We start from the raw sequence: 41237 nt of genomic DNA on the forward strand, positions 1-41237 counted from the left end.
CGGAGCAGCACAGCAGGCACGGGAATACAGCCCGAAAACGCGCCCGGGAAGGTGAACCGACGCCGCGCTAACGGCGTGTATCTCACTTGCGTCAGAGGCAACACCAGGGCGCCCGGAGTGCGCTTCGCTTCTTCCGGGCTACAACGATTTTTTTTGACCACGCAACAGGAAAAAACCATGCAAACCAAACACAGTACCGGCAATAGCATTCAATACGACCACGTCGTGGCGGCATGGCGGGAGCAGTTGGTTCAAGCCTTAAATGATCCAGCATTCAAGCAGCGACTTGTAAATCACGAACGTGAGCTGTTGCCCCGGTTCGCGGCGCAGTACACGAAGTTGCAGACCTTGCCCCGCCGTGCGCGTCGGGCGATGCAGCGGCAGTGGAAGCGATCCTTGGCCGGCGTGGCGCTGCTGTTGGCGCTGGGTCAGACACCGGCGCTGGCCGCCACGATCAATATCGGCGGCGGAGGTGGGCAGACCAGCGCGCCCATCAAGGTCTGCTCCTTGGTAGACGCCATCACAGCGGCCAACACGGATACCTCCACCGGCGGCTGCCCGGCTGGTAGTGGTGCGGATACGATCGTGTTACCCAAAGGCAGCACGCAGACACTGACGGCGATCAACAATTCGGAAGCTGACCAGTACGACCGCTTTTTTTCTGGTCCAAACGGGCTGCCTCTGGTAACCAGTGCGATCACGATCCAGGGCAATGGCGCGACGATCAGGCGGGCCAGCAGCGCGCCGGAGTTCCGTATTTTCGCCGTGGATTTTGATGGCAGGCTGAGTTTGCAACGAACCAGGGTAAGCGGCGGAAAGACTCCTGACGGCGGCGGCGGTATAGCCAGCGCCGGCAGGGTCATCTTATCCAGCAGCACGATCTCCGGTAATTCAGCCTCGGGCGGCGGCGGCGTACTCAACTTGGGTACCCTTACCGTCACTAGAAGCACGATATCAAATAACTCTTCCGCCGCCGGTGGTGGTGGTGGTGGTGGCGTGCGGAGCGATGGCGAGGCGGGCGGAGGTAATCTAACCATTATTAACAGCGCCATCTCGGGCAATTCCGCCAAGGGAAGCTCCGGAGGCGGGGTGTGCATCGATTACGCCACACTTACGGTCACCGGTAACACCATCTCGGGCAATCGCGCAACCGGCGGCAGAGGCGGCGGCGTAGAAAGCTTTCAGAGCGACCTCACTTTGACCAACAGCACCATCTCGGGCAATTCCGCAAATGGTATCGGCGGCGGTATCAGCATTACTCTAGGCAATAATCAATGATGATTCCCTGACCAACGCCACCATCACACGCAACTCCGCCTCGCAATCGGGCGGCGGTATTTATATTTATGCAACTGATCTCACGCTGCACAAAACGTTAATCTCGGGCAATACCGCGCCCAAGGCGCGGGAAGTGGATAGCAGTAACTACGGCACCGTCAATGCCAACGACTTCAACGTCTTCGGGTTCAACCGCAACGCAGGACTTTCGGGCTTTAAAAAAGGCGCCACCGACATCGTACCCAGTGTAGGTCTCGCGAAAGTTCTAGACACCACCCTCGCCAACAACGGTGGGCGAACCAGAACCCATGCATTGCCCGCGGGCAGCCCGGCGATCGATTCGGTCAGCGACGGCACCTGCCCGCCTCCGAGGACAGACCAGCGCGGCGTAAGAAGGCCGCGGGATGGCAATGGCGACGGCGGCGCGGCCTGCGACACCGGTTCATTCGAGCGTTGAGAAACATGGCGCGTAGGCTCGGATGAGTCAGCGAATCCCAGCTATTCAAGATAAACGTCGGCAAAGGATTGCCGACCTACCACTACAGCGCTATACCTCGTCTGGTGAGCAACTTGCGCAAGCGTAAGTCGTCATCCCGCCGACCGCCTGCCCTTCAATTGCTAAACAGTTGTGCGGGGAGAAGAATCAGATAAGGCAGCACGGCGGTGATTACGCGCTCGTTGGCGGTAAACACGCGACGCTCACCGAAACCGTTACCGGTTTGATTGCGCACCTCTACCCGCTTCTGAGACTCTCGACCAGCCACATTACCTTAACGCCGAGTGCCGCGTAATTATCGGCTTTGGCGTTGCGGTCATAGATCGCCGATCCAGGCGATACGACTTCGATCACGAGATTGGCCGTGGTGCGATGACCTGGATCGAGTCGCGCTTCCAGTTCAGCCGAGACATAGAACTGGTCAGGCTCAAAGTAGGTGCTCGGGCCCGTCCACATGGCGGCGCGGGGACGTATAGCGTTCCTTGAGTGCCTGTCGAGCGCAGGCGAGCGGATAGTAATTCATTAAGGCGCGGCCAGTCAGGCGGCGGCGTCATGTAGAGCACTCCCGCGATAAGTTCGAGCTTGGAGCGGTCAGGCGGATCGGGTAGCCGCCAGAATTCATCGAGCGTGTAGGTCTTGACCAACGGCGAAGTGCTGACCGAGGTCATGTCGATCTCCTCAAGCAATGGCGTGGTCATATTAATTCCTAACATTGCCGCGGCGTCATTTTCGCTGCGCCCCCTGTACACAAAGAGCCGTTGCGATCCAGCCAATCTCGGAAAGTAAATACATACCTGCCCCAGGCGTTGCCAGCCCGCGCAATGTTGTATAGCGATTCAAGCGCCGCTGTGCGGCGGAAATCTATTATCACCGGCGAATGTTCGAATCCGTATGCAATCGGTGGGTACGCCGGCCGTAAGCTCTCCCGTGTGAAGAAAGAGACAGCGGATGTGACGGAAGTGCATTAGTTCAGAATTTCTAAAAGGCGAAAAAAAGGAGGTCAGCATGTAAGCGTAGCCATAACTACAGTTCATTTTTTTCTGCGTTCTCCCGTCATTACGGGAACCTGATAGTAACAACCGCAAGAGTCTGCACATCCAGTCGTGGCATCTGCCCTCAAAGTCTGAACCCGGGCATGGGGGGCGTATTGGCAGCGCCATCGTCGCTACTCCGGCGGTTGCGTCGGACGTGCGGATAAACAAGCGCCGAACGGCGTGGTCATTCATCGGCGTCAGCTACGCTTGTTCGCGGCCAGCCGGCGCCCTCGCTAGTAGCCTAATTGCTTGGGGTAAATTCAGTGAAAACTCAATGTTCAGTATTGTTTGTCAGCGCGTTAATGCTGGCCTCTTCGGCTAACGCCGCTGTTCTGTATAGCGACAATTTCGACGCACAGTCTTTCTCCGGCTGGCGACCTTCCGGTAACAGCACGGCGAAGATCGTCAATTCTCCGATCCGTGGCGGCAACTATGCGGCGGAGCTTAAACTCGACCGGCTCAATGACAAGGTCTCATACCGCACCGAGCTCACCCTGCAAAATCCAAAGTTCGACATCGGCAAGGAATACTGGATCGGTTTCAGCAACCAGATACCGACTTCCGGGGGCGACGGTTTTTTCGCCTTCCAGATACACAAGCGTCCCGATGCCGGGGATCAGGGCGGCCAACAGCCGATACTCCTGAGAGCTAACTCGAGCGGCTACCGTATCGACGTTAATTACGATGCGAACGCCACGACAACTGCTTCGACACAGGGTAGCAAGATCTTCAGCGCGGGCAGTCTGAGCAAAGGTCAATGGACCGACTGGGTGATCCATGTCGATTTTTCGTTTGGCAGCGACGGACTGCTCGAGATATGGAAGAACGGCAGCATGATCGTTAACTACCATGGGCCCAACTGCTACAACGACGCGCTCGGCCCTTATATGAAAGTCGGCATTTACATCCCGGGGTGGCGGAGTCGCTCGGGTGCCACGGCGTCCGATCAGCGCACCATCTATTACGATGAGGTTACCGTGGGCGACGCAGCGGCCGGCTACAGCGGCGTCGCGCCATAGCGCGATTCATGATCCTTATCGAACGGACTGACTAAGTAATAACCTCAAAGGGCGGGCGCATTACAAGGACGCAATCCGCCCCGGGGCGTGAACGGTCAGCGGTCCGTCGGGATGGCATACTTCTCCATGCGATAACGCAGCGCCATGCGGGTAACGCCTAACCGCCGCGCGGCCTCCGACACGTTGCCGTCCGCGCGTTGCAGCGCCTGTCTGATTAGCTGATATTCGGCGGCTTCCAGAGTCATGTCCTCAAGCGCTTCGCCGACCTCCGGCTGCTGGTCATGGTGCGCGTCGCCGCTTTCCAGGCTCATGGCCGCGAGGGTCAGGCGTCGGCCGTCACTCAGTAACACTGCGCGTTCGACCAGATGCTGAAGCTCCCGCACATTGCCGGGCCACGTGTAGTTGCACAGCGCCGTGACCAGTTCCTGAGATATCTCCGGTTCCGGCAGCCCGTAACGGTGCGCGGTCTGTTTCGCAAAATGGCGCGCGAGCAGCACGGGATCGTCGCCTCGTTCCCGCAGCGGCGGCATGGTCAGGGTCAAGACCTTCAGCCGGTAGAACAAATCGGAGCGAAAGCGTTCCTGTTTGACCATCTCCGCCAGATTGCGATTCGTGGCGGCGATAAACCATGCCGGCACGCGCCGTTCGCGGCTGCTGCCCACCTGCCTGACCGTACGGCGTTCGAGCACCGTCAGCAATTTCGATTGCAGTTCCAGCGGCAGTTCGGCGATCTCGTTCAAGAATACCGTGCCGTCCTCGGCGGCGACGACCAGGCCGGTGCGCGCGGTGTGTGCGCCGGTATAGGCGCCCTTCTCGTGACCGAACAGCTCCGCTTCGATGAGGTCCTTGGGCAGCGCGGCGCAATCCACGTGTACAAACGGACGCTCACGACGGCTGCTTGCCAGGTGCAACAGCCTGGCCGCCAGATCCTTGCCGCAGCCGGTTTCGCCCAGAATCAAAACGGTAGGCGGTGAGTCGCTCGAATTGGCGGTAATCGCACCAATACGCTGAATCTGTTTGCGCAATTGTACGATTGCGTCGCTTTCCCCAAGCAACGTCGCGGACTCCAGCGCCCGGCCGTCGCGTTGCCGCGAATATTCAAGGCTCTGCCGCACCTCCACCTGCCTGAACACCTTCTCGACGATCACCAGCAATTCGTCCAGATCCACCGGCTTTTTCAGGTAATCCAGCGCTTTGAGTTTTAATGCCGCGACGGCGTCCTCCAGTTCACCGTACGCCGTCATCACCACCACCGGAATATCCGCGCTATCGCGCTCTCGCAACTGCTCCAGAAAATCCAGCCCGGAGCCATCCGGCAAGCGCATGTCCAGTAGAATCAGGTCAGGTGTAGCACGCGTAATCTGCTCACGCGCGGTTGCGAGCGTGCCGGCGACATCGCTGACATAACCTTCCTTGCGAAAGCGCTTGGCAATGGCTTTGGCCAGCATCGCCTCGTCTTCCACGATGAGTATGTGGACTTCAGAGGCAGCACCTCCGTTGGAGGGCTCGGCCGCAGACGTTTTTTCTTCGAGGGTCATACGGATTCAATTTCAATGGAATCGTTCGTTGGCAGCGACAAGCGTACGCGCGTACCGCCGCCGGGCGCCTGCTCAAACACAATCCTGCCGCCGTGCGCCTGACTCACCTTGAACGCGAACGGAATGCCGAGCCCGGTGCCGAAGCGCTTGGTCGATGGCACCGGCGCCAGCCCTTTAGGATCGGGATTCATCGGCATACCGGGGCCCTGATCGTCGATGATCAACGTGATCTCACCTGCCGACGACACGATCGCAAGCCCGATCTCCCCGCCCGGCGGCGAGGCGTCGGCGGCATTGTTGATCAGCCCGTGAATCGCCTGTTCCAGCAGATCGGTATCGACGAGTAACGCCTGATCACGCCGCCACGCAGAACGCCTGATAGTAAGCTTTTTTGCCTCGAGCTTCGGCTTGAGCGGCGCCAGCGCGCCCTCCACCACGGCGGCGAGCGTGGTGCGCGTCTTGTGCGGTTTTAATGGATGCAGATAGGACAGCAGCGATTTGATCCAGCGTTCCAGGCGATCCACCGTGTCGATGATCTCCTGCCGCGATTCCCGCAAATCCTCCGCGTCATCCACGTCGTCCATCACCTGCGCGGTAGCTCGAATGCAGGCCAGCGGATTGCGAATGTTGTGCGCCACCACTGGCACCAGCGCGCCCAGCGCGGCCTGCTTTTCGCTTTCCACGAGCGCATCACGACTCGCAGCGAGCTCGCTCGCCATGTTATTGATCGAGCGCGCTACCACGGTCACTTCATCCACACCCCAGGTCGGGATGCGATGGTCGAGTCGGCCTTCGCTGATACGCTTGGCGCCCGACACCACCTCACGCATCGGCGCCACGAAACCGCGCCGGAAACTGCGGTGCGAGAAAAACAGCAATGCCGCCGCCAGCAGGATGGGCGCGGGAATCAGAATGGGCGCCAGCCGCGTCCAGTATTCGATCGTCTGCTCCAGCGCCCGGCGCTGTCGCGCAATGATTTTCGAGAATTCCAGAAAAGCATCTTCGAAATTGCCCAGCATCATCCGGTCGTAAGCCGGGTCCAGGAGCTTTATGCGCTCTGTCACACTGACTGGGGACGCCAGAAACTGATTCATCTCCGCCTGCATCAGGCTGTACGACTGCTGCATGGAGTCGATGGCGCGCGTCTCGGCCACGGAATCGGCATGCTGTTGCAATGCGTAGAAATGCTTATCGATGAGATACAGGCGATGCCAGTATTGATCCAGCGCATTGGGATCACCGCCCGCGCCGGAACGGGTGATTTCCTTGAGCTGCCGGTACAAATCCCCGCGCACCAGCTGCGCCTCGATCAGCAAGGCGTTGATGCGCACCGATTCCTCCGAGGTCTGCTGCCAGAAATACGCCCACAAGCCGCCGATCGCCCCGGTGATAATCACCAGCAGCAGAAAGCTCGTCTGATAAACGAGCAGCAGTTTTTTTAGCGACCGTGTGCGGATCATTAACTGACGATGCATTAGCTAATGAAGCCGTGATCCGCGGCCGCTTCTCAAGCGCACAAACTTTGGCATAAGGGCAGTATACTCAAGAGCGGGTGTCGATCGACCGCTCCCTTGCGCACGCGATTCCCGCCTCGTTAACGCGATTAGGCACCGAAGCGCATACTGAAGTGGTTGTTTTCAATCATACAGGTGGTTTATATCAACCGATAACCTGTGGTTGCTTTCGGGATCGAACCTGCTCCGGTAGTTGGGCCATAGGCTGAAATTCCTATAACTTGTTATTTATTCAGAGCTTGTTTATGCCGCATCATCCATTTAGTACGTCTGGCACGCAATCTGCTCTAATTGGGGACATAGTGAAGTTGTGGCACTATCCGGCTTCAGTTATGTAAGAGGTAACAAACGCCAGTAATTGCTGGCAGATTCAACCTTCAACCCAAGTGGAGATAAACTCATGAAGTGGACAACCCCAGAATATAGCGACGTACGTTTTGGTTTTGAAATCACGATGTACATCAACAACCGGTAATGCCTCCGGTAACCGGGGACTGCAAAGTCCCCGGTTCTTTTGGCCCATCGGGACCGACACCCGTAATATCACCGGCCACGAAACAAGGCGTACGGTTCAGTCCTGAAGCGTACCGCCATCATTATGTAGCAACCCTTCGAGCTCCGACCCGCCGCGGCGCAGGTTCGCATTTACGCTCGATCTCAACCTTCTCTTCCCGCCGCACCGATCCAACGATTAGATTGCGGGCAACGACATGTGCCCTGGCCAGCCGCCAGAGCAATTGTGGAGCCTGAGCAATGAGGAGAAGATGCCGTGAATGAGGTTTCCGCTCGCGATCCCAAGCCGGGGATGCCATTATGGCTGCTGGCCGAACTCACCTACGCCTGCCCACTGCAATGCCCTTACTGCAGTAACCCGCTAGACATGGCGCAGCAAGGCAAGGAGCTGGATACCGACACCTGGCTGAGGGTTTTGCGCGAGGCGCGCGCCATGGGCGCGACGCAGCTGGGACTATCAGGTGGGGAACCGTTGTTACGGCGCGATCTTGAAGTAATTATCGCCGAGGGCCGCAAGCTCGGATTCTATTCGAACCTAATTACGTCGGGTATCGGCATGGATGAGGAGCGCGTAGAAACGTTTCGGCGCGCCGGCCTCGACCACATCCAGATCAGCTTTCAGGCAAGCTCGCAGGAACTCAACGATTTCCTGGGCGGCACGCACTCATTCGAGCGCAAGCTCGAAATGGCGCGCGCGGTCAAGCGGCACGATTATCCAATGGTGCTTAATGTGGTTCTGCACCGCCACAACATCGAGCAACTGGACCAGATTCTGGAAATGGCGATTTCCCTGGATGCGGATTATGTCGAGCTGGCCAACACTCAGTATTACGGCTGGGCGCTGCATAACCGCGAACAGTTGCTGCCGACGCGCGAGCAACTGCAACATGCGGAAGTTGTCGCCAATGAGTACCGCGAGCGCCTCAAGCAGCGGATGAAAATCTACTACATCATCCCGGATTATTACGAGGAGCGACCAAAAGCCTGCATGAACGGCTGGGGTAACGTATTTCTCACCATTACGCCGGATGGCACCGTCCTGCCCTGCCACGCGGCGCGACAATTGCCTGGGCCTGAACTTCCCAATGTTCGCGACGCGAGCATCGAATGGATCTGGCGCGACTCGCCCACGTTCAATCAGTTTCGCGGCTTCGACTGGATGAAGGAACCTTGCCGCAGCTGCCCGGAAAAGACCCGTGATCTCGGCGGTTGCCGCTGTCAGGCCTACATGCTCACCGGCGATGCGGCGAATGCCGACCCGGTATGCAGTAAATCACCGCATCACGAAACCGTGCTGGATGCTCTCGCGCGCGCCAACAGCGCGGAGTCCAGAGGCAATCCCAAACCTCTGGTATTCAGAAATCCGCGCAACTCGAAGCAGATTACCGCCGAGCAGCGGGCGACGCCGGAACATGCAAACTAACGATACGCTCGCCTGACGCTTTCAACCGACGAGGCGAGTCGCCATCTGATCGAATACCTGCACCAGCACTTTACCGATCGCTGGGTCATTCGCGACATGCCCACCGGCTTCCACAACACGTAACTCTGATCCAGGCAGCGCGCGATGCGCCGTCCACGCGGATTCCAGTGGACACACGAGATCACGCTGGCCGTGAACGATGGTGCAGGGTTTGTCGTTTAAAACTTCGAAATCCAGCGGCACGCCCTCGCCGCCCAGAAAAAATTTGTAATGGGCGTAGTGATTGACGATCGCCGCGCGGCGGTGGATTTCATCCGCATCCATGCTGCCGGCTTTATTATTTCTCGTCGGCATAAATTGCCTGACCACCCGTGTTTCCCAGGCGTTCCAGCCACGCGCGGCGGCCATTTGTACGCTCTGTTCCGGCGCGTGCAGCAAGCGATGGTACTCGGATACCGGACTCGCGCGCTCCGGCTCAGGAAGATGCTCGATGAACGACGCGTAGTCTTGCGGGAACAGGCGCCCGACGCCATCCTTGCTGTAAAACCAAGCCAGATCGCGCAATCGCGCGAGGAACGTGCCGCGCAGCACCAGCGCTGCAACGCGTCGCGGCCACCGCCTTAAATAAAGCAGCGCCAGGGTAGCGCCCCATGAGCCGCCATACAGCAACCACTGTTCGATATCGAGGTGCGACCTTAATCGCTCCAGGTCCGCGAGCAATGCCTGCGTATTGTTATTCTTCAGGCAACCGGCGGGGTGCGAGCGCCCGGCGCCACGCTGATCTATCAGCACGATTCGGTAAATGGCTGGATTAAAGAAGCGCCGATGACTGGGCGCGCAGCCCGAACCCGGGCCGCCATGCAGAAACAGGACGGGAATGCCGTCGGGATTTCCGCACTGTTCGTAGTAAAGCCTATGCGGCTGCTCCACATCAAGCATACCCGACGCGTACGGCTCTATTGCAGGATAGAGATACTGATCTGACACGAAAGAAGTTTCACGATGAACGATCCGCCCCTTCAGGCAGGAGTCGGCGCGCGACTCGCCATGCCGCGCTGCGGGTCGTAACCATATACCGAGAGCACGAAAAACACGATTCCGCTGCCCACAACTACGGCCAGACTGATTGCGTTGAGCTGACCGTAGAGCGCGAAGCGGATCAGCTCGATTGTGTGCGTGAAGGGATTGAACCGCGCAAGCGTATAAATGATTTCGGCGCCGGACGCATCCAGCTTCCGCAGGGGGTAAAGCGCCGAAGAAATAAAGAACATCGGGAAGATGACGAAATTCATGGTGCCCGCAAAGTTTTCCAGCTGCTTGATATGCACAGACAGCAGCAGGCCCAGCGAACCCAGCATCATACCGCCCAGAACGAGGGCCGGCAGGGCATAAAGCCAGCCGATCATTGGAATGTCCACATCGAACAGCACGCACAACAGCAAGAACGCGTACGCCTGCAATACAGAGAGCAATGTCCCGGCCATGAGCTTGCACAGCAACAGATACCAACGGGGCAACGGCGCCGTCAGCAGCAACCGCATCAGGCCCATTTCACGATCGTAAACCATCGACAGCGAAGACTGCATACTATTGAACAGCAGCACCATTCCGAGCAGGCCGGGCGCGATGTAGACCTGGTACTCGACTTGAGCATCGTAAGGCGGAACGACGGCCACGCCGGACATGTGCTGAAAGCCAGCCGCGAATACAATCAGCCATAACGCGGGACGCACCAGCGCAGAAATCAGACGCCCTTTCTGATGCCAGAATTTGGTGACCTCGCGGCTGCCCAGCGCCTGCATGCCCCGCAGCGCGTGCATAGGCGTCATGAGCGCGCTCCGTTGATATCAGATGGGACGACAACCCAGGCATACGCCCCGCAACGTTGCGTGCGCCTGATGACAACCCTTTTTAGACACGTGTTCGGCGTCCACCGTCGCAATGCATCCATGCTACCGCTCACCGCTCTTCTCTGGACTAACGCCAGTCATGCTCAGGAATGCTTGCGACAAGCTGCCGGCGCGCGTGTCGCGCAGCAATTCCGTCGGCGTCTTCGCCGCCAGCAACCGCCCCTGATGCAACACCAGCACTCTGTCCGCCTGTTCCGCCTCGTCCACCAGATGCGTGGCCCATAACACGCCCATGCCGCGCGCGGCGCAGAGTTCATGGACATAGCTGACCAGCGAGGAGCGCGAAGCGGGATCGAGACCCACCGTCGCTTCGTCCATCAACAGCACGTTGGGGTCGTGCAGCAGCGCGCGCGCGAGCTCGATCTTACGACGATTACCACCGCTTAACGCCCGACAGGATTCCTCCGCCCGGCCTTCGAGACCGAGACGTTGCAACTCTACCTCGATGCGCGTGCGGGCGCGTTCCCTGTTCAGGCCATGCAGCCGGCAGTGAAACAGCAGATTGGCGCGCACGCTCATGTCCATATCGAGGGTAGGCTGCTGGAACACCACACCGATGCCGGCCAGGGCGTGGATGGGTTTGCGGCGGATGTCATGGCCGCGAATGTGAATGTCGCCGCTATCCGCGACGAAGAGTCCGGTCAAAAGCTGGAACAGGGTCGTCTTGCCCGCGCCGTTCGGGCCCAGCAGGGCGACAAACTCGCCCGTGTCCACGTGCAGACTGACGTTGTCCAGCGCCTTGCGCGCGCCGTAGGACTTGCTGGCGGATGCGACCTTCAGCACCTTTTCCCGCGCCTGGGTAGCGCACATGGCCGCGCCGGTATCGTTCAAGCGCCGCGCCTTTCGATCACTTCACCCGGTGCCACGGTCACCTCGCGGGCGACCCGATTGTGAAGCCGCGCCAAAAAGTGCCGGGACTTAACGAAGTGCTGGACCCCACGAGTTCGCTGCCGCCCTCGCGCGCCAGTATCGCGAATACCTGCTTCGCGGCCTCGATTTCCGCATTGCCAAAGTGCAGCGGAATGCCCTCCCGGTACGCCTTTCTTAACGCCTGCAATGTCGCTTCGTCCCGCGCCTGGGTGAGCGGTGCGATGCGCTCCCATTCCTGCTCCGACTCAGCCAGAATATGCTTGGCGGCGTAGGTCGCGCGCAAAAACCCCTGCGCCAGCGTCGGGTTCTTCACAGCCCAGTCTTCGCTGAACACCCACACCAGCAGCGGCACCGGTTCTTCAACCCCCAGCTCGGCTAACGCCTCATCGATGCCGATCAGCGGCTTCATGCCAGCCGCTTCAAGCCGCGCCGCGTAATGCCAGTAGTTAATCAACGCGGGCAAAACACCCCTGAGCGCCAGTACGTTCAGCAGCGGCGGCGCGGCATAAGTGGGCTCCACCATGTCCGCCAGGTCTTCGTTAAGTGTTTGACGCGCGTAGGCGCGCAGCAACAGCCAGCTCTTGTCGACCGGACCGCCAGCCACACCCAGCTTCCTGCCGGCCAGGTCCGCGAGCACGTCGATGCCCGCGTCGGGCCGCACCAGCAGCGCACCTTCCGTAAGGGAATACGGCACGGCCGTAAAGTTCCGGTTGGCGGCACGCTGCCGGGACACCCAGATCCAGTCGCCCACCACCATGTCGATATCACCGCTTCGCAGCGCCACGTTCAGCGCACTGGTGGAACTGAGCGGCACGATTTCCATTTCCACGCCCTCGCGCTCGGCGAGCCCATGCTGCGCCACGACATCCAGTTCCCACGATACCGTGCCGAAATGCAGCACACCTACCCGCACTGGCTCGAGCTCCCCGGCCCGCGCCGCGCCGCAAACAATCAACAGAAAACAAATGACGAAAACCGCCTCAAAAAGATGGCGCAAAAACGGCCGCGCAAGATCAAAAGGCGCGATCATGCGAACAACGGCGAGGCTCATTGGCAGGGTCGGCTGTTTAGACGTACCGAATGTGGACACGACACTGTGCACAAAATTCACTACTTGAGTCAGGGCAGACGACCGCCGCATGCGGGAAAGCATCCGGGTCGCGCGCCGCCGCATGACACTCTTCACGTTCTCTCCGCATAGCCTGTCAGCTCCACGTAACCCATGCCGCTGACTCGGTCAGTGCCGCACAAGCCCGTAACATCGACCGCGCCTTCCCAGTAGCGCACCAGCACGTCCAGCTCCTGATCGGCCATGATGGGCGTGACGATTAAACGGCAGTCGCACGCAGGTATTGTCAGCCGCCAGCGCGCCGGGTAGCGACCACCGCGCGGGCTGGACCAGTGCGCCAGCGTTTCGATCCGCACGTCGCTGGCGACCAGCGTAACGCTGTTGCCGAGCGCGTCAACCCAGACACCGCCGCTGTTGGGATCAGTCGCATCACGCGTGTCACGCAGGCGATAAAACATGATATCGGCACCATCGTTCAGTTGCAGCGCGAACCAGTCCCAACCCTGCTGATCGTCCGCGAGCGAGCCGCTGCTCCACTCCCTATCCAGCCACGACAAGCCGTTGAGGTCAATGATCTCACCATCCAGGGTGAGCGTGCCGACGGTGCTCAGACGCGTGAAAGAGTAATAATACGATGCATGACCTTTCGCGCTCTTGCGGTCCAGACCACGATTACCCTGCAACACCAGCGGCTTTTGTGGCGACAGCGCCAGCGCCAGCCGCCAATTGCCGGCGTTGGCTTCCAGCCGCCACGGAAAACCACCGCCTGGGCGCGCCGCGACTCGCCAATCTTCCAGCCATACTCGAAACGGCGCGGTCCGCGCGCCCGCCAGACCCATCGCGCCGCGGCTGAAACGCTCGTAACACTCGAACCGATGCTCTTGCCGGTCGGTTAACGCGAGGTGCGCGGTATAGAGCTGATCGGTGCGCCACGCCGACCTGCCCGGCGTCTGGTTGGGGCTTAGCGCAATACGGAACAGGGTCAGCTCATACCCGAAGCGTCGGCCATCGGCGGCCTGTAAGTTGCCCGTGAAATACCACCACTCCTGGCGGAAATCCGGATGCGCGCCAAAGTCGGCCGGAAACCGGAAGCGGCGCGCCCGATCCGCCTGCGCATAGCCCGCGCTGTCGCCGAGCACGCCGGCAAGATCGTTTTCGTGCACGGGCGGCGCCGTATCACGGTCGGTAAAGAGAACGCGCAAACTCAGCGTTATCAGGACAATGAGCAATCCGCATATAATCAACCGGACCCGCGCCATTTATTCCGCCCGCAATCCTGCCGCAGGGCGCGAGGTCGCCGCCTGGAAACCGGGATAGATACTGGCCGCCAGTGCCGCGGTGAGCGCCAGCGCCAGCGTCTGCAACAGCGCCTCTGGCGCGATTGAGACTGGCATGCTCCAGCCAAACGACCGCCGATTGATCACCTCGATCAATACCAGCGACATTACCACCCCAAGCGGCATTGCCAGCAGGCCCGTGCATAAGCCCAGTAATCCGGCTTCGCCCGTAATCAGCACGACGATCTGGCCTTGTGTAAAGCCGGTCGCGCGCAACACCGCGAACTCCTTGCCGCGTTCCAGCAGCAGCGCCATGAACGCGCTCAAGACACCCACCACGGCGACCACCATAGTCAGCACTCGCAACACCTGCGTGATCGCGAAAGTACGGTCGAAGATCGCCATCGTCTGCGCGCGCAACTCGCCGGTGGCGCGGACCAGCACCGGCTGCAAACCTTGGACCGCGGCCCGCAATCGCGCCCGCACCTGACGCGCGGCCACGCCCCCGCTTAACCGAACGCCAAGCGAGGAGACGCTGCGGTCCCGCCACCAGCGCGCATAAAGCGCGCGCGACATCGCCACCACACCTTGATCCGAGCCGTAATCATAGAACATGCCGGCAATCCTGAAGCCCCGTTTGCCATGGTCGGTTCGCAACACGATGAAGTCGCCCGGCACCCGTTGATGTCTATACGCATAAGGTTCGGAGACTAGGACCGCTGTCCCGCGTCTGAACGCACGTCGCGCGGCGTCCGGATCGCCGGCCTTGAACATAAAGCCGAGCCGCGCGGATGGCGAGTTTTCGATCACGTGTAAGCGGGCTTCATGCGCGCCTGTCCGCACCGTGACCCAGCGGTGCGCTTCGACATCCGCGACGCCTTGTACGTTTGCGATCCGCCGCACGAGTCTCTGCGACAGTACCGACTCTGCGCCTTCTACGTCGGATGAGGGCGTGATCACATAGAGATCGGCGCGCAAGGTCGCGCCCAGCCAGGCGGCGACCGAGCCGCGAAAGCTGTCGATCATGATTGTTACGCCAGCCACCGCCGCCACGGACACGACCAGCGCTGCGCTCGCCACGGCGGTGCGGCTCAGACTGGCTTGTGCGCCGCGCGCGGCGAGGCGGCCCGGCGATCCGAACCAGTAAGCAAGCGGAGCTTGCGCCAGTTGCATCATGGTGGCCACCGCCGCTGGTGTGACCAACGCATAGCCCGCACTGACCAGCAGTAGCGCAACAAATCCGAGCCACAGCGACTGACCCGCGGTCAATAGCACGGCGCCTGCAAGCATGATCGCCACACCCGCCGGCGCCAGCCACCTGACCAGCCGTCGCGCACCGCGCTCCAGGTGCGAGCGGGTGCGCGCCTCCAGCGGTGTTGCGCGCGCCGCTTCCAACGCCGGACCCATCGCGGCCAGCAGACTGGCGCCGATACCGAGCGCAGCACCCTTGGTCAGGGTGCCCGCATCGACAGCCCAGGTGTTGACGCTGAATGTAAAGTACAGATCGTTGATCGTGCGGGTGACCAGCGCGAGCAGCCCCTGCGCCAGCACCGCACCGCCCGGCAGGCCGATAGCCACCGCGAGCAGGCTCAACCCCACCGCCTCCACCAGTATCAGACGGAAGATCTGTGTCCGGCCCGCGCCCAGCATCCGCAGGTTCGCGATCAGTCCACGGCGCCGAAAAACCGAGAGGCTCATGGTGCTGTAGATCAGGAACATGCCGATCAGCAGCGCCAGCAGACTCATCGCTGTCAGATTGGTGGCGAATGCGTGCGTCATCTGCGTCATGGCCTCGCTGCGCGCGGCGGCGCGTTCGACCCGGGCATCCGCCGGCAGCAACGCACCAATTCGCGCGCGCAGGCGCTCACCCTGCAAGCCCGCGGGCAGCCTCAGGTCGATACCGCTCAGACGCCCGAACCGGTCCAGCAGCGTCTGCGCCGTGGCGATATCCGCGATCATCAGGCCGTCGATCGCCGCCTGCGGCTGGGCGGCATGAGCCAGGTGCGCGAGCAGCTGAACCGATCGTTTGCGGCCACTGGCCTTGACCTTGAATCGGTCGCCGGTTGCAACACGCAGACGCTCGCCGGTCGCGCGTGACATCAATACGGCGCCCGGTTCCGTAATCAGTTGGTCGATCGGAATATCGCCACCGAAGGTAACGTATTTGCGGATAGGCGCCTCCGCGATGGGATCGACACCGAGCAGCCGCAGGGTTTCGCCGCGCACCTCGACGAACCCCTCCAGCACCGGCGCGCTGTTCCGCAACGCCAGCCTGACGCGCAGTTTTCGATAGAGCGCCTCATCCAGCCCGTGCGCGCCGCCAGTGATGCGATGCGTGGCGCGGCCTGAAGCCGCTTCTATGGAACCCCGGAAAGAACGCTCCGCGGCGCTGGTCGCGCCGTCGACCGCGACCACCATGGCTACACCGACCGCGACGCCGGCGACGGCCATACCAAGCTGCCAGGGGTAGCGGAGCAGATAGCGCAGGCTCGCCCGCACCAGCAAGGTATCAGCGTAGGAAACCAACCAGAACAATTACGTAAAGAGATCGGTCCCCGCGGTTGAAAGCGCTGCTGGGAGACGCAGCACGGAAACGGAGGGCAGGCTCGCGCCGCATGCATGAGCCTGACAGAATCGGCCGCTGGGGGCGCACGCGTACGGGCGGCATGTGGTTCGCTCCCCTGCCCACTAAACCGGCCGCAGGCGACCGTCAGCCATCAGCAGAACACGGTCGGCCAGCGCCGCGAGTTGCTCGCTGTGGGTCACCAGAATCAAGGTCGCGCCCGCGGCGCGGACTAGGCTGTCCAGCAGCGCCGCGACGCGTGCGCCGCTGTCCGCGTCCAGATTGCCGGTCGGCTCGTCCGCCAGAATCAACCGTGGTTTATGCACCAGCGCGCGGGCTAAAGCGATCCGCTGCTGCTCGCCTCCGGACAGCACGTCGGGATAGCTGTCGGTGCGATCCGCCAATCCGACTTGCGACAGCATCGCCTGCGCCTGATCGCGCGCACGCGGCGGCCGGTGACCATTCAACGCCAGCGGTAGACACACGTTTTCGAGCACGGTGAGGGTTGGGATCAGATTGAATGATTGATAAATGAAGCCGATATGGGAGCGCCTGAACACGGTGCGCTCCCGCTCGGAAAGACCGGTAACGGTCTGACCATCGATCTCGATGCTGCCTGCATCGGGACGATCGATGCCGCTGATCAGATTCAGCAACGTGGATTTGCCGCAACCGCTCTGCCCGACCACCGCCGCGAACTCGCCCTGGGCAAACTCGACACTCAGATCATTCAGCACCGCGCGTGCGCGTTCACCTTCAACGTAACAGCGGCTCACACCGCGCAAACATACGAATTCAGAGCCTTGCACGATAATCGAATCAAGAGCGTTGACGACTGCGCAGCGGTGGTAAGGCGCCGAAGATAATCTCAGGCGCGACGGTTAAGTCTGCGCCGTCGGATCGCGCCATTCAAGCCGCACCGCCAAAGGACTTTGCCCCGTGGAAACGCGATAGTAACAAGCCGCCTTGGCCGCGAACTCCTCTAGCGACCGCGCGGCCGATGCCGTAGCCCCGCGCGCGAGCGATCCCGCTCTCGCGCGGCTTGAGTTGATTTGTCAGCGGCCGGTTAACAGCGTATACAACCAGCACGTCGTCCGGCCGGCCCGACGACGGACGCCCGGATTCAACTAAACGCATGCGTATCGCTCTCCAAAACACGCTGGCGCTGCTGGCGCTGTATTTAGTTCTGGTAATCTGCCTCATTGTTGTGCTCCGGGCTGAACTTGGCGCTGCGCTGTTCGACCGTATTTACGCCAGCGTGCTGCTGGCGGCGCTCAGCGGGCTCGGATCCATAATCCTCATTGGCGCGTTGCTGCAGGTGCAGTTGAAACGCATGAGCGCGGGGCTGGCGGCGCTGATGGAGGCCGTGGCAAACGGCGACACCGAGGCGTTGAGGCAGCGGGACGATGAATTTTCGGCCGTGCGTGATGCCGCCAACAGGTTAGGGAACGAAATCACGGCGGCGCGCGACAAGCTGGACGCGGTAGCCAATGTTTTCGATGTTGGTGTCATCCTGATATCGCCGGACGGCTCCCCTGACTATATCAACCAGACCGCACGCCAGATCCTCATCTGCAATCGCGTGCAGGATTTCGCGGCGCGCTTCACCGAAATGTATGTGAAACTGAAAGAGGCCATCGACAAAGTATGCCAGGGCAGCGGGGGGGGGAGAGACTGACCAATATCGAATTAACTGTCGGCAAGGCCGGTGTTACTAAACGGCTGCGGGTGGAATTGCAAGCGCTCGGCTCTGCCGATAACCGGGGTTGCCTGCTTATCGTAGAGGATCAAGATCTGATTGATGCGCTGGACGAGGATCTGCGCGCGGCCACGCAGGCGCGCGGCCTGTCCCGCCTGTATGCGGCCGCAGCGCACGACCTCAAGGCGCCGCTCAACGCCATGAACCTTAACATGGAGATGCTCAAACGCAGCCTCGATGCCGATGACGCCAACGCCCGCCCGCGGCGGGAACATTATCTCAAGGTAATAATTCAGGAATCCGCACGGCTGAACCGATTGCTCAACTCACTGCTGGAGCAGAGTGCGCCGGCCGCGGAGGGTCGCACCACGGTCGACCTTGTGCGGCTCATCGACGAGCTGGCGACCTTGCTGACGCCGCAGGCGCGTCACCAGCAGGTCACGTTCGACGTTAGTCTGCCGATTGACGCCGTGCGGATATTCGGTAACGCGGGTCAACTCAAGCAGGCTTTGCTGAACATTATCCTGAACGCGCTGGAATGCGTGACGGAAAACGGGCGCGTGGGGGTCTCGCTCCGCACCGAGGCATCTTCAGCGTTAATCGAGATCGAAGACGACGGGGCCGGCGTCCCTGCGTTACTGCAACCCAGCATCTTCGACATGCACTTCACCACCAAAGAGACCGGCACCGGTATCGGTTTGTATGTCGCGCGAGCGGTGATCGAACGGCATGGCGGCGAAATCCAGCTTCAATCCAGATCAGGCGCGGGTACCCGATTCATTCTGTCATTGCCGTTGCATCAGCGAGCCTCACCGCCGGCCAAGATGCGCCTCCCGAAATTAACCCTACGTCCGCGCGATAGCTTTCCGGTCGCGCCGGCGCAACGTAACAGACCGGCTTGCAGATGATGCCCCCCATTGCGCAATGAACCAAGGGCGGTCATGCCGCCACGCGCTGGCACGATCGATGCGCATACTGGTTTACACGTGGTTAAGTTAGCGGCAAAAAGCTTTCTGACTGCATCAAAGGGGGGTAAAACTATGAAAAAATCAACTCATAAGACTGGAGCCGGCTGGTTGCTGGCCATCACTGTGTCGGTCGCTGGCGTCACTGCTCAGGCACGCGATCACGCAACACCCGTCGCGCAGGAAAAGGCGCAGGCCATCGGAATGCACGGCTTTACCGAGCAAAAGCTGGACGCGTTCGCCTCCGCATATGTAAAAATAGCCGATATCTACAATCGCCATGCCCCGCAGGTCAAGGAGGCGCGCAATTCTGAAGAGGCCTACAGCGCGCAAATGTTGATTGAGGATCAGATGTCGCAAGCCATCAGGGAAGAAGGGATGAGTCCCGACGAGTACAATCGTGTTGTTCGCACGATCAATCAGGATCCGCATCTGGGTCAGAAGGTGGCGCAGAAAATCCGCACCCTTCAATAGGCTGAATATAACAGAGGGGCAATGTCAGCGCCGGGTAACGGTTTGGCGGCTCAGGTCGTCGTGTTACGGTGACAGGAAAAGCATCGGGTAATCAAGATGCTGGATATCGGGAATGGCGCGCCGTTGGGAATCGGCGACAGGCAGTCAACCATATCGACGCACAACTTCCGGCTGGCTGGCATCTCCACCGGCCTGAACCTGAACGACCATATCATTGATCGCGTCGGCCACAATTTGCGGATGATCTTCCGGCGAGAAGTGACCCCCCTTGAAGATGTATTGAAGCGTCGCATCCAAGTCTCGCGCAAAACGAAAACCGTAGCGCACCGGCAGGATGCGATCCCTGGCGCCCCAGATTACGCATTTGGGCGCGGCAATCTGCTGAAGAGCCGTAATCACGTTCCGGGTATCACGCAAGTGCAGGTCCTTCGCCTGCCGGACGAATGCGCGCGGACCGTCCTCCGCGTAATACGGCCAGTATAATGCAAACGCCTCATCCGCCGCGGCGCGAGTGACATGGGAAATTCGCATCAACCGGCGGAAGGCGAGGCGGAACAGGAATTTGGGCAGGCGCTCGACGAGTCGCGGAAACCGTCGCGTAATGTTGACCGCAGGCGTAGGCCAGGCGTCGTAACCAACGCTGTTGACCAGCACCAGCCCCTGACACACCGCCGGCTTGCGCTTGAGCGCGACCTGCAGCACGCCGCCGCCCAGCCCGTGACCTACAAAAATCGCGCGCCGGATCCGCAACGCCCGTAGCCAGTCGAGCAGATAGACAGCCTGTTGCGCCACCGAAATGTTGCGTCGCGCACCCTGCGACATTGAGTTCCCGTAGCCTACAAGTTCCCACGCAAGGCAGCGAGCGCTCGATACTTTCGGCATGACATTACGCCACAGCATGGGCGAGGTCGCGAGACCATGCACCATGACCACGGGAAGCCCCTCACCGGACTCCCGCCAGTTCATCCATAAGCCATTGACGTCACGATGCCGGCGTTTCATGCTTTCTCCGGTTCTCGTTAAGGTCTCCATCGACCGACTTGTCGTAATTAGGCAAGCTTCATACCACTGTGGCAGGTGCATGAATGTCTGATTTCCACTTCTACGGCGCGTACATTCAGCGGTGAAACATAGGCATGACCTCATACCATGTAGAAATTACCCCATGATGTGCAAAATCGGATGCACGATTCACGCGGTCATGGTTAAGCTGAGCGTATCGATGTCCAGACAAGCCGGCTCATGAATGACCGCGCGGCTCCGAAACCATTCACTGTGGCTGATGCCGGAGGAAGCTGCGCGCGCACGGCTGGACCGCATCATTGAAGACCTGAGTAACACACACCGCACGCCCCGCTTCCATGCGCATGTGACGCTGCTTGCGCGCGTTTTGCAGCCGGCGCACGATGTGGTGGCGAAAACCCAAGCGCTGGCAATTGCCGGAAAACTACCGCAATTGTCGCTTACTCTGGGCAGCCTCGCGATGACCAATGCCTATTTTCTCAGCCTTTTCGCAATCGTGGACCCCGGTGATTACTTGCTCGCCGCCCACGAGCGTTTAAAAAGCTGCTTCCACGTGCAGTCAATCGGCGCGTTTACGCCCCATCTCAGTCTGCTCTACGGCAAGCTCGCGGAGGTGGACAAACATGCGATCGTCGCGCGGCTGCACCGTCGTTATCCAGAACGCTTCACCGCGCGCGAAATCGCGGTATTCGATACCTCGGGCGCGCCGGAGCACTGGCGGCAGGTCGGGTCGGTTGCGCTCACGGAACCTTGACCCGACCGTACGCATCAAGCCGGGAAATCTGAAATCGGGAATATCGATGCCGCGCCGCCCGCGGCTCAGGCCCACAGTTCACGTATAAGCCGCAATCGCTTCGCCAAGCTCGTCCGGCGTGCCGATATCAAGCGCCCGACCCGTCGCGAAGCATTCCGCTTCAACCGACAACCCATCGTCAATCGCGGCCTGTATTACGTCGCCAATGAACAATTCCCGCGACGGCGTGGACTGTCGGCTCAAACGCGCGGCGAGATGATGGTGCATGAATTCGGAAAAAACCGGCGTCCACACCGCCGTCATCCAGGTGAAGCGCAGCTCGGTGGCAAACGGCTTGACGACGATTCGCCGCACGCGCCCGTGCTCGTCGATATCTACCAAGTCGCATTTCCGCGGACGACTCGCCGGAAAGAGACCAAGCACGACCGTGGCGCCGGTGCGGGTTTGACGCGCGAGCAGGCTGGCGTAGACATCGACAGGCTCAAACAGAATATCCGGGAACCCGAGCGCCACGCGCGCATGGCGCACGAACGGCCAGGCCTGATCCAGTGTATACGGCGTGCCGAACGGCGCCCCCATCAATAGATAAGCCAGATCCATGGAGAGCCAGGCGCCGTCGCCGAAATAGGCCGGAATATCCCATTTCCCGGCGCGCAGGATGATAAACACGCGCCGCACGCCGGCAACCCGCAGCCGCTCCAGCAGGTAGTGACTGACGACCTTCGGCGTGCGCGCGGGATCGGTCTGAAAACCGATCGGATAGAGTTCCTTGCTGCAGGGCAGCCGCCCAAGGCGCGTCGCCTGCCCGCCTGCCGGAATCAATCCGATAACGTCGTCCTGCGGCTCGGTCATGACGCATGATCAGAGCTGCTGACGACGCGGCCCGGCGCCCGCTGCCCACGCGCTAATACGGATATAGCGGCTCCCCGCGTCGCGTGCGAATGTACTTGCGAGTCGTTACGCAAACGGATGCCGAATGACGATCGTCTGCTGCCGCTCCGCGCCGGTGGAGATCAGATCGATCGGCGTTTCTACAAACGCTTCAATGCGATCCAGGTATGTGCGCGCCGCGGCTGGCAGTTCGGATAGACGCGTGACGGCCGCGGTGGTCTGGCGCCATCCCGGCAAATCCTCATAGATTGGATTATCCCGCGCGACCGAGAAGCCGCCGTCCCGCTGCGCGTCGCCGGAGCGTTCATAACCCACGCACATGCGCACCGTGTGCAGACCGTCCAGCACATCGAGCTTCGTCACGCACAGCCCGGAGATGCCGTTGATACGAATCGCGCGCTGCATGGCCACGGCATCGAACCAGCCGCAGCGGCGCGGACGTCCGGTGGTGGCGCCGAATTCGTTGCCGCGGCTGGCGAGCACATCGCCGGGCGGCTCCTTAAGCTCGGTAGGGAACGGGCCCGCGCCGACGCGGGTGGTATAAGCCTTGGTTATCCCCAGCACGTAATCCAGATGCCGCGGCCCGACGCCGGCGCCCGTACAGGCGCCGCCCGCGGTCGTATTGGACGACGTAACGAAAGGGTAGGTGCCATGATCGATGTCCAGCATGGTGCCTTGTGCGCCCTCGAACAAAATGCTTTTGCCGCCCACTCGCAAATCATACAGGCGCTGTGACACATCGAGCGTCATGGGTGCGAGCAATCCGGTCAGCGCGAACGTCTCGTCCAGCACGCGCTCGAAGTCCACGGTCGGCGCGTTCAGGTAGTTTTTCAAGACGAAATTATGGAAATCCATCACGTCACGCAGACCGTCCGCGAACCGCTCAGGCTCCACCAGATCGGCGACCCGCATTCCGCGCCGCGCAACCTTGTCTTCGTATGCGGGCCCGATGCCGCGGCCAGTGGTGCCGATCGCGTTGCGGCCACGCGCCTGTTCGCGTGCCTGATCCAGCAATATGTGCGTAGGCAAAATCAGCGGGCAGGCGCTGGAGACAAACAAACGCCCCGCCACCGACACGCCGCGGGCGTCCAGCATGTCGATTTCGTGTTTCAGCGCCTGCGGTGACAGCACGACGCCATTGCCGATCAGGCACTCGACCTCCTCGCGCAGGATGCCCGATGGGATCAGATGCAGAACCGTCTTCTCACCGTCGATAACCAGAGTGTGCCCAGCGTTGTGACCGCCCTGAAACCGGACCACGGCGTGCGCGCGCTCGGTGAGCAGATCGACGACCTTACCCTTGCCCTCGTCGCCCCATTGCGCGCCCAGCAATACGACGCTTCTTCCCATCAGCTTGGTTCTTCCACGATCCAGTTATCGTTCCTTTGTATCAGCATGCGTCCGCACCCCATGGCCCTGGCGTCACCTTGCTGGCCGGCCAGTGCGCAGATCACGCGCTCGCCCGCGGCGCGTAACCGCGCGATTAACGCATGCAGCGCGGGGTCGTCGGACGCGGGCGCGAACACCGCCGATCGGGACGTGGCCGGCGCCCGCCCGCCCAGACCGATCAGTATATTCAGATCGGTGCTGAAACCGGTGGCCGGTCGTGCGCGTCCGAATACCTTGCCAATTTCGTCGTACCGCCCGCCACGCGCAATCTCCTGGCCCTGGCCCGAGGCGAACGCCGCGAACACCACACCGGTGTGGTACTGATAGCCGCGCAGTTCGGCCAGATCGAAATGCAGTTCGATATCCGGTGCGTACCGGCGCAGGCGGGTGGCGGCCTGCGTCAGATAATCGAGCGACGCGTCCACCTCGGCGTCCGTGTCCGCAAACAGTTCGCGCGCATGGGTAAGAACCTCATCTCCGCCATTCAACTCGGTCAGCGCGAGCAATTGATCGCGGGCGCGAGCCGGCAAGCCGACGCTATCCAGATACTGCTCGATCTCGCTCACCGCCTTGCGTTGCAACATCTCGAATAGCGCGAACTCCTGCGCCTCGTTCAGCCCCGCATTGCGCGCGAGATTCCAGTAAATTCCGACGTGTCCCAAGTCCAGATGCACGGCCGGAATACCGGTAATCCGCAAGGTCTCCAGCATTAGCCGGATGATCTCGAGATCGCTGTCCAGTCCCGCGTGACCGTAAAGTTCCGCGCCCACCTGCAGGGGACTGCGCGAGCCGGCGACCCCTTCGGCGCGTGTGCGCAACACCGTGCCGAAGTAGCAAAGCCGCACGGGCACGTCGCGCTTGAGCAGATGCGCATCGATACGCGCCACCTGCGGCGTCATGTCCGGGCGCACACCCATCATGCGCCCGGTGAGCTGGTCGGTCAGCTTGAACGTCAACAGTTCCAGATCGTGGCTGGTGCCGACCAGCAGCGACTCCAGATACTCAATCAGCGGCGGCACCACCAGTTCGTAACCCCAGCCGTGATAAAGATCCAGCAGCGCGCGACGGCAATGCTCCAGGCGTTCGGCCTGCTGCGGCAGCGCCTCTTCGATGCCCTCTGGCAGCAACCAGCGATCCTGAATGCCCATGCAAGAAGCCTGTGGTCGGGTGCCTACGGCCGCGGGCGCAACGGCGCGCAAAATCGCACGGCTAGTGCCTCACGACGTACAACAGGAGCGCGCCCACGAGCATGCAACCCAGCCCGACGGCGCGCAGTACGCGATCGGGCATATTCGCAATCTGTTGCAGCGCCTGGCGCAGACCGCCCGGATTCAGAAATGGCGCCACACCTTCGATGATCAGCACCAGCGCTACCGCCGCCAGAAAATCCTTCCACACGCGGCGCTCGGCTCGCTGCCTATTTGCCCGCAGGCGGGGGTTCAGACTGATTGAAATAGCGGAAAAACTTGCCGCGCGGGTCCAGTATCAGTACGTCGCCGTTGTCATTGAAAGTGGTCATGTAAGCATTGAGGCTGCGATAGAAATTGTAGAACTCCGGATCTCTTTCATAGGCTTGAGCGTATACTTCGGCGGCTGTGGCGTCGCCCGCACCGCGCGTGCGCTGCGCGTCGCGATAGGCTTCGGCGAGAATGACCGTGCGTCTGCGTTCGGCGTTGGCCCGGACTCGCACGCCCTCTTCGCGTCCTTGCGCGCGCAGCTCCTTGGCGACCAGTGCCCGCTCGGTGCGCATACGGTTATATACCGATTCGCTGACCTCCGCCGGCAGATCGATGCGGCTCACGCGCACGTCCACCACCTGCACGCCGTATTGCTGGGAAATCTTGTTGACCTCGGTGCGCACCGCCTGCATGAGTTCGCCGCGCTCGCCGGAGACCGCTTCCTGTATGGTGCGCTGACCGAACGCGTTGCGCATTTCGTCCTTGGTGATCTGCGCGAGGCGATCGTACGCATTGCGCTCGTCCGCACCGAACGAACGATAGAACAGCGCCGTGTCCACGATGCGCCACTTGATGAAGAAATCCACCGTCACGTTCTTTCGCTCTGCGGTCAAGAACCGATCCGGCTCACCGTCAAGACTCAGCACCCGCCCATCGTACTTGACCACGTTGTTGATGAACGGAAATTTGAAATGCAGACCCGGCTCAATGTCCATGCGCTTGATTTCGCCCAAACTGAACAGTATGACCCGCTGCGTTTCGTGCACGGTATATGCCGACAGCGCGAGCACCCCCAGCAACACCGCGACGATGATTCCGATAGCGCGAAAGGTCATGATTAACGCGCCTCCCGGCCGCTCATCAGCGAACGAGGCGGACGGATAGGGCTCTGTTGATTGAAACCGCTACCCGTATCCGGCAAGTTGAAATCCGGAAGTAAGTGCCGGCTGGGCGTCTCCCCGCCTTGCCGCATCAGCTTGTCCAGCGGCAGGTACATGAGATTATTACTGTCTTGCGTGCCCATCAGAACTTTGCTGCTGCTGGATAACACCGACTCCATCGCGCCCAGATACAACCGGTCGCGCGTGACTTCTGGGGAGCGCGCGTATTCCGTCAGCACCTGCGCGAAGCGGTCGGCCTCACCCTGTGCGGACGCGACGACCTGGTCACGATAGGCGATTGCCTGCTGCATGACTTTGGCCGCGGCGCCGCGCGCCTGCGGAATAATCCCATTGGCGTATGACTCCGCCTGGTTGACATAGCGGATGCGGTCTTCCCGCGCCATCACAACATCGGCGAAGGCGGGCTGCACCGGCTCCGGCGGCTGCGCCTGCTGCAGGTTGACGGTGATGACGCTGAGACCCGACTGATACTGATCCAGCATTTGCTGAATGCGGGCGCTGATCGCGTCGGCGACCTCGGCACGCCCTGCGCCCAGCACGTACTCCAGTGTGTTCGCCCCCACCGCTTCACGGGTGGCGGCCTCCATCGCCTGCCGCAGAGTCGTGTCCGGGACGCGCACTTCAAATGCGTAATCGCTGGCTCGCTTGACCCGATACTGAACCGCCACGTCAACCGTGACGATATTCTCATCCTTGGTAAGCATGGACGTCTCGTGCTGCGCGTCACGCACCAGATCGACGGCGACCGTCTCCACGGTCTCGACGGGATACGGAATGTGCCAGTGCGGGCCAGGCCCGGTGGTATTAATGTACTCACCGAAACGAAGCACCAGCCCGCGTTCACCCGCATCGACGATATAGATGCCGGAAAACAGCCACACGACCAGCAGCACCATCGCAACTATCGATGCACCAACCGCCGCGCCCTTGCCGCCACCGCCAGAGCCACTGCCGGCGGCCGCGCTCCCGCCGCCACCGAACAGCCCGTTGAAGCGGGCAGTCAGCTTGCGCAGCAGCTCCTCAAGGTCCGGTGGACCCTGATTTTTGTTGCGATTCCCCCAGGGGTCTTTGCCACCCGGTTCATTCCAAGGCATTCATTTTACTCCGTGTCAGGCAGCCAGGATTTAGTCGGATTATTGTTCTGTGATGGGTATTGACAGCGTTTATCGACACGCAAGCAGCCACAATTGAAACTGGCTGAAAAGAGGCGGCCAGCGCAGGCACACATTCTAGGGGCAGCCTACCGCGCCCGCAAGCAACGGGGAAAGTTAGTTGCGCAACACCGGTGCCGGCAGCCTCTCGCGCCGCGCAAACATTTCGAACTGGCCGCGTGACATCTGGACCTGCAAATGGCTGGCGCCATCGTCGTCGATCTTTTCCTGCAACACGGCGCCCATGGCGAACAACCGCGCCCGTGCGCGGCCCGGCGGCAGATCCAGCCAGCCACGCACCGCTTCGCCGTGCAGTTCCCGGCGCAACAGATCACGCAACTGTCCGGCGCCGGCGCCGCTGGCAGCCGACAACCACACGCGCATCACGCGTTCCTCCGGGCAATGCTCCACGCGCGGCTCGATGCCCAGCAGATCGATCTTGTTATACACGAGCACCTGCGGCGCATCGGCGCCAATTTCGCCCAGCACCCGGTTGACCTGCTCGACCTGGAATTCGCGTTGCGGATCGCTGGCGTCGATCACGTGTATCAACAGATCGGCCTCGCGCGTTTCCTGCAGGGTCGCATGAAACGCGTCGATGAGATCATGCGGAAGCTGCCGCAGAAACCCGACCGTATCGACCAGCACCACGTCGTTGGCATCACCCAATTCCACGCGGCGCAGAGTCGGATCCAACGTCGCGAACAGGCGATCCACCGCCAGTACGCCTGCTCGCGTGAGCTGATTGAACAGGGTCGACTTGCCGGCGTTGGTGTAACCGACCAGTGATACGGTAGTGACCGCAGCCTTCTTGCGGGCGCGGCGGCCTTGATCACGCCGCCTGCGCACCTTCTCCAGACGCTTGTGAATCTGCTTGATGCGGATTCCGATCAGACGACGATCCGTTTCAAGCTGGGTTTCGCCAGGCCCCCGCAGCCCGATGCCGCCGCGCTGACGCTCCAGATGGCTCCAGCCTCGCACCAGGCGGGTTGACATATGGTTGAGTTGCGCCAGCTCGACTTGCAGCTTGCCTTCGAACGAGCGCGCGCGGCGCGCAAAAATGTCAAGTATGAGGCCGGTACGGTCCAGCACCCGGCACCCGCAGACTTTCTCCAGATTGCGTTCCTGGCTGGGACTCAAGGGATGATCGAAAATGGCAAGGCCGGCGCGCGTGGCATGCGCCTGGTCGCGGATTTCCTCGGCCTTGCCGCTGCCGACAAAATATCTGGGATCAGGCGTCTTGCGGGTACCCGTGATTACCGCCGAGGTCTCGACGCCGGTTGAATCCACCAGTTCCCGAAACTCCGTGAAATCTTTTCCGTTCGCGCCTGCGCCGGCCGCACCGAAGTCGATGTGGACAAGCGTGGCGCGCTCACCGCCAATCGAACGTTCAATCAATGGCGCAGCTCACCTCGCGCGGCCCGCGGACCGCGCACAATCTACAATCGACGTCAATCCGACTCGGCCTCCTCGTTGTTATAAGCAATCTTGACCGCCCGGGCGGGCACGATCGTCGAAATGGCGTGCTTGTACACCATCTGGCTCACGCTGTTACGCAGCAAAACCACAAATTGGTCGAACGAGTCGATTTGTCCCTGCAGCTTGATGCCGTTGACGAGATAAATCGATACTGGCACCCGTTCTCTGCGCAATGCGTTGAGGAAGGGTTCTTGTAACGTTTGCCCTTTTGCCATGATCCTACTCCTGTCAAAAATTTGAATAATTATTATGTCACGCTGGACAATCAACCCGCGGATAGTCAAATCTACGCAAATTTTCAACCACAATTTTGCATAATCTGGAAGTATAGCGGTCATTGGGCGCTACTCATACAAGCTGCGAGTCAATAGCCGCAACAATTCGCGCGGGCGACCGGTCCTCAGGGTCGAACCTCCTGGCGTTGGGCTCGGCGCGCAACCACGTCAATTGTCGTTTCGCCAGCCTGTGCCCCGCGGTTCTCGCCGCGATCACCATGTCCCGATAACTGATTGCGCCGTCCAGATACTGCCAGATCTGTCGATACCCCACCGCCCGCAACGCGGGCAGTCCTGGGTGCAGCTCGTCCCGGCGATGCAGGCCTGCGACCTCATCCATTAGCCCTTTCGAAAGCATGCCGTCAAAACGCTCGGTAATCCTTGCGCGCAGCTTTTCACGGTTATCAGGCATCAGTATCAGGCGATTTATGCTGTACTGCAATATTTCCGACCGGGGCCGCGCACAAAGGTCAGTCATCGGCTGGCCGGCGAGTTCGTAAATCTCCAAGGCGCGCTGCACGCGCTGCGGATCGTTGGGATGGATTCGCGCCGCGGCAAGCGGATCGACCTCGCTCAGGCGCGCGTGCAGGGACGCCCAGCCTCGCTCGGCGGCTTGCGCATCGATGCGCGCGCGCACTGCCAAGTTGGCTTCCGGCAGCGCGCTCAAGCCTTCGTAAAGCGCCCGGAAGTACAGCATGGTGCCGCCCACCAGCAGCGGCACTTTGCCGCGCGCGGTAATCTCGGCCATTTCCCGCAACGCATCCGTACGGAAGCGGGCCGCGGAATAGGTCATCTCGGGGTCCAGGATATCGATCAGCCGGTGTGGCGCTATCGACAAGGTGTCCGCATCTGGTTTGGCGGTGCCGATATCCATGCCACGGTAAACCATCGCCGAATCGACGCTGATGATCTCCAGGGGCAGGCGCTGCACAAGCTCGACCGCCAGCCCGGTCTTGCCGCTGGCCGTGGGGCCCATGAGAAATATGGCCGCTGGCAGGCGGGACCCGAGGCCCATTTTATTTATTGTCCGCGCAAGAACAGCTTGTCCAGTTCCCGCAGACCGAGTTGCACCCAGGTCGGACGCCCGTGATTGCACTGGCCGCTGCGCGGGGTTGCCTCCATGTCGCGCAGCAGCCGATTCATTTCCGGCACCGTCAAGTTGCGATGCGCGCGCACGGCGCCGTGACAGGCGACACTGGACATCAGTTCATCGATCGCAAGGCGTATACGATCGCTGCGCGCATGCGCAAGCAGATCGGCCAGTACGTCCCGCACCAGCGGCTCCACATCAACACCAGCCAGCGCGGCAGGCACCTGACGCACGACCAGCGCTTCCACACCCAGCCTGCCCAGATCCAGTCCGAGTTCACGAAACGCGCCGACGTGTTGCTCGGCGGCATCCGCCTCCGCGCGGCTGACATTGACGCAGAGCGGCACCAGCAATGCCTGGGCCTTAATGCCCTCGCCCTCGAACGTCTGCTTCAACTGCTCGTACAGAATGCGCTCGTGCGCGGCGTGCATCGACCAGCACCAGGCCGCTCGTGTTCTGGGCGAGCACAAACACGCCATGCAACTGGGCCAGCGCGTAACCTAGCGGCGGCGCCGGATCCTGAGCATCAACGTGCGGCGGTGGCGCCGGTGAGTGACCGACATTCACGTAACCGTGCGTTGACTCGGCCACATGCAGCGCAAGGTTCGATTGCGATGGCATCTGACGAAACTCCGAGTTCGCGGGGTTTATAGCGTCGGGCGCGCCCCAGGCTTTAGCCGCTCCGGTGGCGGGCGTTTGCTGCGCTGGCCTATCGCCCGGTTGCAACTGCGCGATCGCCCGTTTCAGGGTCGTGAACAGAAAGCCGTGCACGGAGCGGCTATCGCGGAAGCGGATTTCATGCTTGGTCGGATGCACGTTGACATCGACCAGCGCGGGATCGAGGAGCAGATAAAGTACGCAGGCGGGGTGCCGGCCGTTATACAGAACATCGCGGCATATGCCTGACGCACCGCATGCGCCAGCACCTTGTCGCGCACCGCGCGGCCGTTGACGTAAAAATACTGCAAATCGGCCTGCGTGCGGGACGCCGTGGGCAGCCCGAGCCAGCCGTGCAATCGGAAATCCCCGACCTCGTGTTCGACGTACACCGCCTGCTCGACGAAGCGGCCGCCGCATACGTCCGCCAGGCGCTGTTCGCGCGCCGCGGGGTCTGGCGCCGCACGCAAGCGGGAGATGCTCCGCCCGTTGTGCGTGAGGTCCAGCGCCACATCGAAGCGACTCAATGCGATCCTGCGCAACAGCGTATCCGCGTGACCGAATTCGGTACGCACGGTGCGCAGGAACTTGCGGCGCGCGGGTACGTTAAAAAACAGGTCCAGCACTTCGACCGAGGTGCCCGCCGGATGCGCGGTCGGTACGATCGCGCCTTCGGAGTCGTCACCGCGACTGCCAATGCGCCATGCGACGGTGCCGTTCACCGTGCGCGAAGTCAGGGTCAGGCGCGAGACCGAGGCGATACTGGGCAGCGCTTCGCCGCGAAATCCAAGACTGGCGACCGAGGCAAGATCGTCCAGAGTGCCGATCTTGCTGGTGGCGTGACGGCTCAACGCCAGGGTCAATTCGTCTTTGGCAATGCCGCTGCCGTCGTCGGTTACGCGCAGGCGTTTGACCCCGGCCTGCTCCAGCTCGATGGCGATATGCGTGGCGCCCGCGTCCAGACTGTTTTCGAGCAGTTCCTTGAGCACCGAGGCCGGGCGCTCGACAATCTCGCCGGCGGCGATCTGGTTAACCAGTTGCGGCGACAGCCGGCGAATAGACACAGGCGTAGTCACTCTGGCACATCAACACGCCGACAAGCATGATATGCCCCGCGCCGGCATGCAAGCCGCCTGACCCACAACCTGGGCAACGCTCGATTCAGGAATCGTCAGCCTGGGCTCGTCTAGCCTTGCGTCGGCACCGAGATATAAAGCGCGTTACCACCTCTTTGCACCAGCAATGCGATGGAGTCGCCTTCGTGCGAATCCAGCAACGACGTGAACCGCTCGACGTTGCGTACCTGCGCGTTGTTGATGGCGAGCACGATGTCGCCGCGCTGAATGCCGGCCTTGGCCGCCGCCCCCTGCGCGCGCACCACGACGACGCCGCCGTTCACGCCGGCCTGCCGCCGCTGCATGTCGGTAAGCGGGCTCACCACCAGGCCCAGGGCGCCGGAATCCTCTTTTGCGCCGCCGCTGCTTGCCACCTTCCCGCTCTCGAAAGCGCCCACGACCAGCTCGAAAGTCTGGGTCTCGCCCTGGCGCAACACCTCGACTTCGACGTTCTCCCCAGGCTTGGTCGCCGCCACCATGATGGGCAATTCGTTCATGCTCTCGACCGGCTGTCCGTCGTAGGCAAGGATGACGTCGCCCGCGCGAAGCCCGCCCCTGGCGGCCGCGCTATCCTTTTCGATGGCCGCGACCAGCGCGCCGGCCGGCTGCTCCATACCGAACGACTCGGCCAGATCCGGCGTGACCTCCTGGATTTGTACGCCCAGTTTGCCGCGGCTGACCTGGCCTGTGTCACGCAACTGCCCGGCGATATCCATCGCAAGCTGGATGGGGATCGCGAATGACAGTCCCATATAGCCGCCCGTGCGGCTGTAGATCTGCGAATTGATGCCGATGACTTCGCCCTGCATATTGAACAGCGGTCCGCCGGAGTTGCCGGGGTTGAGCGCCACATCCGTCTGCAGGAACGGCACATAGGTGTCGCCCGGCAGCGAGCGCCGCTTGGCGCTGATGATGCCGGCAGTCACCGTATTCTCAAATCCGAACGGCGAGCCGATGGCGACCACCCAGTCGCCGACCTGCGACTTGTCCGCTTTGCCAACCGGCACAACCGGCAAGCCATTGGCGTCAATTTTCAGCAGCGCCACGTCCGTCGGGCGGTCCTGACCAACCACCTCAGCTTCCAGCTCGCGGCCGTCGATAAGCTTGACCGTGATCTCGTCCGCCTCGCCTATTACGTGCGCGTTGGTCAAAACATAGCCATCGTCGCTGATAATGAAGCCGGAGCCGAGCGACTGAGTTTCGAACTCCTGCGGGCCAGGTGGCTGCTGCTGAGGAGCGAAACGGCGGAAAAAGTCATAGAATGGATGATCCTCGTCCAGGCCCGGAAACTGCGGGCCGAAAGGCATCATGGGTTCGCGGCTTACAGTTTGCGTGGTACTGATATTGACCACCGCCGGCCCCTGTTTTTTGACCAGTTCGCGGAAGTTGGGCAATTGAATGTTGACGTCCGATTCCGGCGCCGTGCGTTCGAATCCTTTCTCCGGTTTGGCCGACGATGGCCCGCAGGCGGTAAACACCAGAGGCAGAACAAGCGGAATCAGAAATTTTTTGGCAAGAGATTTTTGTGACATCGATTTATCCTGATACATATTGACGGGTAGTGTTGACGACCGCGAGTGCACACTTTAATGTTCCGGCGGCAGTGTTTCTGGACGACCTTGACGAGTGCAACTGAAATACAACCGAAGCCAGGATAAATGGTTCCGGCGCTCAGGCATTTTCCAAACGCAGTCTGACGATCGATTCGGTAACGAACGAGACACTCGCGGTCGGCGGGAAGTTCCTTAAGGCAGTGGGGACGCCCGGAACAGGCAACGTCATCGCGAACTTCGCTAACACCTGCCTGCTAGTAGTCTGTCAGTGGTCCGAGCCACTGCCAGATCCACAACGTTAACCCGGTCAGCTCCATAATCATGTCAGAGATCGCGCTCTACAGCGTGTTTGCCGCCATCGTCACCATCCTGCTGGCGATTGATCTGTTCGTGGTCCAACGCCATACACACGCGGTTTCCATCAAGGAAGCCGCCATCTGGACGGGCATCTGGATCAGCGTGTCGGTAATATTCGGTCTGTTTATGCCGCAGTTCTACCAGGGCGCCGGCGGCGAGGACATGGTGCTTTATTTCACGGGCTACCTGATCGAGTGGTCGCTGTCGGTCGACAACGTGATGCTGTTTTTGCTGATCTTCCAGACTTTCGCTGTTCCTCCGGAGTTTCAGCATCGCGTGCTCTTCTACGGTGTGCTGGGCGCGATCGTTATGCGCGTAATCGTGATCCTGGCCGGCACTGCACTGGTCGAGGCCTTCGAATGGCTACTCTATGTTTTCGGCGCGTTTCTGCTGTATGTGGCCTGGAAGACCTGGACACACCGCGGCGAACAGGAAAACGTCGCGGACATGCGCCTGATGCGGATCGTCAGGCGCTTCCTGCCAACCACCGAAAATTACCGAGGCGAGCACTTCTTCGTGCGCGAACATGGCCGCCTGCTTGCCACGCCGTTGTTCATGGTGCTGGTGGTGATCAACATCGTCGATCTGATCTTCGCCACCGACTCGATCCCGGCAATCTTCGCGATTACGCGCGACCCGTTCATCGTCATCACGTCCAACATCTTCGCCATCATGGGCCTGCGCTCGCTGTATTTTCTGATCGCGGGCCTCGCCGACCGCCTGCATTATCTGAAAGCCGGACTGGCGGTCATTCTCGCGTTCGTCGGCCTTAAGCTCTTGACCGAGAACATGCATGGCCTCTGGCATCCGAGCCCGCTCGTGAGCCTCGGCATTATCGCGACGATCTTCGCCGTGACGGTGGTGATGAGTCTGATGCGCGAGCCGGATGGCGAAAAATCCTCGTCTCGATCCTGACACATTCCAGCCGTCTGGCGTCATTCCCAGCGAAACCAGAACGAGCCGGCCATCAGCAGCGCCGCACTCATCAAGGTCAGCGTGACGAGTTGCGGCGCCACCGCCGTCAGGCCCGCGCCATCCAGCATGATCGCCCGCGCCGCTGAGGTGACATGGGTCAGCGGAAATATCAGCGCCAGCTGTTTTAACAGCGGGTGCATGCCTTCCAGCGAAAACCACACGCCCGACAAGCCCATCATCGGCCAGCTCACGATGTTCAACAGGCCGCCGGCGAGTTCCTCGCTGGCGGTACGGGCGGCGACCAGCAGACCCAGACTGATCATGCACACCGCACCCATCACGAACACCAGCAACAGCGTCAAATAATTGCCGTACATGGTGAAACCGACCACCAGATGGGTGCCGATGAAGACCAGCACGGTGATGGCGATAATCAGCCATAGCCGCGAGACTACCTGCGCGGTGAGGAACTCGGCGGTCGTGAGTGGTGTCGCCTTGAGGCGCTTGAGGACGCCGTTTTTGCGGTAGCGCACGATCACGTAGCCCACCCCGAACAGCGAACTGAACATCATGTTCATGCCCAGCACCCCGGGAATGAGCCAGTCCACATAGCGCACCGGCCGGCCGCTGATCTGCTGACGTTCAAGGCTGGCTGGCTGCGTGCCGGCCAGCACCCGCTCCAGTATATAACCCCTGGGCGATTTGTCGTTGACCCAGTAACGCCGCGCGTGCGGATCGATCAGCATATCCAGTTGATGCCGCCGCACCTTGGTGATCGCAAGCTCGCGGCTGGCAATCGGGATAAAGTCGATGTGCTCGGTTCTGGTAAAGGCTGCCGCCGCGCTGTCTTGCGTCTTTCCATAAACGCCGACCTTGTACAGGCTGGGCGGCTCGCCTGAAAACGCGAATGCGAAACCGAACACGATCAGCGCCGGCAGTAGGATATTCCATATCAGTGCCGATCGGTCCCTTAAGAATTCGCGATTGCGCGCCGCCAGCACCGCGCGAAAACGCGTGACGCTGATCACGCGCCGGACGCCTGCGCTCACGCGCGCAGCTCAGTGCCGGTCAGTTCCAGAAACAGATCCTCCAGGGTGCGTTCGCGAATCCGCAGGTGCGTGAGCGGCACGTCGCGCTCGATCAGCCGCGTAATGGTGCCATTTACGTCCGGAGTCGCGATCTCGATCACGCCGCGATGACGCACCACCGGCATCTCCAGTCCGTCGCACGCGGGCTCAAAATCCTGGGCGGGCAGTTGCAGAATCACGTCATCGAAATGCGCGGCGAGCAACTGCCGCGGCGTTCCCTGCGCGATGATACGGCCGTGATCCATGATCGCGATCTCGTCGCACAGCACGTAGGCTTCTTCCATGTAATGCGTGGTAAGAACCACGGTCTTGCCGCGCGCCTTGATGCCCTCCACCAGAGCCCAGAAATTGCGCCGCGCCTGCGGGTCCAGGCCGGTAGTTGGCTCGTCCAGAAAGATGATTTCGGGATCGTTGACCAGCGCGATCGCCAACAGCAGACGCTGGCGCTGGCCACCCGACAGCTTGCGCGTATCGCGATCCAGGAATTCCCTTAAGGAACATTGTTCGATCACAGACGCCACCGGCGCGCTCTTACAGTAAAGGCGCGCGAACATTTCGAGGGTTTCGCGAACGGTAATAAAGTCCTGCAACGCGGTGGACTGGAACATGATGCCCGCCTCGTCACGGAAACGCGGTCCCAGCGGCTGGCTTTTGTACAGTGTTTCGCCGCCGGTGGGCGCCGTCACGCCTTCCAGCATTTCCACCGTGGTAGTCTTGCCGGCGCCATTTGGCCCCAGCAGCCCGAAACACAGGCCGGGTTCAATCGCGAAGCTGACGCCATCCACGGCCGTAACGCCGCGATAGTGCTTGATGAGCGCTTTGACTTCCAGCAAAGGAGGCATTGATAAAGCGCTACGGGTAGCAGGCACGCATCAGAGCGGACCGTCCAGTGCGGATTCGAATACCTGGTTCAGTATGGGCTCGCCGGCCTGGTCCAGCACTGGTTTCTCGATTTGCAACCGCGCCCGGCGCCCCCGCATTTCGAGTGTGGCGATCTGGTTGCCGAACCAGGGTTCAGCATGCATCAGCTGCCACTCCAGGATCGGTGGCGGCACGCCGGCCGCGCGGGCCAGCGCCTTGCCGACGGAAGCCACCGGCGCGCTCCAGCCGAACCGCATCGCCCGACGTTCGCTGGCGCCGAGGGCGTTGCGCAGCGGTGAGCACACCGCCTGATAGATGCTGCTTCTGATCGCTTCGCCACGCGGGAAAGACGCCTTGGCGAGATACGCGTGATGCACGTCGCCGGAGAGCAAAATGACGGTGGCCGGCGCATGGCCGCGCGCGCCGCTGGCGATCTCGTGCAGCAGTTCGGTGAGTTGCGTGAAGGAGCGATCGAATGCGCTCCAGTGTTCCAGATCCACCGCCTGGCGCAGTTTTTCGGCCGCGCCCACCGGCCATTTGCCCCACGCGCCGTCGCACACCGCTTCGCTCCAGGCCTCCAGATAATGGATCGCCGGCGCCAGCAACATCGGCAGCGATGCGCCCAGCAGCACATGATCGAAATCGCCGTGCGCATGCTGCGCGATCCAGGCCCACTCGTCCGCGTCGATCATGGCGCGCGGGTCGTCGAGCACCCGCGCGGCGCGCGAGTCCATCATCACCAGGCGCACGCGTCCGAAATCCCGGTAGAAACTCCAGCGGCAGCCACTCGGATAGCGGTCGGCGCGCGCCGCGAACTCACGCAACAGCGAACCGGCGTCATTGCGCGCGTCCCGAACCTGCCGGAACATCTCATCGTCTTTGAGTTCCCGCGGGGAGAGATTGCCCAGATGCTGGTAAATCCAGTACGACATGAAACCGCCCACGATGCGCGACTGCCACCATGGCTGCGCCCGTTTCTCCGCGACCCAGGCTGCCGAAATATTCCAGTCGTCGTTGACGTCGTGATCGTCGAAGATCATCGCGCTGGGCAGGGTGGACAGCAGCCAGCGAATAGTCGGTTCGCCCCAGGTCTCACGGTAGAGCCGCGTATATTCCTCGAAATCCGCGATCTCCTCGCCGGGTGGCAGATCGGTGTCGCGGCGTCCGCGGATGAACTGCCGCGTTTCCGGCGACACTTCGTCGGCGTAAATCTGATCGCCCAGAAACAACAGCGCGTGCGGCCATTGATCCGGCGGCTCGCCTCGCAGACGCAGAGCAAGCGTCCGCAACGCGTCGATGCCACGGCCGCGGGCGTCCTGCTCCCTGAGCAGGGTGAACGGCGGCACCTGCGGCAGTGAGATACGACAGGAGCCGAATACCAGCCGCAGCGACTGATCAGGATGCGGGGTGTAGATGGTGCTGGGCGGAAACCGCGAATCCGGCTCGGGCCATACGGCTTCGCCGTCCAGCAATACTGCGTATTGATAGTTGCGCCCGGGTTCCAGCCCGGTCAGATAAACGATCGCGTAATGGTGGCCCTCGACGTGAAATGTGGGCGCACGGTGGTCGAGTATCTCGACGTCGCAGGCCGCCGAGGTCTCCACCCACACGGTTGCGTCACAGGGGCCGACATAGCGCAGCAGTGGCCCCAGAATCAGCTCTGTCATTGTTTTTTGCGCTTCCCGCGTGCCAGTGAACCATCCAGCCTTGGCCTTGACCCGCCACTATGCTAGCCGGAACGCGTGGCCGCGGAAAGTAAGGGCGCGGCGATATACGGCTCAATGAGGAACAATCCGGATGGCGAACTAGCCAGGGATAGACCACCACCGCCGAAACGCAGGTCACGCGCCTCGTGACGCGGCTAACCGTCGCTGGTTGGTATCAGCAACACCTGTCCGACGCGCAGCACGTCGCCATTCAGCGAATTACGCGCACGCAGCGCGTCGACGTTGACGCTGTAATGCTGGGCGATCGTGGAGAGCGTGTCCCCGTAACGGATGACGTGTCGATCGCGCAGATCGCTGGCGTACAACGTGCCCGGCGGGGAATGATCGCTGAAATATACGCGTAGGCCGTTCAGCATGGCGAGCGCCACCTGCTCCTGATACGCGGACGTGCGCAGGCGCTGCTCCTCCTCGGAATTGGAGATATACGCCGTCTCCACCAGCACAGAAGGAATATCGGGGGACGTCAGCACCGCGAAACCGGCCTGCTCGACGCTGCTGCTGTGTATATCGCCCACCAGCTCCAGTTCGCCCAGGACGTCCTCCGCCAGCGTCATGCTTGCTTCGATGGTCGCGGTCTGCGACAAATCCATGAGCACCCGCGCCAGGGTGTCGTCCTTGTCGTTCAAACGTACACCGCCCATCAGATCCGCGGCGTTTTCGCGCTCGGCCAGCCAGCGCGCGGCCTCGCTGCTGGCCCCGGTGCGCGACAGCACGTAAACGGAACTGCCGCTTGCGTAAGAACTTAGCGCCGCGTCGGCGTGTATTGAGATAAACAGATCTGCCTCGTGTGCGCGGGCACGCGCGATGCGGTCACGCAGCTCCAGGTAAATGTCGCTGTCTCGAATCATCACCGGCCGCATGCCCGGCTCGGCCTGAATCAGCTCCTCTAGACGCCTGGCGATGGACAACACGACGTCCTTTTCGTAGGTTCCGTAGGGTCCTACAGCGCCGGGATCCTCGCCGCCGTGACCGGCATCAATGGCGACCACCACGTCGCGCAGGGACGCGGCATCGTCGTCAGCCACGATTACCGGCGTAGGCGCGGATGTCGGGGGAGGTACAGGTGTCGCGGGTGTCGAGACGTGCGCGCCGGGATGATAGAGGTCCACCACCAGTCGGTGGTCATAGCCGCCGACCGGTGGCAGCAGAAAGCTTTTCAGAGTCGCTGAATTTTGCAGGTCCAGCACCACCCGCAGATCGGTGCCGTCTCGTGCGGCGTGACGAATAGCCAGAATCGCGGACGCGCCCAGCTCCGCATGCTGGGCGAGCTCCGCCAGTTTGGCGTTTTCAAGGTCGATAACCACTCTTTCGGGATCGTGTAGCGAGAACAGACGGTGCTCCACCGGACCGCTGAGATCGAGTACCACACGGGTGCTGTCGCTGCTGTATGAAAGGCGGATATTCTTTACCGCCACGCCCCACTCCGCCCCCAGGGGCGCCGTCACCAGACACAAAATTGCAGCGATGCCGAGGCTGCCGCAGCATAGCAAGCGGCGCAAACACGGGAATATCTCGCCCAAGATCCTTCTCCCTCAAGTAGTTTTAACTACCTAGGCCTATAGTTTGTGGCAAGCATATAACAAAATGCAATAACTAATTATCAGCAATTTTAGGTGCATACACTGCTTTTCTATTAGATTTTATGAGCACTGATGCGAGTTAGGGCGACAACGCCCGCGGGTGTTGACGCATGCAAGGTGACGCGACGGGCATGCGCCTGGCCCTCAACGATAGTGGCAATGGCGACGTCGACATCGGGTCGCGGCAGACGATCCAGCGCCCGTTCAGGCCATTCGACCAGACATATCGCATCGCGGCGAAAGTAATCCCGAAACCCCATGAACTCCAGTTCTTCAGGGTCTGATAGTCTATACAAGTCAAAGTGATAAACATTGACTGCGGTTAACTCGTACGGCTCGACTAGCGTATATGTCGGGCTTTTTACCGCACCATGATGACCCAGCGCGCGCAGAAAACCGCGGGTCAAGGTGGTCTTGCCGGCGCCCAGTGCGCCGCGCAGAAAAAACGACAGGCCCGGCTCGCAGTCCACAGCCAGCCGCGCGCCCAGCGCCTCCATCGCGCTTGCGTCGGGCACTTCGACGATCACGGGTTGAGCAGCGATTGCAAATGGTCGAAGAGATCAGTCGCCAGCAATCCGCGTTCGCCGCGCACGGCAGCGGCGCGGTCGGCCGCGGCCGCGTGCACGCACACACCCAGTTCGGCGGCCCACGGAGCGCTTAAACCTTGCGCCATCAGGCCGGCGATTACACCCCCCAGGACATCGCCCATGCCGCCGCTCGCCATGCCGGGATTGCCGCCCGCGCAAACTGCGATGCGCTCGCCGGATCCGATCAACGTACCGGCGCCTTTCAGCACACAACCGCCGCCATACCGGTCGTGCAGCAGCATTACCGCGGCGTACCGATCCTGCTGAATTGCCTTGGTGCTCATGCCCAACAGTCGCGCCGCCTCGCCCGGATGTGGCGTCAACACCCAATTTTCGCGCCGCAATGGGTCGCTGGCGAGCAGATTGAGACCATCGGCATCAATCACCGCGGGCAAGCCAGCATCCAGTACCGCGCCCAGCATGGCGCGGCTCCAGACGGTCTGCCCCAGACCCGGACCGATCGCCACTACCGTGGCGCGTCTTAGCAACGGCAGAAGATCAGCCGCAGCCTCGATCGCGTGCACCATCAACTCCGGTCGCATGATGTTCACGAACGCGGCGTGCTCCGGCTTTGTGGCCACACTCACCAGCCCGGCGCCCATCCTTGCGGCGGCTTCAGCGGCCATACGGGGCGCACCCGCCATGCCGCGTTCACCACCGATCACCAGCACATGCCCGAAGTGCCCCTTGTGGCTGGTGCGCGATCGCGGCGCCAGCCAGTCGTCGAACCGCGCGCGTTCGACT

General features: G+C 61.3%; 37 protein-coding genes and 1 pseudogene. 10 read left to right on the forward strand and 28 right to left on the reverse strand.

The features are described 5' to 3' along the window. Nucleotides 1-177 precede the first annotated feature (177 nt). Together H0V34_09430 and H0V34_09435 are read left to right on the forward strand one after the other, a co-directional pair. The gene (locus H0V34_09430) at nucleotides 178-1278 is read left to right on the forward strand and encodes a hypothetical protein (protein ID MBA2491902.1); all 1101 of its coding nucleotides are present in this window, start codon (nucleotides 178-180) and stop codon (nucleotides 1276-1278) included. Nucleotides 1279-1411: 133 nt separating this feature from the next. After that, nucleotides 1412-1735 carry a hypothetical protein gene (locus H0V34_09435; protein MBA2491903.1) on the forward strand — a complete coding sequence of 108 codons (324 nt, stop codon included), beginning with the start codon at nucleotides 1412-1414 and terminating at the stop codon, nucleotides 1733-1735. Nucleotides 1736-2011: 276 nt separating this feature from the next. On the opposite strand, the gene H0V34_09440 is transcribed toward H0V34_09435, so the two are convergent. Then, nucleotides 2012-2230, reverse strand: coding sequence for a Uma2 family endonuclease (locus H0V34_09440; GenBank protein MBA2491904.1), 219 nt, complete (start codon nucleotides 2228-2230; stop codon nucleotides 2012-2014). An 880-nt stretch (nucleotides 2231-3110) separates the two neighbouring features. Between H0V34_09440 and H0V34_09445 the strand changes: the two genes are divergently transcribed. Continuing rightward, on the forward strand, nucleotides 3111-3827 hold the full coding sequence (locus H0V34_09445; protein ID MBA2491905.1) for a heparin lyase I family protein: 717 nt from the start codon (nucleotides 3111-3113) through the stop codon (nucleotides 3825-3827). A gap of 95 nt (nucleotides 3828-3922) precedes the next feature. Here H0V34_09445 and H0V34_09450 read toward each other — a convergent pair whose 3' ends face one another. Continuing rightward, complete coding sequence (locus tag H0V34_09450; protein MBA2491906.1) at nucleotides 3923-5365, reverse strand: sigma-54-dependent Fis family transcriptional regulator; 1443 nt, start codon at nucleotides 5363-5365, stop codon at nucleotides 3923-3925. After that, nucleotides 5362-6825, reverse strand: coding sequence for a HAMP domain-containing histidine kinase (locus H0V34_09455; GenBank protein ID MBA2491907.1), 1464 nt, complete (start codon nucleotides 6823-6825; stop codon nucleotides 5362-5364). Before H0V34_09455 ends, H0V34_09450 begins: the two co-directional genes overlap by 4 nt. Before the next feature lie 454 nt (nucleotides 6826-7279). On the opposite strand from H0V34_09455, the gene pqqA reads away from it, so the two are divergent. Together pqqA and pqqE are read left to right on the forward strand one after the other, a co-directional pair. Then, the gene (gene pqqA, locus H0V34_09460; GenBank protein ID MBA2491908.1) at nucleotides 7280-7354 is read left to right on the forward strand and encodes a pyrroloquinoline quinone precursor peptide PqqA; all 75 of its coding nucleotides are present in this window, start codon (nucleotides 7280-7282) and stop codon (nucleotides 7352-7354) included. A 330-nt stretch (nucleotides 7355-7684) separates the two neighbouring features. Further along, nucleotides 7685-8815, forward strand: a complete 1131-nt coding sequence (gene pqqE / locus H0V34_09465) for a pyrroloquinoline quinone biosynthesis protein PqqE (GenBank protein ID MBA2491909.1) — start codon at nucleotides 7685-7687, stop codon at nucleotides 8813-8815. A gap of 21 nt (nucleotides 8816-8836) precedes the next feature. Here pqqE and pip read toward each other — a convergent pair whose 3' ends face one another. From pip to H0V34_09500, 7 genes are all read right to left on the reverse strand, one after another. Beyond that, nucleotides 8837-9754 carry a prolyl aminopeptidase gene (pip, locus tag H0V34_09470; protein ID MBA2491910.1) on the reverse strand — a complete coding sequence of 306 codons (918 nt, stop codon included), beginning with the start codon at nucleotides 9752-9754 and terminating at the stop codon, nucleotides 8837-8839. An 80-nt stretch (nucleotides 9755-9834) separates the two neighbouring features. Next, nucleotides 9835-10644 carry an ABC transporter permease gene (locus tag H0V34_09475; protein MBA2491911.1) on the reverse strand — a complete coding sequence of 270 codons (810 nt, stop codon included), beginning with the start codon at nucleotides 10642-10644 and terminating at the stop codon, nucleotides 9835-9837. A gap of 123 nt (nucleotides 10645-10767) precedes the next feature. Next, complete coding sequence (locus H0V34_09480; protein MBA2491912.1) at nucleotides 10768-11535, reverse strand: ATP-binding cassette domain-containing protein; 768 nt, start codon at nucleotides 11533-11535, stop codon at nucleotides 10768-10770. Nucleotides 11536-11593: 58 nt separating this feature from the next. Then, nucleotides 11594-12625 (reverse strand): ABC transporter substrate-binding protein, encoded by a 1032-nt coding sequence (locus H0V34_09485; GenBank protein MBA2491913.1) that lies wholly within the window; start codon nucleotides 12623-12625, stop codon nucleotides 11594-11596. A 152-nt stretch (nucleotides 12626-12777) separates the two neighbouring features. After that, the gene (locus H0V34_09490; protein ID MBA2491914.1) at nucleotides 12778-13923 is read right to left on the reverse strand and encodes a carotenoid 1,2-hydratase; all 1146 of its coding nucleotides are present in this window, start codon (nucleotides 13921-13923) and stop codon (nucleotides 12778-12780) included. After that, nucleotides 13924-16476 carry an ABC transporter permease gene (locus tag H0V34_09495; protein MBA2491915.1) on the reverse strand — a complete coding sequence of 851 codons (2553 nt, stop codon included), beginning with the start codon at nucleotides 16474-16476 and terminating at the stop codon, nucleotides 13924-13926. 153 nt (nucleotides 16477-16629) lie between these two features. After that, nucleotides 16630-17313, reverse strand: a complete 684-nt coding sequence (locus H0V34_09500; protein ID MBA2491916.1) for an ABC transporter ATP-binding protein — start codon at nucleotides 17311-17313, stop codon at nucleotides 16630-16632. A 326-nt stretch (nucleotides 17314-17639) separates the two neighbouring features. Between H0V34_09500 and H0V34_09505 the strand changes: the two genes are divergently transcribed. The 3 genes from H0V34_09505 to H0V34_09515 are packed head-to-tail and all read left to right on the forward strand — an operon-like array spanning nucleotide 17640 to nucleotide 19642. Further along, nucleotides 17640-18182 carry a hypothetical protein gene (locus tag H0V34_09505; GenBank protein MBA2491917.1) on the forward strand — a complete coding sequence of 181 codons (543 nt, stop codon included), beginning with the start codon at nucleotides 17640-17642 and terminating at the stop codon, nucleotides 18180-18182. Then, a complete protein-coding gene (locus H0V34_09510) occupies nucleotides 18152-19111 on the forward strand; it encodes a HAMP domain-containing histidine kinase (protein ID MBA2491918.1) in 960 nt (319 codons plus the stop codon). The genes H0V34_09505 and H0V34_09510 overlap by 31 nt, the downstream gene beginning before the upstream one ends. Before the next feature lie 33 nt (nucleotides 19112-19144). Next, nucleotides 19145-19642: a DUF4168 domain-containing protein gene (locus H0V34_09515; protein MBA2491919.1), complete on the forward strand. Its 498-nt coding sequence runs from the start codon at nucleotides 19145-19147 to the stop codon at nucleotides 19640-19642. Nucleotides 19643-19786: 144 nt separating this feature from the next. Here H0V34_09515 and H0V34_09520 read toward each other — a convergent pair whose 3' ends face one another. Beyond that, nucleotides 19787-20644, reverse strand: a complete 858-nt coding sequence (locus H0V34_09520; protein MBA2491920.1) for an alpha/beta fold hydrolase — start codon at nucleotides 20642-20644, stop codon at nucleotides 19787-19789. 244 nt (nucleotides 20645-20888) lie between these two features. Here H0V34_09520 and H0V34_09525 point away from each other — a divergent pair, with 244 nt between their 5' ends. Further along, nucleotides 20889-21419, forward strand: a complete 531-nt coding sequence (locus H0V34_09525; protein MBA2491921.1) for a 2'-5' RNA ligase family protein — start codon at nucleotides 20889-20891, stop codon at nucleotides 21417-21419. 78 nt (nucleotides 21420-21497) lie between these two features. Here the strand turns inward: H0V34_09525 and H0V34_09530 are convergent, their stop codons facing one another. The 11 genes and pseudogenes from H0V34_09530 to H0V34_09580 all read right to left on the reverse strand — a co-directional run bounded on the left by H0V34_09530 (nucleotide 21498) and on the right by H0V34_09580 (nucleotide 33357). Then, complete coding sequence (locus tag H0V34_09530) at nucleotides 21498-22271, reverse strand: dTDP-glucose pyrophosphorylase (GenBank protein ID MBA2491922.1); 774 nt, start codon at nucleotides 22269-22271, stop codon at nucleotides 21498-21500. A gap of 105 nt (nucleotides 22272-22376) precedes the next feature. Next, nucleotides 22377-23660, reverse strand: a complete 1284-nt coding sequence (locus tag H0V34_09535; protein ID MBA2491923.1) for an adenylosuccinate synthase — start codon at nucleotides 23658-23660, stop codon at nucleotides 22377-22379. Beyond that, complete coding sequence (locus tag H0V34_09540) at nucleotides 23660-24847, reverse strand: ATP phosphoribosyltransferase regulatory subunit (GenBank protein MBA2491924.1); 1188 nt, start codon at nucleotides 24845-24847, stop codon at nucleotides 23660-23662. Before H0V34_09540 ends, H0V34_09535 begins: the two co-directional genes overlap by 1 nt. 61 nt (nucleotides 24848-24908) lie before the next feature. Further along, nucleotides 24909-25097, reverse strand: coding sequence for a DUF2065 domain-containing protein (locus H0V34_09545; GenBank protein MBA2491925.1), 189 nt, complete (start codon nucleotides 25095-25097; stop codon nucleotides 24909-24911). Nucleotides 25098-25116: 19 nt separating this feature from the next. Then, entirely contained in the window at nucleotides 25117-25992 is an 876-nt protein-coding gene (gene hflC, locus H0V34_09550; GenBank protein MBA2491926.1) for a protease modulator HflC, read from the reverse strand. Nucleotides 25993-25994: 2 nt separating this feature from the next. Continuing rightward, on the reverse strand, nucleotides 25995-27152 hold the full coding sequence (gene hflK / locus H0V34_09555) for an FtsH protease activity modulator HflK (protein MBA2491927.1): 1158 nt from the start codon (nucleotides 27150-27152) through the stop codon (nucleotides 25995-25997). Nucleotides 27153-27326: 174 nt separating this feature from the next. After that, entirely contained in the window at nucleotides 27327-28607 is a 1281-nt protein-coding gene (gene hflX, locus H0V34_09560) for a GTPase HflX (protein ID MBA2491928.1), read from the reverse strand. A gap of 53 nt (nucleotides 28608-28660) precedes the next feature. After that, nucleotides 28661-28903, reverse strand: coding sequence for an RNA chaperone Hfq (gene hfq, locus H0V34_09565; GenBank protein ID MBA2491929.1), 243 nt, complete (start codon nucleotides 28901-28903; stop codon nucleotides 28661-28663). Nucleotides 28904-29036: 133 nt separating this feature from the next. Beyond that, nucleotides 29037-29978 (reverse strand): tRNA (adenosine(37)-N6)-dimethylallyltransferase MiaA, encoded by a 942-nt coding sequence (miaA, locus tag H0V34_09570; GenBank protein MBA2491930.1) that lies wholly within the window; start codon nucleotides 29976-29978, stop codon nucleotides 29037-29039. A gap of 5 nt (nucleotides 29979-29983) precedes the next feature. Further along, nucleotides 29984-31774 (reverse strand): annotated as a pseudogene (gene mutL / locus H0V34_09575) (DNA mismatch repair endonuclease MutL). Nucleotides 31775-31896: 122 nt separating this feature from the next. After that, nucleotides 31897-33357 (reverse strand): DegQ family serine endoprotease, encoded by a 1461-nt coding sequence (locus tag H0V34_09580; GenBank protein MBA2491931.1) that lies wholly within the window; start codon nucleotides 33355-33357, stop codon nucleotides 31897-31899. A gap of 342 nt (nucleotides 33358-33699) precedes the next feature. Here H0V34_09580 and H0V34_09585 point away from each other — a divergent pair, with 342 nt between their 5' ends. Then, nucleotides 33700-34650 (forward strand): TerC family protein, encoded by a 951-nt coding sequence (locus H0V34_09585; protein MBA2491932.1) that lies wholly within the window; start codon nucleotides 33700-33702, stop codon nucleotides 34648-34650. 20 nt (nucleotides 34651-34670) lie between these two features. Here the strand turns inward: H0V34_09585 and H0V34_09590 are convergent, their stop codons facing one another. The 6 genes from H0V34_09590 to H0V34_09615 form a co-directional block, all read right to left on the reverse strand. Further along, nucleotides 34671-35675, reverse strand: coding sequence for an ABC transporter permease (locus tag H0V34_09590; GenBank protein ID MBA2491933.1), 1005 nt, complete (start codon nucleotides 35673-35675; stop codon nucleotides 34671-34673). 20 nt (nucleotides 35676-35695) lie between these two features. Beyond that, the gene (locus H0V34_09595) at nucleotides 35696-36580 is read right to left on the reverse strand and encodes an ABC transporter ATP-binding protein (GenBank protein ID MBA2491934.1); all 885 of its coding nucleotides are present in this window, start codon (nucleotides 36578-36580) and stop codon (nucleotides 35696-35698) included. 30 nt (nucleotides 36581-36610) lie between these two features. Continuing rightward, complete coding sequence (locus H0V34_09600; protein ID MBA2491935.1) at nucleotides 36611-38266, reverse strand: alkaline phosphatase D family protein; 1656 nt, start codon at nucleotides 38264-38266, stop codon at nucleotides 36611-36613. 194 nt (nucleotides 38267-38460) lie between these two features. After that, the gene (locus tag H0V34_09605) at nucleotides 38461-39849 is read right to left on the reverse strand and encodes an N-acetylmuramoyl-L-alanine amidase (protein ID MBA2491936.1); all 1389 of its coding nucleotides are present in this window, start codon (nucleotides 39847-39849) and stop codon (nucleotides 38461-38463) included. Between the two features lie 110 nt (nucleotides 39850-39959). Continuing rightward, entirely contained in the window at nucleotides 39960-40403 is a 444-nt protein-coding gene (gene tsaE, locus H0V34_09610; protein ID MBA2491937.1) for a tRNA (adenosine(37)-N6)-threonylcarbamoyltransferase complex ATPase subunit type 1 TsaE, read from the reverse strand. 26 nt (nucleotides 40404-40429) lie between these two features. Then, a partial coding sequence (locus tag H0V34_09615; GenBank protein MBA2491938.1) for an NAD(P)H-hydrate dehydratase occupies nucleotides 40430-41237 on the reverse strand: 808 nt, incomplete at its 5' end.

It is taken from the genome of Gammaproteobacteria bacterium (assembly GCA_013696315.1).
Taxonomy (GTDB): Bacteria; Pseudomonadota; Gammaproteobacteria; order JACCYU01; family JACCYU01; genus JACCYU01.

What these genes read in the sequence shown, in the direction of transcription:
- H0V34_09430 (MBA2491902.1), top strand. Translation starts at nt 178, where the DNA reads ATGCAAACCAAACACAGTACCGGCAATAGCATTCAATACGACCACGTC.
- H0V34_09440 (MBA2491904.1), bottom strand. Translation starts at nt 2,230, where the DNA reads ATGTGGACGGGCCCGAGCACCTACTTTGAGCCTGACCAGTTCTATGTC.
- H0V34_09445 (MBA2491905.1), top strand. Translation starts at nt 3,111, where the DNA reads ATGCTGGCCTCTTCGGCTAACGCCGCTGTTCTGTATAGCGACAATTTC.
- H0V34_09450 (MBA2491906.1), bottom strand. Translation starts at nt 5,365, where the DNA reads ATGACCCTCGAAGAAAAAACGTCTGCGGCCGAGCCCTCCAACGGAGGT.
- H0V34_09455 (MBA2491907.1), bottom strand. Translation starts at nt 6,825, where the DNA reads ATGATCCGCACACGGTCGCTAAAAAAACTGCTGCTCGTTTATCAGACG.
- pqqE (MBA2491909.1), top strand. Translation starts at nt 7,685, where the DNA reads ATGCCATTATGGCTGCTGGCCGAACTCACCTACGCCTGCCCACTGCAA.
- pip (MBA2491910.1), bottom strand. Translation starts at nt 9,754, where the DNA reads ATGCTTGATGTGGAGCAGCCGCATAGGCTTTACTACGAACAGTGCGGA.
- H0V34_09475 (MBA2491911.1), bottom strand. Translation starts at nt 10,644, where the DNA reads ATGACGCCTATGCACGCGCTGCGGGGCATGCAGGCGCTGGGCAGCCGC.
- H0V34_09480 (MBA2491912.1), bottom strand. Translation starts at nt 11,535, where the DNA reads ATGTGCGCTACCCAGGCGCGGGAAAAGGTGCTGAAGGTCGCATCCGCC.
- H0V34_09485 (MBA2491913.1), bottom strand. Translation starts at nt 12,625, where the DNA reads ATGATCGCGCCTTTTGATCTTGCGCGGCCGTTTTTGCGCCATCTTTTT.
- H0V34_09490 (MBA2491914.1), bottom strand. Translation starts at nt 13,923, where the DNA reads ATGGCGCGGGTCCGGTTGATTATATGCGGATTGCTCATTGTCCTGATA.
- H0V34_09505 (MBA2491917.1), top strand. Translation starts at nt 17,640, where the DNA reads ATGCGTATCGCTCTCCAAAACACGCTGGCGCTGCTGGCGCTGTATTTA.
- H0V34_09510 (MBA2491918.1), top strand. Translation starts at nt 18,152, where the DNA reads ATGCCAGGGCAGCGGGGGGGGGAGAGACTGACCAATATCGAATTAACT.
- H0V34_09515 (MBA2491919.1), top strand. Translation starts at nt 19,145, where the DNA reads ATGCCGCCACGCGCTGGCACGATCGATGCGCATACTGGTTTACACGTG.
- H0V34_09520 (MBA2491920.1), bottom strand. Translation starts at nt 20,644, where the DNA reads ATGAAACGCCGGCATCGTGACGTCAATGGCTTATGGATGAACTGGCGG.
- H0V34_09525 (MBA2491921.1), top strand. Translation starts at nt 20,889, where the DNA reads ATGACCGCGCGGCTCCGAAACCATTCACTGTGGCTGATGCCGGAGGAA.
- H0V34_09530 (MBA2491922.1), bottom strand. Translation starts at nt 22,271, where the DNA reads ATGACCGAGCCGCAGGACGACGTTATCGGATTGATTCCGGCAGGCGGG.
- H0V34_09535 (MBA2491923.1), bottom strand. Translation starts at nt 23,660, where the DNA reads ATGGGAAGAAGCGTCGTATTGCTGGGCGCGCAATGGGGCGACGAGGGC.
- H0V34_09540 (MBA2491924.1), bottom strand. Translation starts at nt 24,847, where the DNA reads ATGGGCATTCAGGATCGCTGGTTGCTGCCAGAGGGCATCGAAGAGGCG.
- hflC (MBA2491926.1), bottom strand. Translation starts at nt 25,992, where the DNA reads ATGACCTTTCGCGCTATCGGAATCATCGTCGCGGTGTTGCTGGGGGTG.
- hflK (MBA2491927.1), bottom strand. Translation starts at nt 27,152, where the DNA reads ATGCCTTGGAATGAACCGGGTGGCAAAGACCCCTGGGGGAATCGCAAC.
- hfq (MBA2491929.1), bottom strand. Translation starts at nt 28,903, where the DNA reads ATGGCAAAAGGGCAAACGTTACAAGAACCCTTCCTCAACGCATTGCGC.
- miaA (MBA2491930.1), bottom strand. Translation starts at nt 29,978, where the DNA reads ATGGGCCTCGGGTCCCGCCTGCCAGCGGCCATATTTCTCATGGGCCCC.
- H0V34_09580 (MBA2491931.1), bottom strand. Translation starts at nt 33,357, where the DNA reads ATGTCACAAAAATCTCTTGCCAAAAAATTTCTGATTCCGCTTGTTCTG.
- H0V34_09585 (MBA2491932.1), top strand. Translation starts at nt 33,700, where the DNA reads ATGTCAGAGATCGCGCTCTACAGCGTGTTTGCCGCCATCGTCACCATC.
- H0V34_09595 (MBA2491934.1), bottom strand. Translation starts at nt 36,580, where the DNA reads ATGCCTCCTTTGCTGGAAGTCAAAGCGCTCATCAAGCACTATCGCGGC.
- H0V34_09600 (MBA2491935.1), bottom strand. Translation starts at nt 38,266, where the DNA reads ATGACAGAGCTGATTCTGGGGCCACTGCTGCGCTATGTCGGCCCCTGT.
- tsaE (MBA2491937.1), bottom strand. Translation starts at nt 40,403, where the DNA reads ATGGAGGCGCTGGGCGCGCGGCTGGCTGTGGACTGCGAGCCGGGCCTG.